Consider the following 57,671-nt stretch of genomic DNA (forward strand, 5'->3'; position numbering starts at 1 on the left):
CGAATACAAGTCAAATCCAAATGTGTGTCAGAACTGTCTCTTTCTCTCCCGTTGTACTCGCTCCAAAACCTTTCAAAAAGTTGTGACTCGCCACGTGTGGGAAAATGCCAAAGAATGGGTTCGAAAAAACCGTTTGAGTGAAAGAGGAAAACAACTGTACAAACGACGTCGCGAAACCATTGAGCGCAGCTTTGCTGACGCAAAAGAACTGCATAGTCTTCGCTATGCACGTTACAGGGGGCTTGCCAAAGTGAAAGAGCAATGCCTCCTTACTGCCATGGCCCAAAATGTTAAAAAACTGGCTCTGCTCCTCTCGAAGAGAGGAAAAAGCCTTGTGATCCGGCTAATTAATAAATTGAATTTCCTTAATTTGTTTATCTCCCTGAAATATACAACCCCAAGCCCTTTTCTTGCGAAAAAAACCTGGAGTTTGTCATCAAGCCAGAGAACCAAACGGATCTCTATCCTTTTGCCTTAAAAACCAATGCCCCCAGGAATCCAAATATGATCGCGGCTGAAATACCGGCACTTGTAACTTCAAATATTCCCGTGATCACACCTACCAACCCGTATTTATTTGCTTCAGCCATTGCCCCGTGAACCAATGCGTTTCCGAAACTGGTAATCGGCACTGTCGCGCCGGCGCCAGCAAAATCAATCAGGGGTTCATACCATCCAAACCCGTCCAGAATCGCTCCCACAACGACCAGCATACTTGTTGTATGAGCGGGTGTCAGTTTGAATACATCCATCAATATTTGCCCAATCACACAGATGAACCCCCCTACCACAAAAGACCAGAAAAAAATCATGCTTATTCTTCCCCCTCTCTTTTTTCCAGCACAACAGCGTGGGCGATGCAGGGGATACTTTCCTTCTGCTGGTAACTGATCGGCGAAAGCAATGCACCTGTGGCTACAACCATCACCTTTTTCAGTTCTCCTTTTCGCATCCGGTTGAGCACATGCCCGTAGGTAACACAGGCTGAACAGGCACATCCGCTCGCACCGGCCTGAATCGGTTGGGATTCATGATAAATCATCAATCCGCAATCATCAAATTTGTCGGGCGACAATTTCAAGCCGTGCTTTTCCAGCAAGTCGGCGGCAATCCGATGTCCGATCTTGCCCAGGTCACCGGTCAGAATCAGATCATAGGCGTTTTCGTCCAAATCAAGGTCCCGGAAATGGGCCTCAATGGTATCTACCGCCGCCGGTGCCATGGCAGCTCCCATATTAAACGGATCGGAGATCCCCATGTCTACCACTCGCCCGATCGTGGCGGCAGCAACCCGGATCCCTTCAGGGGTTTTCTCTTGTGATAATACGGCGGCTCCTGCTCCTGTTACTGTCCACTGTGCGGTGGGCGGCTTTTGTGATCCGTATTCGGTCGGATACCGGTATTGTTTTTCAGCAGCTGCGTTGTGACTTGATGTTGCCACCAGCACATGGCTGGCAAAACCGCTGTTTACGATCAGAGAACCCAGGGCGAGGCTTTCCATAGATGTCGAACAGGCACCAAACAGGCCCAGATAGGGAACAGCCAGCTTTCTGGCAGTAAAATTGCTGGAAATCACCTGATTCATTAAATCACCGGCTAAAAAAAACTGAATCGACTCCTTGGAAATACCGGCTTTCTTAATCGCATATTCACAAGCATTTTCCATAAGCACTTTTTCCGCTTTTTCAAAACTGTCTTGCCCCAGCCATATATCTTCATGCAATATATCAAAATCATCAGCCAAAGGCCCTTTTGCTTCAAAGGGACCGCCCACAGCAGCCGACGATTTGATATATGGCACCTGGTCAAAAACCCAAGTTCGTCCCTGTATCATCTCATGCTCCCCCCAACAGCGTTTTAAGCAGAACCTTGATAATCGCAATCACAAAAGCAGCAAACACCCCAAAAACGATGACGGAACCGGCCAGCTTGAACATATTTCCGCCCACACCCAACACAAAACCCTCCGACCGATGTTCAATCGCTGCCGATGCCATGGCATTGGCAAAACCGGTGACAGGAATAATCGTACCGGCACCTGCCCTTTGGGCAATATGGTCATAAACTCCCAAACCGGTCAGCAATACAGATATGAATATAAGTGTCGCGACCGTGGGATCTCCCGCTGATTCCTTGTCAAATCCAAACATATGAATATAAAAAGTGGATATCAGTTGTCCGATCAGACAGATGCTTCCTCCCACCAGAAAGGCAATGATGCAGTTTTTCCATACTGGCCTTTCCGGCTGCCGTGACTTGATAAAATGGTGATATTCCAATTGAACGGGAGTCAACTTCTTTTTGCTTTCCTTTGACATGGGTCCCCCTCCAATATATTCCAACTTGTTAACTAGTATCTCTAGTAAATCATTTTTGCTCACTTATACTTCGTTTTATACCTCTTTTTATCCGGTTGATGGAAAAAGAAATTTCTGATTTCGGGATGAAATCTGTTTCCGTTTCATGATAAAACAGTAACTGTCAAACAGGCAGGGATGGTACTCGTTAACAGTTAAGTAAAATATCATCTGGTGGAGCTTTACGAGAACAATCCCGGATCTTAAAAGAACCGCCGATTTTTGATTACTGCACTGGTACCGTTTGACACGGATTCCCCTCCAACATGTTCCAACTGAAATAATCCTTTAGTAAACCATTTTTGGTTACTTGCGCTCCCATTTTATATCCCTTCTCCTTCTGTCGGAAAAACAGATTCCTGATTTCAGGATGAAATTCATTTCCGTTTCCTGATAAAATAGAGAGTGCACACTTGAAGAACGAATTAGGGGTAAGGGAGATTCGTGATGAAACGGTTAAAGGATGTTTTTGCTCCCATGGGCAAACAACCGAAAAGGATCGACAAGGAACAGCAGTTACGGCTTCTGTACAAATTTCCGCTCGTTGAAGCGTTCAGGAAAGAACATCCCGAACTTCCTGATGAAGTCTACCTGCGTTCATTCTCTTTGCTGCAGCAATTTGTAACAGATCGTACCAACTGTAAAATTTGTCCAGGGTTGGATCGATGTTCCAACATTGTAAAAGGACATTACTCCGAGCTCAACGAGTACAGTGGCTATCTGGATCTTTCCATGCACGAATGCAGCAAGCTCAGGAAAAAGCGCCGTAAAACCCTGATCAAAAGCCACCATATTCCCAGGGATATCCAAAATTCTACCTTTGAACAGATTGATTTTGACGATATTGGAAGACATGAAGCTATCCATTCAGCCATTGATTTCTGCATGAGCTTCACCAACGGAACCCCCGCACAAGGCCTGTATCTGTACGGGGCTTTTGGGGTGGGAAAAAGCTATATTGCCGGGGCCATCACAAACGAACTTGCAAAGCATGAAATTCCTTCATTGATGGTTCACTTTCCGGCACTGGTCGAAGAATTGAAAGAATCGATCGCTGACAAACGAATCGGCAACAAAATCGAAGCCCTGAAAACCACCCGGGTTTTGATTCTTGACGATATCGGGGCAGAATCCCTGACTCCGTGGCTGAGGGATGAAGTGCTGTCTGTCGTTTTGCATACCCGGATGGCCGAAAAGCTTCCGACCATATACACATCCAACATGACGCTGGATGAACTGGAGGAGCATTTCAGCTATACCAGCAAAGGCGGGTGGGAAATCCTCAAGGGAAAACGGCTGATGGAACGAATTCGCCCGCTGGTAAAGCCCATTCTGGTTCAGGGGCATAATCGCCGCTACCCAACATAAAAAAAACCTTCATCAAAAACTGCCTCTGACCATGAGAAGCAGCTGACTGATGAAGGTGGTTATACCAGGGAACGCAGCCAGATTTCAGTCATATAAGCCCAAATCAGCCCTTTGGTTGACAGCATCAATAACCGTTGGTGCTGCAAACATTGCTCCAGCCGCCCGCAATGAATGATTCCCCATTTGGCCAGAAGAGATGACTCATTTAACAGTTCCCTCACCTGTTCCTTGTATTTCATCAAGAAACGGGATTCAACGGACATCACCTCATATTGCCTGGGAACATAGGTTATGACATCACTGGGCAGCCAGTCAAAAAAAGCCCAGCGCAAAAGGGGCTTTTCAATCCATTGACCACCCCGGAAGAGCACTTTCATATCCGGAGGCAGAGAAACTGCCAATTCTATCAGTTCCCGGCTGACAAAAGGGAACAGCATATTCATCTGATGGGGAGACAGCTGATGTAACTGGATCAGGGTCTCTTTGTCCCGGTTCAGGGAAAATCCAAGTGCCTCCTCAGCATCAGATTTTTCCTTAAGGGTTCTCAAATATCTCTTTGCCTGTTTGGCTGCCTCATCTGTGAAAAACAACGGGATCGGCAAATCCTCGGGGCGATCGGCCCAAGTTGGGCGCAGCATCCCCATGCGTTCTATCATCCGCCGGAATAATGATTTGCTCCAGAATTGCCTGGAAAAGCGTTCCGTGCCATAATACCCGAAAATATAATCGCTGAAATAACCGGATGCCAGCAGATTGACTCCATCCTTTCGGCTTCGTTCGCAGGTTTTTTCCAACATCAGGTAATCGAGACTTGGATACGGAAGATAAAAGGAAGAAGCGTCCCTGTTCAAATCTTTCAATTCACCCGGTTCGATGATTGCAAAAGGAACGTCGGCAACCTTGGTGAGTTTTTCTACGCTTAGACGATACCTTGATTTTTCATTCAGCCATCCCCAATGATAGCTGACGATCGGGACATTGCAGGATTTAAGCAACATCAGCACAATCGCAGAATCAATTCCTCCGCTGAGCAGCACCCCTACCCGGTCAGCTGGCTGAACCCGTTTTAAAATCGTTTTTGTTAACGTTTCCACAACCAGATAAGTCACATGTTCCCATTTTAACCGGGCAATATCCGATTGGGCATGTACCAGGTCATATGGGACAAGCTCAGCTTTTTCATTCAAAATCCGAAGCATCGACCCGGCCGGAAGCTTCTGAATATCCGTAAAATAGGTTTGCGATGGTTCCAGCGCTTCGCCAAAGCAGGAACGGATCAGCTTTTCCCTGTGAACCATGTTCAGGTCAGGGCGGACTTCTTTCAGCACTTTTTCAATTCTGGTAGCCCAGAAAACCTGACGCCTTGTTTGGTACAAATAGAGCGAATACTTGCACAATAAACTACGGTAAATAAACCCGCTTTTTTCTTTTCTCTCAAAATAAACCACAATAAAAGCACCATCGATCTGTTTGAGAAACCCGTCTCCGAATTTCAACAGGTTCCTGAATTCATTCCTTGCTTCTGCCCATCTTTTTTCCCTGACCAGCCTCATCAGCGGTTCCAGTCTTGGCGGATAACTCCAGACTTCACCATAAAACTGAAAGTAGTTTTGGAAAAAGGTAAAATCGATAAACCCTTCTATTTCATGAAATTGTCTCAATGATCTTCAAGCCTTTCCGGTATACGCTTGATCTCACGAAAATGCCATTCCACTTCCCATGATTCATTTAAAGGCACTCCTCTTATTTCCACCCAAAAGTGCAAGCGTTCAATCACATATTCCTCATTTTTTTCACCCAGCACCATTTGTGCCGGAATCCCCAGCTTTTTCAATGAAGCACACAAAGCCAGCGAACGGAGAAAAGAATCGACTCTTTTGATACTGAATATACGAACACTCAGTTGGGAATACACCATAATCCGCCTGGCATACAAAAATTCCAGCAAGGGATGGCTGATTTGCACCGGATCGGTACATTCAATGGTTTTCAAATGGCACAATGCCTCATTCAATCCATGCTTTCTGTAATAAAAGAGCATGTAAAGCGAGGTCTTTATCACCAGCCACAACCGCCTGGCAGGAATGGGCGGAATCTTGGCGATTCGGTCTTTGGCAAACAGGAGAGCATAATACAGATCCACTTTTGATCTCCTCCGGTTGGTATAAAAAAAGTACAGTAAAAAAATGTTCATACTGTACCTTGTCTCCCGCAGATTCAGATCATATACAGATGTGGCATTTGGCTGATACAGGGATGAGTGCATGATCATGGTATGGTACCTCAATTACTATTGTAAAACAAATATTGCTACTTTTCAAACAGTAATAAAAAAAAGACCCTTGTCAGGTCTTATCATCACTTTTGCTCTTTTTCCTTTGAAGTTTCAAACGTTGAATCGACCTATCCTGTTGCAGATCTGTTTGTGAAGGAACCGTAAGTAAAGGAGGAAAACAGATAGAATTTTTTAAAACTTTAAATTATTTATAAAAGAATACGATGTTACGAACCAAAAATATCGAAAGAGCGTCCGGTAATAATTTTTTTCCCTTTATCCATTTCCACCTGAATCAAATCCATCAGCGGAAGTTGGATTTTATTTCCGTCAATTGTCGACAATTGTACCGTTTTAACCCGTTTTTCCGGATTGTGATCCACATAGCAAATAACCCGAATCCCTTCCTCTTCGTGGATTTTCGTTTCATTCTTGAGTAATTCTATTTGAGAACGCTGTTTTAAATCGGACAGAAAAGGTTGGACTTTTTCCATCTGACCTTCGACCTGCACCTTTAACATAAAGCAACTCCTCCCGCAAAAATGTGCTGAATCTTTGTAATTGAAACCAATCGGCAATCCATCTTTATGACTATAGTTTATAAATCCATTGCTTCAATTGCAAATTAATAAAAAATTACCAGGAACAGAAGGATTTTTGCAGATATGTGCCAAAATAGATAGATAAAACAAAAATAAAACAAACATATTCATTCTTTTTTTGCACATGTTCACAAAAATCAGTCAAATAAACCCGAAAAACAAAAAATTTATTTTTTATATTTGGAGGTGAGTTGCATGCTCCCTCTTGACCATGAGAATGCGGGGCGAGTGATCAAGAAAAGACGTAAAGAAATGGGGCTAAGGCAAAGTGATTTAGTGGACAATATGATTAAACTGCACACCATTCGAAAAGTAGAAAAAGGTGAGGTAGTTAATGATGAAATATATTTGCGCATCTGCAACAAGCTGGATTTGAACGTCAAACAATTATCCAAATCTTATGATGATGAAAAGGAACGCGAGGAACAGTTAAAATTTCAATTATTTGCCATCGAGCATGACATTGACATGGCCGGGCCGGACAAAGGGCTGGAAGAACTGCGCATAACCGAAATCGACAAAAATTCCCCTCTGCAAACAACCTATCTTTTTCTCAAGGGAAAATGCCTGGCCCGAAAAAAATACTGGAAAAAGGCACAGGCGCAGTTTCTGAAAACACTGAGTCTGCTCAAACAATTCCCGGAATGGGAAAAAACCAACCTGCGTGCCGCTACCTATAACGAGCTGGGACGGTGCTGTTACTATTTAAACAATATTGAGCAGGCACTCAACTATATTGAAAAAGGACTGGAATCGTATATCCCCGAGGGAGACCGCGAATATGTTGTTTACCACTTGCAATTAAGCAAGGTGATCTATCTCGAAAAACTGGACCGGGACGAAGATGCTTTCCTTACACTGGAAGAGATGTGGAAACAAGTTGACAAAATTGAAAGCATCGAAATTCGCAGCAGCATGTATGAAGTGCATGCCATTTTACTCAGCAAACAAAAATTACACGAAAAGGCGATTGAATTTGCAACCAAAGGGCTGCATCTGGCCCGCGTGGATCAGAACGTTGACCGCGCTTTTGAACTTTGGACAGCGCTCGGCAGCAGTTACCAATACATGGGAGATTATTTCAAGGCAGAAGTTGCTTTTCGCACAGCATTAAAACTTGAAAAAAAAATCGGAAAAAAAAATATGTTAGTGTCTACCCATACCAAACTCGGTATGCTATACTTAAAGACAAAAAAAATTCCCTTCGCGCAAAAAGCTTTACTCAATGCTGTTCAAACAGGGCAAAAAACAAATGACGCATTAAAATATTGCCGTGCATTGATCGCCCTCGGCGACTGCTACATGATGCAAAACAAGAACAAGGATGCCCGCAAACAATTTCAGCAAGCGCTGACTCTGTCCGAGAAACACGCGCTGAAGAACCTTGAACCGGAAATTTTGGTAAAGCTTGCTAAATGCTGCGAAGAGGAAGACCCAGTCACTTATGAAAAATACAAAAACCGATTTTTTCAATCCTATTGCCAGCAACTTCTTGAAAAAGGAGGGGGTCAGCCATGACACGTCTTTTTGGCGAACCGCCCGCTGTATAATTCGAAATGTTCAATTATCCTTCTGAAAGGAGGCGAGCGCAATGACACGTCTTTTTGGCGGAGAACCCCCGGCTGTATAAAATTGGAAATCTTTCCTGAATAACCAAGTATGAGGCAGCCATTCCCACTATGGCTGCTTTTTTATTTAAAATTCGATTTTTTCTTTTCTATCAATAAAAATTCTATATTTATTTTACAGAAATGTCAATCATTGATCCTGGCATCCTGCCTCTTTTTACCCGGTATTTTTCAAGGAAACTTTTTATATCCTATTATTCGTTGCCGTAATTTGTTTTTTGTCCACTTTGTGCCCCTGCTTTTAAATTTTGCCATAGTCTTTTCGATTGAAATAACTATATTCATTCAGTATGATAGAATCACTGCTTTATCATTAGAGAAGGGATGTTCCATGTTGAAAAAAGCGCTGATTCTTTTTTGCTCATTTTTCCTGCTCACAGGCTGTTCATTCTTTACGGACTATCACTTGACCAATCAACTGGTTGATTCGATTGATCAACTGGTCAAACAGGAAAATGCCAATGATTGGACACGAAAGAATATGGACATGCATTATAAAAACATGGAATTGAGTATGAATGAATTCAACAGGACGATTCAGGAAACAGGAAATGCAGACCCGGACAAATTGAAGAAACTTTTGAAAGAAATGGATATGATCATCGCGGAATTGGGCAAATATAAAGCAGAAGAAGATAGTATCCGGCAACAGCTGGCACAGCAGATCGAAACCGCACAAAAACTGTCTGATGAAAAAAAACAATTGGTCATGCCCGCCCTTAACCATTTCAAACAACTGGTTGAGCGCGAATCCCGGTTGGCAGAAGTAAATATCCTGATTTTGCAAACAAACAAGAAATACTATTCCGCCCTTGTAAAAAAGGTAAAGCCGCCAAAAGACCAATATGAACAGTTAAACAAGGAAAGAAAACAATTGCTCAAAGAAATTCAATCGTTGATCCCACAATTTAACCAGTCATGGGAAAAATTGAGCCAGGAAATTACAGGTCAGCCTTTGAAAAAAACGAATTGACGCATAAACATCTGTGATAAAAAACCCGCTCAAGGCGGGTTTTTTCGCTTTTTATCGATCAGATACCCTTACCAGTTGCTTCCCGATGTTTTCCCCTTTAAACAAGCCCAGAAAAGCATCAACGGTATGTTCAAATCCCTCGATCACATTTTCCCTGTATTTGAGCCACCCCGTTTTCACCCATTCAGCCAGTTGCTTCAATCCCTGGTCAAATTTGTCCACATAGTCCGACACAATAAAGCCTTTCATCATCGCACTTGTAATCAGGAGTCTGGGCTGAATTCTGGGACCAATATCCTTTTCCAGATTGTACAGGGAAATCTGGCCACACAGAGGAATGCGTGCCTGATGATTCAAAAGCGGCAAAACCTGGTCGGAAATTTCCCCGCCTACATTGTCATAATAAATATCCACTCCGTTCGGGCAAACCTGTTCCAAATCATTCCTGAGCGATTTTGATGATTTGTAATTGATTGCTCCATCAAATCCCAGTTCATTGACGAGATAAGCGGTCTTTTGGTCAGAACCGGCAATGCCGACAACACGGCAGCCTTTTATTTTTGCGATTTGCCCGGCTGTCATTCCAACTGCACCCGCCGCACCGGAGATAACCACCGTTTCTCCCGGTTTGGGCTGACCGATTTCCAGCAGACCAAAATATGCGGTTAATCCGGGCATGCCCAATACACCGAGTGCTGTCGAGATGGGAGCCAAATCGGGATCAATTCTGGTCAGTTCATCCTCACTGGTCACCGCGTAGGTTTGCCAGCCATAATTGCCAAGTACAAAATCCCCTTCCTGGAACTCCTTTGACCGGGATTGAATCACTTTCCCCACTACTCCGCCCTGAACAACCTCATCAAGCTGATACGGGGGCACATATGATTTACGGTCACTCATTCTTCCACGCATATATGGATCAACCGATAAATATAACGTTTTCACCAGCACTTCCCCAAAAGCGGGTTGGGAAATTTCCTCTTCCACCCATCTGAAATCTTCATGCACCGGCATCCCCCGCGGACGCCTGGCAAGCAGAACCTTTTGATTCATCTTTTGTGCCATAATACCCCTCCACACTCATAAAAACCTTGGCACGATTCAGATTTATGCCAGTCATGGCTGTTTATTCCCGTTTTTCAGCTCATTAAATCAGCATGGGTCAAAAAATGGCAAATTTACCCGGTTTTGTGGCAGCAGGATCGCTTATGCCATCGTAATATCTCTTTTCGTAAACACCCACCACGACACCCATAAAAAGCATATGAAATGGACCAGGATGTTTATGAGAGAAAATGACAGGGTCATGCCAGGGAACGCGGGAATTCCTCCATATATATATACTTCCAGATCAAGATTGGCAAACAGGAGGTATTTTGCCCACTGAAAACCGTACATTCTTAACAGTTCCACCACAAAGGTACCCCCAAATAATGCAAACAGGGAACACCCGACTGAAAACGAATTGCTTTTTGAAATCGAGGAAATCGTGAACGCCAGGGTAATCATGGGCAGCATTTCCACAATCCCGATCCCGTAATGGCCCAAGGCACGGGACAATAACGGCATGGACGAATCACTTTGCACAGGAAAGCCGAAAAAAACCATGCCGAACAGAATCGAACTGACCATCAGAATTCCAACAAAAACCAGGGTAAACAAAACAACAGTCACATATTTGGACAATAAAATTTTCCAGCGCTTTACCGGACGGACACACAGCAATGTGGCTGTGCCCCAGGTGAATTCGCTGCTGACAATATCTGAGGCAATAATGACAGCAAACAGTTCAACCAGGAATAAAAGGTTGCTGTTGAATAGCAAAAATCCCCAGACATCTTCACCCGCCCCGCCCATTCTTTCCAGATAAAGACGGAAAAACGCCATTAGGAAACTGAACAGCAAAAGGCTGATTAAAAAGACAAACGTGCGTGTCCGCACGATTACTTTCATGGATTCATTTTGGATAAGCCGGTAAATACTAACCATTGCAACCACCTTCAGTCATTTCCAGATACTGGTCTTCCAGTGTTTTTTCAACCGTTTTTATCCCATAAACTTTTACGCCTTTTTGAATCAGACAGGCATTTAATTCAGGAATCTGTTCTTTTTTTATGGAGACTTGAAATCCATGCGGAATTGGGATGACTTCCTTGTTCCATTTCAATTCCTCAAAAACCGGTTTGATCTGTTCAGCCTGATCCACCTCAAACTGCACAAACAACTCGGCGTCTTCCTGAAGCTGTTCTTCCCGGATCGGTTTGAGCGCCACCAATCTACCATGCTGGACAATGGCGAAACGGTCACACATCAGCTGCATTTCCGACAGCAAATGGCTCGATACCAGCACAGCCGTTCCCCGCTTTTTGGCAAGATTGCGCAAATGATCACGCAGTTGGTGAATCCCGGCCGGATCGAGGCCGTTTGTCGGTTCGTCGAGAATGAGCAGGCTGGGTTGATGGAGCAGTGCCTGTGCCAGTCCCAGGCGCTGGCGCATCCCCAGAGAATAAGTCTTGACCGCATCGTGGATACGGTCGTCCAATTTCACCTGCGACACCACTTCATCAATCCGTTGTTCGTCAACATCGGGGACCATTCGCGCAAAGTGGCGCAAATTCTGGTAACCTGTTAAAAAAGGATACAATACCGGATTTTCCACAATCGCACCAACCGGTTGAATAGCCTGTTCAAACTGTGTTTTGATACTGTGGCCATGGATGAAGATGTCTCCCTGATCCATGGCCATCAAACCCGCAATCATCCGGATAATGGTTGTTTTCCCGGCACCGTTGGGCCCAAGCAGTCCAAACACTTCTCCCGGATACACATCCAGCGAGATATCGTCAATAATTTTGCGTCCCTTGATCAACTTGGATATGTTTCTGATTTCTAATAAAGGTTTCATTTTCTCGCTCCTTTAACACAATATCGCTATTCTCAAATTGTAACAGACCTGTGACGCTTGACAAGGAAACGTTTGATGAACGACGAAAAATTACCTCGATCTGACTGAAATTCCCGATAAATGGTTTATTCAGAGGGGAAGATTTAGGATAATAGAAAAAAGGGGGGAATCACAGGTAATGAGGGAATATGATGACAATGTAAAAAAACGTTTGCGGCGCATTGAAGGACAAGTACGCGGGGTCTTGCGCATGATGGAGGAACAGAAAGATTGCAAAGAAGTTGTCTCCCAGCTTTCAGCAGTCCGCTCTGCAGTAGACCGCGCGATTGCTTATATCTTGACTCACAATCTGGAACAATGCCTGCGCGAAGAACTGAACAAAGGGGAAAACGCAGACACGGAACGGTTACTCAAGGAGGCCATGAATTTATTGATAAAAAGCCGTTAATTTTGCTCCCCCGCTTTCTTCTAAAAAAGTTGATCCACTAAAACAAAGCTTTTTCACCCTGTTTTAGTGGATCCGTATAAGCTAGGCCTCAACTACGGGATAGCAGCTTTCAATCGAAGAGACAACATCCATCTCTTTCATTGTGGCAAGGGCAATCTCCAAATCACTCTTGGCCGCTTCATGAGTAACCAGAATAATTTCGGCACGATTCCCGCTATTATATGGCTGCTGGATTACCTGTTCCAAAGAGATGTGGTTATTGGCAAACAATTGGGTCATTTGCGCCAATACTCCACGTTGATCCGCTACAACCATGCGCAGAAAATATTTGGCATATTTCTCATCATCCGTTTTCAGCCGCTTTTCTTTATATGGCGCAACCATTTTCTGCCCATTGACCCCCAACTTCATATTCCGGACGACGCTGACCAGATCGGAAACAACCGATGTGGCTGTAGGCAGCGCGCCTGCTCCCGGTCCATAAAACATCGTTTCGCCCACTGCTTCGCCTTCGATATAAATGGCATTGTAAACACCATTTACAGAGGCAAGCGGATGCGTGTTGCGAACAAGTGTCGGTTGAACACTTACTTCAATCTTTTGATCGTCCAGTTTCGCCAGACCCAACAATTTCATTTCATAACCAAGTTTCTTTCCAAGCTCAATATCTTCAATCGATACATCGGAAATCCCTTTTACATCCACTTCGCTCAGATTCATCGCCACGTGGAAGCCCAAAGTAGACAAGATCGACATTTTATACGCCGCATCCCATCCCTCCACATCAGAACCAGGGTTGGCTTCTGCATACCCCAGCTTCTGCGCTTCTTCAAGGGTTTCCTGATAATCGGCCCCAGTCTGGCTCATCTTGGATAAAATATAATTAGTGGTTCCATTCACAATTCCCATTATTTTCGTAATACGATCGGAAGAAAAACTGTCTGTCAGTGCCCTCAGGATGGGAATGCCTCCCGCTACACTCGCTTCATAAAAAACATCGCACCGGTTTTGCTGAGCAATCCGTAAAATTTCCGCACCGTGAAGAGCCATCAAGTCCTTATTTGCTGTCACGACATTTTTTTTCCGTTTTAATGCTTCCAGGATATACTGTTTCGCAGGTTCAATTCCACCCATTACTTCAACAATCACGTCAATTTCGGGATCTTCGATGATTTCTTCGGCATTGACAGTCAACCGGTCCGGAGCGATCGGCACTTCTCTCTTTTTATTCGTATCTCGTACAAGTATTTTATCGATGTGGATATGAAGTCCTGTTTGCTTGTACAACTCTTCCTGATGATTTGAAATTATCCGAACTACACCTGAACCAACTGTCCCCAGTCCTAAAAGACCTATACGAATCTCTTTCTGCACTTATGATCCTCCCTTTGTATGAAAACAATAGACAAAACCATTTAACGTCCTTATATGACGGACATATGTTTTTTAATTGAAGACAGTATAGCGAAGGACAGAAAAAATAGCAACTATAAATTTAAGCTTTTATTAGAAAAAATTTTTTTCTTTTTCAATATTGTCATTTTTTCCATTCCAAAAAGTTGTTAAGATTACTATAGTAGTTCATGAAAGCGTATGCTTGACACAAATAAAAAAAGAAAACAGTTCTGATTTCATTAAGGGGGTACGATCTTCCGTGATGTTTAAAACCCTGTTGGCAAAAATGGGGAAAGGCGGAGCCCAGATCGACTTGGTCCTGGAGCAAGATCATGTACGGTTGGGAGATCCGGTCAAGGGAAAACTGGTTATTCGCGGCGGGATCATTGAGCAAAAAATCAAGAAGATCGACATCGATCTGATGATCCACATCCGCATCGGGCAGCGTGTTTATTCCCATTCCATCGCACAGTTCCCGTTTCACTCTCCTTTTCTGGTTCATCCCTCCGAAGTGGTTACATTTCCTTTTTCCTACCAGCTTCCTTCAAATCTCCTGGTTTCCGGATACACGGTTTCCTATCAGTTTATCACTCATCTCGATATTGTTGCGGGTACAAACTATACCGATACAGACCCGATGATTATAACTCCTCCGCATTACTTCCAACAACTTCTTAACGCATTGGAACAGCTGGGGTTTCATGAAAAGTACGGTTCTCGCTCCTATGACGGGATGATGCAATCTTTCGAATTTACACCCACCAGTTTTTTAAAGAAGGAAGTCAAAGAAATGGAGTTTGTGGCTGCAATCGGGAACGATACCATCTCTTTGTTTTTGCAGCTTTTTCACCTGGCTTCTCCAAAGTTGGTCAGTTGCCGGGAAATCAGTCTGAAACGCGAATTGCTGAACCGGCCTGATCAACTGAAAGCTTTTTTGCTGAATGCTTTGGAAGAAATGGTTGAAAACCCGGAACAGTATCAGGAAAGCAAGGACAGCTTCTATAACAAATATACGTCCACTCCAGGTGCGATTGGGGCCTTTGCAGGAGAATGGTTTCCAAATCCCTGGCTCAAAAATGAAAACCCTTTCGTGAAGGATGAGTCCTTGTTATTGGGACATGAAAAGGCTTGACGACATACGTCAAGCCCTTTTTCCATGCCTTATTCGGAAGTTTTCCCATGTTCCGGCTTTTGTGGGGAAACCAGAATTCTTGATATGCGTAACTGATCCATTTCCATGACGGTAAAAACCCAACCGTTAAAAACAACCTGATCCCCTTCTTTTGGCACCTTGTCCAATTCTGAAAAGAGCCATCCGCCAATGGTATCATTGTCCGGGTCCTCAATCGTGATTTTGAAATGCTCGTTTACATCCTCAATCAACAGGCCGGAATCGATGACCGTATCTCCTCCCTGCTTTTGGATCAAAGGCAGTTCATCATCAAATTCATCCTGAATCTCTCCGAAAATCTCTTCAATTATATCTTCGGTCGTCAAGAGTCCGGATGTTCCCCCGTATTCATCGACGACAATCGCCATTTCAACCCGATTTTTCTGCAGGTTCCGAAAAATGTCTTTCAGTTCCATCGTTTCCGGCACTACCACAACCGGACGGGCCAATTCGATAAAATCAGGTTTTTTCCCTTCAGCAATGCAATTATATATATCACGGATATGAACAATCCCTTTTATATCATCCTTATCCTTCCCGCAAAGAGGAAAGCGTGTATGATGTGCTTCTTTTACAATTTGGAAATTTTGCTCAAAAGTATTGTCCTGGAACAGGCAAACCATTTTTACGCGTGGAACCATTACTTCCCTGGCCACCCGGTCCGTAAAATCAAACACATTGTCAAACAGGGTCAGTTCTGTCTGGTCAATCACCCCGCTTTTATGGCTCTGATTGATCAACATCCTGATTTCCTCTTCAGTATGCGCCTGCTGCTGAACGTCTTCAAATTTTACTCCCAACGCTTTTAACGCCAGATTGGCGGAACCATTCAGTATAAAAATAAACGGTTTGAATAAGTTATAAAACCAACTCAGTGGTGTAGCGGTCCACAATGCCGTTTTTTCCGCTTGACGGATCGCCAATGACTTGGGTGCCATTTCACCCAATACGATATGCAGAAAGGTAATAATGGAAAAGGCAATGACAAAGGAAATTGTATGGATTGCCCATGAGGGAAGACCCAGATAGGAGAGCAATGGCCCAAGCATCCTGGCGATGGCAGGTTCTCCAATCCATCCCAATCCCAGTGAAGCCAGGGTAATCCCCAATTGCGTGGCAGACAGGAAAGCATCCAGATTGGCCAGCACTTTTTTTGCAACTTGCGCACGATGTCCCTGCAAACTGGCGATCTGTGTCGATCTTACCTTGACAATGGCAAATTCAGCTGCTACAAAGAAGCCGTTCATCAGCACAAGGAAAGCTATTAAAAACAAATTCCATATACCGCTTATCACTTCGTCCAAATCTTATTTCCCCCTATAAATAAGACACCAGAAATATTCGATTGTATACAGACTCCACCAATAATATTATACCTTACCCAAATCTGAAAAGGAGAGTAATTATATTTCAGTATACTTGGACTTTGTTTGATTACATTTGATTACAACTATTGATTACAAAAAAGTTCGCTTTCAGGCAAGCCTCATACACAATTTCACCTGGAATAAACTTCCGGCTGCTGTCATGGCGTTTTTCAATGTGATCGTTTCTTTTTGCTTCAAGACCAGAACAACCACTTCTGTAACTGTTCAGAAGTGGTTGTTCTGAGTAATTCCAGTTGATCAGGAGCTGGAAAAGGAAAAATATTTGCGATGTTTGTGCCGACGATAACGGCGATCCGATGACGAGTAAGAACGACGGTAATCAGATGAAGAATACCGGCGCCGGCGCGGATATGAACTGGAATATCTCCGGCGCCGTGGATAAGAGCTGGAATATTTGCGGCGGCGATGATATTTCCGGCTGGATGAAGAAAAGAAGCTGAACAAACCGCAATGGTATTGCAGGCAATCCAGATCTTCTTCAATTTGTGAGCGATAGGCTTCCTTCTCATTTGTAAAGAAGAACCGTCCCGTATCAATAACACGAATCTGATTTTCCCGGTCAATCATGATATTGTTCAAATGAAGGTCTGCTGGAACAATTCCTTCGTTATAACAATCTTCCACAATTTCCTCAATTTTATCGTACATGTCGCTGCGCAGTTTTTCCCCGGACTTCACCACTTGCCCCAATGTGTATCCGTTGACTTTGTCCACGACCATCCAATGGTGATTCCCGTCTATGTAGTGAAATTCCGGAAATGCCGGGTGCCCGTTTAAATAACGCAAAATTTTATAATCGTCATTCTCGCTGTAATCTTCTTTAAATACTTTAACGGCATACCCTTCAAAATCAAAAACTTTTCCGCTTAATCCCTCGCCAAGCAGAGGATAACTTTCCGTCATCTTTCCGCTTTCCACCAGCATGGACAAATGTTGTATTGCTTCCTGATCCCTTGCAAAAGGATGTTTCACTCAATATTCCCCCTTGGGCTTTGATTGCTTCACCTATATATTATCATCTTTATGTCCCGAAAACAGAGAATAGCAGGTTTTATTATCTGTATATACCTCAAGATTTTCCATTGATAAACTTTTTTTCCGCGCATAATGTGAACAATCATCGAACAAAATAGGAACGCTGACGATTATTCATGAAAAAGGGGTTGGCACATCGATATGTCATCCCCTGACAAGCAAAACGCCATTGGCGAAATTCCTTTTCCATTTCCAGGGCCAATCGCCGCCAGTAATCATTCCATTTTCGGCCCATTTTCTTCTTGAAAAATGAATAAATGATAACATTTAACCCGTTTCTGTCTATGTAAAACTGCATTTCGATCGTTAATCTTGTCCCGGATGACATCCGTTTCAAACAGTAAGTATAGGTCATATGTTCTTCTGTCGAACAAGCGGTCAGTTTCAATACCGATGGAGGGGAATATTCCGTAATTTCCATCTGAACGGTTTCAATTCCGGTCGGTTCTTGATAGGAAATGACAAAACAACCGCCTGCCTCCGGCTCCATTTGAATGGCCAATACGTCTTGAGCCCGTCGGCGAATTTTCTCATCGGACAACTTGGAAAAGCAAAATTCTGGCGGTGCCTGAATGGCAAAAATTGACACATGTTCAACTTTGATCTTTTGGTTCGTTTGTTTCATGATGTGTGACTTTTTATAACTGATGTCACTCTTTATTTTACTAGAATTTCTGGGGTCGGCGTATAAGCACCTTTTCGCAACAGCAACAAATTGTTTAAAAAAAATCTTGTTCACCTCAAGTAAACATTTTTAAGTTTATGTGGTAAATTATTATTGAAAGACATTGTTTAATAAGGCATTTATCCAGCTTTGACATGTCCACTCTACAAAGACAGTTGTTTTTAGGGTGTGGAAAAACAATTTTTAAAGGAGGATTTTTTTAAATGCCCAGCAAAACTTTAGATCAATATTTACAGGAAAACCTGCAAGATCTAAAAAACCGGGGACTCTATAATGTGATTGACCCGCTGGACAGTGCCAATGGTCCCATCATCGAAATCAGCGGGCGCGAATTAATTAACCTGTCATCCAACAACTATTTGGGACTGGCCACAGACGAACGTCTCAAAGAGGTAGCCATTGAAGCTGTACAAGAATACGGTGTTGGTGCCGGTGCCGTCCGTACGATCAACGGTACATTGAATTTGCATGTGAAATTAGAAGAAAAGCTTGCTGAATTTAAAAATACCGAAGCTGCAATTGCTTTTCAATCCGGCTTTAACTGTAACATGGGTGCCATTTCGGCAGTCATGGATAAAAACGATGCCATCCTGTCAGATGAATTGAACCATGCATCGATCATTGACGGATGCCGCCTTTCCAGAGCAAAAATCATCCGTTTCAACCACTCCGATATGGATGATTTGCGGGCCAAGGCAAAAGAAGCAAAAGAATCCGGCCAGTACAAAAAAATCATGGTCATTACTGACGGGGTATTCTCCATGGATGGAGACATTGCCAAATTGCCGGAAATTGTGGAGATTGCCAAGGAATACGATCTGATTACTTATGTGGATGATGCACATGGGTCCGGTGTACTCGGAAAAGGTGCCGGAACGGTTAAACATTTCGGTCTATCTGATCAGGTTGATTTCCAAATGGGAACCCTGTCAAAAGCAATCGGTGTTCTGGGCGGGTATGTAGCCGGCAAAAAAGACCTGATTGACTGGCTTAAAGTCCGGGCTCGTCCGTTTCTGTTCTCTACAGCCCTGTCTCCTGCTGACACTGCCGCTTGTTTGAAAGCGGTTTCTATTCTGATGAACAGTACGGAATTGCAGGACAAGCTTTGGGAAAATGGCCGCTATCTGAAAAAAAGCCTCAAAGACCTTGGATTTGACATTGGTCAAAGTGAAACACCGATCACCCCGTGTATTATTGGCGATGAGGTAAAAACTCAGGAATTTAGTAAGCGCTTGAATGAAGAAGGCGTTTATGCAAAATCAATCGTTTTCCCGACGGTACCGAGAGGAACCGGCCGTGTCCGGAACATGCCAACAGCGGCTCATACGAAAGAAATGCTTGACCGCGTAATCTCCATTTATGAGAAAGTTGGCAAGGAAATGGGAGTTATCTAAGTATCACAAACGACCAACAGGAGGGATTCAATCATGAAAAAAATACTGGTAACCGGTGCTTTGGGACAAATTGGTTCGGAATTGGTCATGAAACTTCGTGAAATCTATGGAGACAGCAATGTGGTTGCCACTGACATCCGCAAACTGGAAAACAACCCGGTTGTTGACTCCGGTCCTTTTGAAATCCTGGACGTTACTGATCCGCTGTTAATGGCTGACATTGCAAAAACCTATGAAGTGGATACCATTATTCACCTGGCTGCTCTTCTTTCCGCCACTGCTGAAAACAAGCCGCTGATGGCGTGGGATTTGAACATGGGCGGTCTCATTAACGCCCTGGAAGTTGCCAGAGAACAAAAATGCCAGTTCTTTACGCCAAGTTCTATCGGAGCCTTTGGTCCAACTACTCCCAAAGACAATACTCCACAGGATACCATTCAACGCCCGACAACCATGTACGGGGTAAACAAGGTATCCGGCGAACTGCTGTGTGATTACTACTACCACAAATTTGGCGTGGACACCCGCGGCGTACGCTTCCCGGGACTGATCTCCTATGTCACACCTCCGGGCGGCGGAACCACAGATTACGCTGTCGAAATTTACTATGAAGCCATTAAAAAAGGTTCCTATACCTCCTATATCGCAGCAGGAACCTATATGGATATGATGTATATGCCTGATGCCCTGAATGCCATCATTACACTGATGGAAGCAAACGCCAGCCGGCTGAAACACCGCAATGCTTTCAATATTACGGCCATGAGTTTCGAGCCGGAAGAAATCGCCGCTTCCATTCGGAAACACATTCCGGATTTCAAACTTGATTATCAGGTTGACCCGGCAAGACAGGCCATTGCCGACAGCTGGCCAAACTCCATTGACCCCACTGCAGCCAAAGAAGAATGGGGATTCCACGCCGAGTATGATCTCGACAAAATGACGGAAGACATGCTCAAAAAACTGCAGGAAAAATTAACAACTTCCCGTGCATAAAAAAGACTGCAACAGCCGTTTCCCTTATTCCAGGGAAACGGCCTTCTTTTTCAATCCCTTTTTTCATTTTGAATGATGTTTGCAAATGCTTTTGATTCCGCAACCACCACTCCGGATAATCCGATCAGTCCAATCAGGTTGGGAACGGCCATCAGACCGTTAAAAATGTCGGCAATCGACCAGACTGCTGTCAAATCAAGTCCCGAACCTATAAATACAGACAGGGTAAACACGATCCGGTAACCGGGAATGGCCTGTGATCCGAACAGATACTCAAAACACTTCTCTCCGTAATAAGACCAGCCAAGTACTGTTGAATAGGCAAACAGAATCAGCCCAAAAGTGACAATCCATCCACCCGGGCCCGGCAACAGGCTGTTAAAGGTTTGTGTTGTCAAGGCGGCACCGGTCAAATCACCGTCCATATAAAATCCGCCCATGAGCAGGGTGATCCCCGTAATCGAGCAAACAATGATGGTGTCAAGAAATGTACCGGTCATCGAAACCAATGCCTGCCGTCCCGGATGATCGGTAATGGCTGCAGCGGCGGCAATCGGCGCGGAACCCATGCCTGCTTCATTGGAAAAGACTCCCCGGGCTACCCCGTAACGAATAACAGTACCGATTGCCCCACCGGCTATGGCCTGTCCGGTAAAAGCATCGGTAAAAATGAGGCCGATGGCTGAAGGGAGTTTTTCAATATTCAGCAAAATAATAATCAATCCACCCGCAACATACAGGATGGACATAAACGGAACCAGATAACCGGCTGCCCGTCCAATTGACTTGATTCCCCCAATGATTACGATCCCGGTAATCCCCGTCAGGACGATCCCCGTGATCCAGGGATTGATGGCAAAACTTGACTCAATCGATGCTGCCACCGAGTTGGATTGCACCATGCTGCCAATGCCAAATGCCGCAATTGAACCAAAAAGGGCAAATAACACGGCGAGCCATTTCCATCCCAGTCCCCGCTCAATATAATACATGGGGCCGCCTGCCATTTCCCCCCGCTTGCCTGCAACACGGTACTTTACGGCCAAAATGGCCTCTGCATATTTGGTGGCCATTCCGAAAATGGCCGTCACCCACATCCAGAAGATCGCTCCGGGCCCGCCTGCCACCACTGCCGTTGCGACACCGGCAATATTTCCGGTTCCAATGGTTGCAGCCAGTGCTGTCATGAGTGACTGGAAATGAGAGATATCCCCGGTTGATTGTTTGTCCTGCCTCCGGGAAAAAGCCGTTTTTAAAGCAAGCGGCAGTTGGGAAAATTGCAAAAAGGACAAACGGAAAGATAAATAGATTCCCGTACCGACCAGCAAAATCAACAAAGGCGGTCCCCAAACGAAGTTACTGACTTCATCCAATATTCCGGTAAATGACTCCATCAGTCCAGCTCCTTTTAGCATGTTTTATCATTATAAATCTCTTGTAAATTCATCCTTTTTTATTTCTTCTGAAAAGGATAGCATGGTTTTTATCGTTTTTCAATTTATTTTCGAGGACTGATGAAACCTTTTGTTTATTAAAAAAAAGCTGCCCGAAAGGCAGCCTTTTCCATAACTCAGAATGCAAGGAAATAGATTACGATCGCCAACACAATCCGATAAATCGCAAAAGGCACTAACTTCACCTTGTTAATTAACTTCAAAAAGTAGCGAATAGAAAACAATGCAAATAAAAAAGCACTGATAAAACCGGCAATAAAAAACGGAAGGGCGTCCAGCGTAAAATACTCCCAGTTTTTAATGAGCGACAGGCTGCTGGCCCCCGCCATGATGGGAACCGCCATGATAAAGGTGAAATCGGAAGCGGTGCGGTGATTCAGCCCGACCAGAACCCCGCCGGAAATGGTTGAGCCCGAACGGGAAAAACCGGGCCACAAGGCAATGCACTGAAACAGTCCAACGATCAATGCATGTTTATAGGTGATTTGGTCAAGTGTCTGCACTTTGGGGCGTGCCGGCCGAAACCAGTCGGCGGCAATCATCAGAAGAGCTCCCCCGACCAGACCGATCAGGACCGTTGGAGTGCCAAAAAGTTCCTTGTCAATATAATCTTCAAACAGGAAACCCAGTACAGCGGCAGGCAGCAACCCGACAATAACCTGGGTCAATTTCAGCCGCTGCCCCTGTGCCTGTTCTTCATTGATTTCCTTCTTCAGACCAAGCAAATTCAGGATCCGGTCTTTAAAGACAATGACCACTGCCAAAATGGAACCCAGTTGAATGCAAACCTTAAACGTATTGGCAACCGGTTCGGTAAAAATGTCTCTGGTATGAAAAAACATATCGTCTACCAGGATCATATGTCCCGTGGAAGAAACAGGAGCAAATTCTGTCAAACCTTCAACCATCCCCAATATGATCCCAACAAAAATTTCCCACAAGTTCAATACGCTCACCTTTTTCCTTCAAACTTTGCTGTGATTACCTGTTGGCCAATCATCTCCAGGAGATCCGTCACAACCTAAGATGAATAAGAAAATCAACTCCTATAATCTCATATTTTTTTTAATCATGACAATGAAAAGTGCAACAGATTTTTTAATTGTTCATTTGGAACGGTTTTTACAAAATGGGAGAAAGCAGGCGAGAGATGGATTCCTTAAACCGGATCCAGTAAGAACGCTGATTGTACATCTCGTTGGTCATTTCCTTCGAATCGCGCAAATCCTTTTCAAAAATTGTTTGCAACCGTCTTGCCAGCACCACGTCAAAGATGAACGCATTCACCTCAAAATTCAGTTTAAAACTGCGCACATCAAAATTGGCGGTTCCCACCGAGGCAATTTTGCCGTCGACAACCATCATTTTAGCATGAATGAAGCCATGTTCATAGATGAAACAACGTACTCCAACCTTCAGCAATTCGCCTATATAGGCGTAAGTCGCCCAATAAACAAACATGTGATCCGGTTTGTTGGGAATCATGATCCGGATTTCCACACCAGACAAGGCAGCGATTTTCAAAGCATGCATCAGGCTGTCATCCGGGACAAAATACGGGGTCTGGATATCAATCCGTTCCCTGGCCGAATAAATCATCTTGATCATCCCGTTTTTGATCTGTTCCCACTCGGAATCCGGACCACTGGACACGATTTGCAGGGCCGATTTGCCTTTGGGCACCTTGATGGGAAAATAGCGCCTTTCAAAATTGAGCGGTTTTAGCGAAGCATTGTTCCAGTCCAGAAAGAAACGGGTCTGCAAGGCGTCAACAGAACTTCCCTGCAACCGGAGATGAGTATCCCGCCAATAGCCCAATTTCGGGTTTAATCCCAAATATTCATCCCCGATATTAAATCCGCCAATGTAACCGATTTTCCCGTCAATCACCACCAGTTTCCGGTGATTCCGGTAATTCACCCGAAAATTCAAGTAAGGAATAAATTTTGAAGGAAAAAATACAGCCACTTCTCCTCCCGCCTCGATCAACGGCTTAAAAAAACGGGACGGCAGTCTGGAAGAGCCCATATCGTCATAAAGGACACGGACTTTGACACCTTCTTTGGCTTTCTGTGCCAAGGCATGCAAAATCCGGTTGCCGATCCGGTCATTTTTGATGATGAAATAAAGCAGATGAATATGGTCTTTGGCGTGATTGATATCCTCGATCAACGCTTCAAATTTGGCATGCCCGTCGGTAAAAATGTCCACTTCATTATCCTGAGTAAAAAGCCCATTTCCGCTTACCAGATTCATATAAATAATCGACTGGTACGGAATTATGGCCGGATCGCGGAAACGGAACCGATGCTCCTCCAACGCCCGGGTTTGCTGTGTTATTTTCACAGCATACTCATTGGTATGTTCAGCGCTAAACCTGAAGATTTTCCGTTTACTCAGGTTTTGGCCAAATATGATATAGAGTATAAAGCCAACCACCGGCAAGAATAGCAGGATCAAAATCCACGCCCACGTTGCGGCTACATTGCGCCGTTCCAAAAAGATAATCACGATCGCCAGCAGAATGTTCACCATGGTTAGCAACGATAATAGAAAAACATCCATATTTCCCGCCTCCCCCAATTTTCTTCTGACAATTGCAACTGAATCCAAACTCACGAGCTGGCTGATAGTTTTTCATAATCGGCAAAAACAAGCCATATATCTTATTGAAAGGAGGGAAAACACAATGTCTTTCCGCCCTCGTCTTGGCAAGCGGCTTTATATATGGTCAAAAAGGCGCTTTAAAAAACCGGGAAGAAGACCGGTTCACAGGCAACCGTCTTTTCGGTTTCCCCATCCGTTATTTCGGACATCATCGCTGGTTCTGGTCATCTTTCTCATCGCCACTCTGTTTCTGTGTTACCTGGGTTATTCGGTCATCACCCACCAGTTGCGTCCCGCCATCGTTGTCCTGGCTGAAGAAGAAGCAAGAAAAACCGCACAAAAAGCTTTTCTGAAGGGAATTGAAGAAATGCAAAAAAAAGTGAAACCTGTTGCCACCCTGCAAGTTGACAAGCAGGACCGCATTGTCGGTGTCAGTTTTAACAGCCAGTTGGAATCCAAGGCATATCAGGTGGTTACGGAGAGAATCCTGAAAGAACTGAACAAGGAAGAAAATCGGGAAATCCACATTACATTGGGGGAAATCATGCAAAGCAATATCTTTGCCGATGTCGGCCCCGAAATTCCCATCCAGATCTGGGTAGAAGGGACACCACATGTTACCTTTTCTTCCAGCATAGAAGGCAAGGGAATTAACACAACAATGATTACGGTAAACCTGGAAGCCGAAATCAAAATGCGCTCCCTGTTACCTTTGACTGATGAACATTATACCCTAAAATTCAATCAGCCGGTTGCCCGGCAAGTTATCGTTGGAGAAGTCCCCAACTTTTATCCGTTTTGGCTGGAATCCCGGAATCCCCCTGAATCTCCAGAATAAACAATCCAAAAAAATGTTTTTGCCTGTTATAATAGTGAGCAAGTACCTGTTTGAAATCCGCCGGCCTGTGCAGCATTTTCATAAAGAAGGAGGCTGACTATGCACTCTGACCACCATCACAGCCATATGCACAACCATCAACGAACCAGTAATCGCCAAAGCCTTGCCATCGCCCTGATTATTACAGCAGGAATCATGATACTGGAATTTGCAGGCGGGATCATGACACGAAGCCTGGCTCTTTTATCCGATGCTGGGCACATGCTGAGTGATGTCGCTTCTCTGGCTCTCAGCCTGATCGCCTTTTGGTTTGCCGCTCGCCCTCCGTCTTCCAGCAAAACTTACGGCTATTACCGTTTTGAGATTCTCGCCGCACTGTTTAACGGCATTACACTATTTGTCATCGCCGGCTTTATCGTGTGGGAAGCCGTGGAGCGTTTTCTGAATCCTGCAGTGGTAAAGGGAAACATGATGATGCTGATTGCAGTCACAGGACTGTTGGCCAATTTATCAAGCGCCTGGGTGCTTCTTCACAAGGGGGATACCAAAGACAACCTGAATCTGCGCAGTGCCTATCTCCACGTACTGGGAGATGCCCTGGGTTCCCTTGGCGCCATTGTTGCCGGACTGCTCATCTCCCTTTTTTCCTGGAACATTGTTGATCCTGTGGTCAGTATCGTTGTCGCACTCATTATTCTGAAAAATGCCTGGGGTGTAATCACCCATTCATTTCATATATTGATGGAAGGCACACCCGTTACGATCAACCATGAAGAAGTGGAGAAAAAACTGCAGGGGATCCCCGGTGTCATTAATGTGCATGATTTGCATATCTGGACCATTTCCTCCGGCCTTGATTCCTTGTCATGCCATTTACTGGTCCACAAAGATACGGATCACCAGCAAATTTTACATACTGCGATCCAGCTGATTGAAAAACATTTTGCCATTTCCCACACCACCATTCAAATCGAAACAACCGATTTTCAGCACCCGTCCAATCATGTATTGCATTAAGGCCTGCAACAGGACATATTATCTTCTTTTGTTCATATGAATAAACTAACACAAAGAAGATAGGAGATCATCTTCATGGCCGAATGGTTCGTTCAATCAGCAATCATTACCCTCATTGGATCAGGCGGATTTCTGCTGGGTGCATGGATTGCCGCCCGACTCAGGGAGATACCCGGCCTTTCTTTTGGCTGGGTTTATGCCATTTCATCGGGACTCCTGTTCGGGATGATCATTCTCGAACTGATTCCGGAAGCGTTTGCCCATTTTCCAGTCCATTTCATTTTTGTCGGTTTGATCCTGGGTCTTCTGTTTATCCGGTCAATGCATTGGTTCCTGTCCCGTTTAATCATCTTTGCCCCGCGCTATAACTGGCTTTCCGTCGAATCGGTTTCCCTGCTTTTTATCGGGATCAGTTTGCACAATCTTCCTATTGGCATCTCCCTGGGATTTCAGTTAAACGCTGACGGCTATTTTCCCATTCCCTGGATTACTGCGTTAATCTTCCATCATATCCCCGAAGGTTTGGCGCTCTTTTCCATTTTGATCACCCAGGGAATCCGCTTCGCCAAAACCGTTCTTCTCTCCCTGCTCCTTTCCCTGTCTCTGGGTTTGGGTACAATTCTGGGATTCATGGCCGATTTTTCAACTTCAGTCATGATCTCCCTGTCCATGGGCATGTCGATCGCGCTTCTCATTTACATCGCCTGGTTTGATATGGCCATGAAAGCCAGGCAGGTCCTGTCCGTCAGGCATTTGCTGATTGGTTTTTGTTCTGGCAGTATCGTCTGTTCCATCATCATGTCCCTGACACATGTTCAATAGGTATTACCTCTGTCATACCGGATTTTTTATAAAAACTCAAGGGAGAGACGCTGATGAGCCAAACTGCCGCGAAAAAAACACAACGCGCGAGTAAAACCGCTGAATTTGCCGCCCTGTTCCGGGCGCTGGAATACGCTTTTCCCAAAGAGCGGCGCTTGTTTGAAGATCCCTTTGCCATCCATTTTTTAAGTTATGACCTGCAACTCCTGGCCTGTCTGGCCCGCATCCCGATCCTGGGAAAACTGATACTCCAGCTGGTTGACCGGACCGAACCGGGAGCAAGGGCATCCGGTGTGGCCCGAACACGCCTGATTGACGATCATTTGACACACGCACTCTCCAAGGGAATTCAGCAAGTGGTAATTCTCGGCTCCGGATATGACTGCCGGGCTTTTCGCATTCCGGAGTGCCGGCAGATTCGTGTATTTGAAGTGGACCAGTCCGGCATATTGAACTTGAAACTGGCCAGGCTCAACAAACTTCTTCCCGGACTCCCCCGGAACGTGATCTTTGTCAGAACGGACTTAAATATTGATAAACTGGAGCAAACCCTGATTCGCTCCGGCTATGACAAAAACCTGCCCGCTTTTTTTATTTGGGAAGGCGTGACGCAATATCTGACGGAACAAGCGGTCCAACATACATTGCAATTTATCGGCGAAACGGCCCCTGGCAGTTTTCTTCTCTTCACTTATGTCCATAAACAGGCGATTGACTCCTGGCTGACAGGCCAAAAAAAGCGGCTCATCCGGCAATTTGTCAACCAAATCGGAGAACCGTGGATTTTTGGACTCTTTCCGGAAGAACTTTCGGCGATCCTCAGTTCCCATGGCCTGGAATTGATTGAGGATGTCGATTCCATGGCTTTTCGGAAACGATACATGAATCCGCACGGACCGCACATAAACAGGTATCGCTTTTATCGTGCGGCTCTGGCCTGTGTAAAAAGAAAATCAACCGAACCGCAGATTCGTTTCTTTCGTTCTTTTTTCAGGGAAACGGAATAAAACAAAAAACCAATGCCTACAATACATATTGACGGCACTGGTTTTTCCGGAAATTATTTACTCCCGATAGGCGGGAATTTCCAGCAATTCATTTACAGTAACAAATTGGTATCCCTTTTGCTTTAATGACTCTATAATCCCGGGAAGCGCCTGGACAGTGGTCGAACGGTTCCCTCCCCCGCTGTGTTTTAAAATAATGCTTCCGGGGGACAGATTTTGCAAAACCGTCTGCTCCACCTGTTGAGAGGTTCGGCCCGATTTCCAGTCCAGGGTATCAATACTCCACTGAACAATGGAAATACCCATCTGGTTGATCACTTTTTCTTTCCCTTTAATCGCCCCGTAAGGCGGACGGATCATGGCCATGTTTTTTCCTGTCACACTTTTTACCGCTTGATTTGTTTTGATGATTTCCTGGCGGACCTGTGCATCGCTCAATTTCGACAAATTCGGATGGCTCCAGGAATGCCCCGCTACAATGTGGCCTTCATTAACCATTCTTTTTATCACTTCGGGATAATAAGGCACCTGATTTCCTATCACAAAAAAAGTTGCAGGAACATGGTAACGTTTCAGGATATCGAGAATTTGACCCGTATATTTGGCGTCAGGGCCGTCATCAAAGGTCAGCGCAACTTTTTTCTCTGTATTTGCACCGCGAAAATAAATGGATGCCGGTTTTTTTTGGTAATAGAAATCCGGGATCTTGACCCGCTCCACAATCTGATCAGGCACATTGGCAGCCGTCACGCTCAGAACACTGTACTGCTCCCCTGCACCGGCGGCCATCAAATTCGGAACGATGGCAAAACTGCTTAACAGAGCAATTATTGCCAATAAATAGGTTAACGATCTCATGATGAACTTCCTAATCTATAAATCTTTTTTTATATAATTTAAATCTATTCGATTTAATAAGTAGAATTCAACCGACAATCGGGCAAAAATTTGATGATCATGTGAATTTTTAACAAAACCGGAAATTTATTGGTTTTTTGGCTGCACCAGTGAAAAATACTCTTCCATGGCCAGTCCCTTCTGCTTCAGAATGGTGGCCAGCTCTTTTCCTACATACCGGATGTGCCATGGCTCATAACTGTATCCGGTTACCTCCTCTTTTCCTTTCCCGTATCGAATGATAAAGCCAAATTCAGCAGCGTGGTTTTCCAGCCAGCGGCCGGCTTCGGTCTCACCGAATGATTCATTCAGCTGACAGTCCACGCTCGGGGTGGACACATCCATTGCCAGCCCGGTCTGGTGTTCACTCTGTCCGGGACGGGCATTGTATCTTGACGTACTCGCCTGGCCTTTTCTCTTCAGGGCAGACTGATATGTTTGCTGTTGCCGCTCATAGGACCTGTAACCTGAAACAGCAACCAGTTTAACCCCTTCTTTCCCGGCAGCCTGAAATAACTTTTCCAGAGCCTCTGCCGCCTCCTTGCGCATCAATTTCTTTTCCGACCAGCCCATAGAGGAGAAGCTGACATCCGGTTTCACCAGATCCGGAGGAACATAATCAGCTGGAAGTTCCCTGTCCTTGTTAACAATAATCGTCAGGGAAGAAGGGGTATCAATATCCCACTTTTCTTCTGGCAACAAAGGTTTTGGTTTTTCCTGGATAACTGCCGCCTGTTTCTTCTCAACATCTTTTGCCGCGACCGGCCGCTCTGCCTTGTAGCAGCCTCCCAGCAGAACCATCGACCCGATCACTGCCGGGATGGCAAGATATATAAAAGGTTTGTTTTTCATCTGTCAATCCTCCAATATGACAGGAACCATCTATATTTAATCATACATCAGACCACAAATGGTATAAATAATTCCGCCAATTATTCCCCAACAACACGGTTATACCCTGTCTACATGAAAATTCCAACCGTTTCCCTATACTTTTTACTGATTTGTAAATTTTTGTTGCTGTGCAACGAACCGTCAATCCGATTTCCCAAAACAAATATCTACGGAAGGCTTCAGATATATTGCCGATTCCTTCCTCCTGAAAAATATATTCTGCCCAAATCTCCAAAGTGCCGTTTGAATTTCCCCATAAAAAATGACGATCCCTGAAATCGGGGTCGTCTCATTAATCCGGGGAACTATTTCTATATCTATTTATTTTATTCGTCTTTAGCACATCCTTTTATGACCTCTTAAGCAAAAAATTGATCCTTTTTCTTTTCGATCGCAAGAAAAGAATTCTGTTTCCCCTTTCATCCTGAGGAACAGACAAAGGACGATGAAATGACGGAAAAGATCTGTCATGCCATTTTCGGAATCACTGCCGCCGAATCACCTGTTAAAAAGATGGCTTTTACTTTGTTTACCTGCCGCTTGATCTTGGCTGGCAGGCCAAACCAGTCATGATGAAGCTTCTCGCTCATATCCAGGAAATAATGTTCCCCGGTAATATGGTACAGCGCTTCAACTGTTCGATATGAACCAGATGATAATGCAAAGACTGATGATCCAGTTTCAATCCATACAAACTGGCATCATCTTTTTTCCGATACTTTTCGATATGGTCATAAACGGTGGTGAGCGATGCCTGAAGAAGTGCCTTGGCTTCTTCTTTCCCGGTCAGCTGATAATAATCATAAAGGCCGTAAATTGCAAAGATGAAACCGTTTAGCACCTTGGTTGGTTGTTCCATGGGATATTCTTCAATCCAGTAGTATCCGTCATCCACCATATTGACCCAGATGGGCTGATTGTCTGATTTCTTCTGCAAAAAGCTGTGAAACACCTTGTCCACCCAATGCAGGTATTTGGGATCATCTGTTTCCTGATACAACCGGACAAAGGCCGATAAAGCCTGTCCCCGCGCCATGCCTGAATACCAGCGGGGTTTCAGGTGTTCGGTCGGCAAATTGTGCAGATATACCTCAAAATCGTAGGGAAAGTAAATGGCTCCGTTTGGTTCCACTGCAATGTCCATCAGACGTTGCGCGTATTTTTCCGCTTCTTTCACATATTGGAAATCTTTGACCATATGGTAACTCTTCAAAAAACTGATGCTGTGATGGGCCAGGCGAACAGGATGATTGTACATCGGTTTTCCTTTTCCTTCCTGATACATGGGGATTCCCTGTGCGTCCAGGGCGGTTTTTCGGGGGATGAGAGGGACGGGTTTGTTCAGGCGGTAAAAGTCCTGATCCGGCTCGAGGAGCCGAATGGCAAAATCATAGATCCGAACATTTTCCAATTCCGGAACGGAAACGGAAACGGGTTCTTTGTCCGGTTTGCTCAGCGAATCTCCCTGTACTGAAAAAAACATAAAATAATTGCGACAAAAACAACACCCGGAATCGACAGCAAATATTTTCTACGCAACGGCATGCCCCCCTTTAGTTGTACTCAATGTTTTATTCGTAAAAAATAATCATTATCTACACATGTTAACAAAATTGGTATAATCAGGAAGTGAAGGAATGCTAAAAAGGAAAAAAATACTATAAATATTAAGTTCCCGGAAAAATGCTCCCTTCGGTTTAAAAACACGGCCAAATCCGAACACACCAAAAAGACCAGTTTGTCGCTGGTTACAGACTGCTTGATCAACGAGCATCAGTTATTTAAAATAAAATGTATACAGACTATTCGGTTTCATAAAAAATATGCGATAAATTGTTTTATGAACAGGAGAAAATAGAGAAAATTACTATCTTGGGAAAGTTGGGTTTGGAAAATTGGGGTTTTATCACTTTTCAGGAAAGAGGTGAACTCGTTACGGAGAATCGTCGCAACAACTGAATTGATCGGATATTCAATCAATAAATCAGCAACAGCAAGGAGCATTGTACGGATATTATTTGCCTTCCGTAACGGATAACATGGCAAATTTTTTTCGGCTGTTCTTCATCCTGTTTCTTTTAATGATTGCCGGACCGGTTTTTTTGGCCAATGGCAATGTTTACGCGACTGGTGGCGGCAGTTTCGAGGTCCCTGAAGTGAGTGACGATTTCAGTAAGGTGCCACAGGGGCCGGGCCCCGGGGAAACGAAAGGTTTGAAGCAGAGTCCGCAACAGGAGAGCGGGTTTTGGGATCAGGTCCTGCAATTCGTATCTGATATCTGGAAAAAAGCGACAGAAATTGTTATTGAAAGCATGCCATATATTGCGGGAGGAGCAGGGTTAATCGCTATTGCAGCCCTGGCGGGAAAAGGAATTCCGACTTTATTGAATTTGGTCCGTTCCAAATATAAGATAAATAATCTGAGCCTGATTAACTCTTCACCGGCTCTTGCGGAAAAAATAGCAGCAGATCCGCAATTATTAAAGGCTTACCAGGAAGCGGAAAAGGAAATCAGGGCTTATGAAAAAAAATATGCCGGATTTATTGATCCTGTCTTTGCCCAGGAAATCATGTACAAAAAACTGAAAGAAACAGGCAAGCTGAATGAATCCGAAATGAAAACGATTCTGGATGCGATTTATGCCGAAAAGCAGACCGTGTTCGTATCCAGATTGAAGGAACTTGAACAGGAAATAAAAAAATATAAAGGCGATGATCTCTCCCGGGAAGAAATCGACGAGTATATTTGCGATTTTATGCGCTATCCCAATTACACAGGTTCGAAATGGGCTCTTCTGGCTGGAACCGTTGATGAAGACTTTATTGAAGAATTTAAAAGGAACAATCCCTCTCTTTACAATTACTTTTGCTACGCGAAAAATGTTGACCCAAAGGACCCTGCGAAAAAAGCAACTCTTACTGACCTTACCGGAAAACCCATTTATGAGATGAATCCGGTCACGCAAAATGTTGTTAAAAAGAGGGAAAACAATGAACTTATACCATTGGAGCGGAGTGTCAACAGCTACGATCTGCAGCATATGTTTGCAACTTACAGCGGGGGAAGGTATGGAGATGGAGGGTTGGTTGACTTTTTCGCAGAAGGGGAAATTCGTGAACTGGTCGGATGGGCTGCGGATCTTCAGTCAATAAGCAAAATATATGAAGGTTACGAAATTGAATCCAAACATTTAGTCAATTTTAATGAATTTGGCCAATTCAATCAACATACGGTGTATGATGCATCCTTCAGCCAACAGGATTATGAAGCAGATCTGGATGCCCACAATCTCAATCATTATGGCAAGAAACACATTATTGACGATTACCATAACTATTTTGTAGAAAACAAAGATTACCAGAAAAGGACCACATTGTTCGTCGAAAGCTACGCCGATCCAAATGCAGCGGACAAAATAAAAAGCGGACTGGAAAAGTTGGATAAGAAAAGCGATTATTACATGAACATCCATACACACATCATGCCAGGAAAAACCATGTCAAACCGACTTACCAACAATCCTTCCATTGGGCAGGGTTTTCCCCAGATCACATATCAACTTCTCAACGATGATATTTCCTATGAAAGTGCCAAAACAATCAAGGATGAGTTTATGAAAAAACTGGAGAGAGAGTTGAAATATGAGAAAAATCATTAACATCGTGCTCATTTTGATTCTGGTTCTGCTGGCCGTCGTCTTTTTATCTTCCTGTTCATTGAATATTGAAGACGCCAGGGTGACCAGTGGAGAAAACACCATTGAAGTGAAAAATATCGATTTGAGAGATGTTATTTTTACAGCAGACATTTATATCAACAAAAAATTTATTCAACATTATCAGATGAAAAGTGGTCAGTCGGAGAAAGGTTTATTACGAGAAAAAAATGTGGAAAGTACCATTCAGGAATATGGTGCTGAAGAAGGATTTGATTTTTACGGGAACATCAAATTGTTTGTCTATACCTTGTCTTACGAATTGGACACACTTCAACCCAATGAGGGTAAAATTGCTGTATTGGGGCCATGCTTTATTGAAATCGACGGGAAAATGCAGCTTTTGAATGTCGATCTCCCCAAAGACCAATATGTATCCGTTATTAATCGCTTTAACATCTCAGAAGAAGATAAAAATACGTTGGTCCAGTTTTATGATGAATTCACTAACTGGCGTTATGTATACAGAATGAAGAGTATGCCATATCAAGCAAGATAATCTGGCATTTATTGAAAAACTTCAATGCAACCGGACCCGGAGAGCAGAATAAAAATCAAAAAAATGTTTCTTTTTTATTTTTGCATTCGGCTATTAAAATGGGGATGAACAAGATATACTTACAAAGTAATCAATCTTGCAAGATTAGGAGGAGCTGAACGCAGAAATGGAAAACTGGATCATTGAATTCATGGAACAATTCGGGTACTTGGGCGTCTTCCTGATGATTGCCTTGGAAAATGTTTTTCCACCCATCCCTTCGGAAGTTGTGCTGACGTTTGGCGGATTCATGACAACCAAATCCGATTTGACGGTAATGGGGGTTGTCTTGGCAGCAACGTTTGGAGCCATCGCCGGGGCAATTATTTTATATCTGATCGGTTTGTTGTTAAATGTGGACCAGCTGGAGAAAATCATTGAACGCTGGGGACACATCCTGAAACTGAAAAAAGAGGATATTGAAAAAGCCGATCACTGGTTTGACCGCTATGGCATCTGGACAGTCTTCTTTTGCCGCATGATCCCGATTGTGCGCAGTTTAATTTCCATTCCGGCGGGAATGTCCCGGATGAACATGTTCCTGTTCCTGATTTTCACATCGCTCGGAACGTTAATCTGGAATATCATTCTGGTTAATTTGGGGGCCGCTTTTGGTGAGGCCTGGACCAAAGTACTGGAATATATGGATGTGTATTCCTCCATTTTTTACGTCATCTTTGCCATTTTATTTATTCTTGTTATTTTCTGGTATGTGCGAAAACGCCGGGCCTATTGAAAATAAAGAATGCAGGGAGTATTCCCTGCATTCACATACAACTTGAGGCGGTTTTGAAGACGTGTTTTTTACAAATAACGTTTGGTTGTCTCAATGCTTTGGTGTCCGGCCAGACAGGTTACCGTTTCCAGATCCACCTTTGCCTCGATCAGCCGCCGGCAGAAGGTATGTCTCAACGTATGCGCCGAATATTGTTTCATTCCTGTATCATTCATATATTTTTTAACCAGGTAATGAACGCCTTGCCTCGTCATTCTTTTTCCCCATTGCGAACAGATCGCGGGACCTTTTTTCCGGTCTGTTTGCCGATACCAGTCCTGTAACGCCCGGTAAAGCCGCCCGGTTACGGGAACCCGCCTTTCAAACAGTTCATTTTTTATAAGGATTTCATGTTTTTCCCACAAAATCTGGTCCCAATCAATCTGCACAAGTTCAGACACCGTACAGCCCGCATCCAGCATCAGCAAAACCATGCACCGGTTGCGCGCCTGTTTCCAATCGTTTTTCTCCATTTCAATCTGTGTGAGCAAACGCACTTCTTCCTGCCTGCTGAGCCACGAATGGGACAGCGGCGGGGAAACTGTTTGCCGCAGCTGGATATCTTCAAGCGGGTTTTGCCTGACCAGGTTTTTCTCCACAAGAAAGTTCCAGAAAGATTTTAATGAGGCCATCCGCTTGTGAACGGTAGCGATCGAAAGTTTTTTCCCCGTTAACAATTCATTTTGCCAGGCAAGAATGTGTTTTCCCAAAACTTGTGCCGGTGAGTTCAATGGATGGTAGTTTTTGCCAAGCCATACAGCAAACAGCATCACGGCTGTCACATATTCATCGATGGTCCGCTCTCTTTTGCCGGATACAATCAGCCATTTTACAAATTCATCGATAAAATCGGAAAATGTACCCACATCCATGCAAAGTCCCCCCTGCTATATCCATTATTATAGAAAATTGCCAGCTTTCTGCACAGGTGGCATTAAAGAGACAAAATCCGGACGCTTGTACATATACATAGTAAAAACGGTTAAGGCTGGTTATTTTATGAGCAATCTTGTGCGGATCCTTTGCTATCCCTTGGGCCTGATGATCAAATCATTCGGGATTACCCTGATGATCCGCTCCCGTATGGGAACGGATGCCTGGAACAGCTTGTATGTCGGGATGTATCAGCAATTTGGGCTCACAGTCGGGACATGGGTTATTGTTTTTGGCGTGCTGATCGTTCTGTTAAACGCCCGGATGAAACGAAAAAAACCTGATCTTTTTTCCTTGATGACCGTATTGGTTCTCGGTCTGTGCATCGATTTCTGGCTGAGTATTCTCCGGCTTGCCCCGCTAGAGCGGACGGAACAGGTTCTGTTATTTTGGGCTGGTCTCTTGTGCACCTGTCTGGGGATCTCCGTCTATGTCCAAGGACGGTTTGGACTTACGCCGTGCGATGAGCTGATGTACAATCTGTGCCATCGTTTTGGACTCAGCCTGTCGGCATCCAAAACCGTGACTGACGGATGCGCCTTGCTCTTTGCCCTGCTTCTTCACGGCCCGATTGCGCTGGGGACGCTCATTTACACTTTTCTAAGCGGGCCCTTGATCCAGTTTTTTATTCCAAAAATTCGCCGGCTGTTTGGAAAATCAAGGTAACCCTGGCTTGCAGGTCCGGCAAAAGACAGGCAGGCAAGAGCAAAACAGTCAAGCCATGTTTTGCCACTTCCCTGCCCAAAGAAACTCTCAATCTTCATGGAATATTCTTTTCATATATAAACCGTGCCGTCCCATCGCAAAGATTCCAGGCGCTGCCAATCGATCTCCGTCCCCAGCCCGATTCCGGAAGGAACCGTCACTTCGCCGTTTTGAACCGGAAGGTGGAACAGGGAGGTAAACGGATTCTCCATCACATCCCATTCCAGCGGTTCGATGCCGTCTCCATCCATTTTGCTCCAGGGAGGCAAACAGGATTGCGCCAGAATCGCATACAAACGGGACAGGATTCCATCATAGGCATGGGGGGATACGCGGATGGCATGATAACGGGCCATTGCTCCAATTCCCCTGAAATGGTCGATTCCTTTCACATGCATGACATCCGGCTGGATCAGATCCAGTGCCCGGGCCTTGAGCCAGGTGGAAAACACTTCGGGCGAAGGCAGATTTTCTCCACCCGCTATCGGGATCAGGCACTGCCGGCGCAACCAGACATAATCTTCAGGATGATAAAGAGGCATGGGTTCTTCAAACCACAGCCAATTCTCCGCCCCGGCAAACACCCGGTTCCATGCCAGCGCCGTTTTCGCATCATAACTCTGGTTGGCATCAACCGCGATTTGCACCTGTCCGTCCAGTTGATTTTGCAACAGGGCGATATGCTGCCGGTCTTCAGCAAAGGTTTTGCCGCCAATCTTCACTTTCACCTGCCGAAACCCCTGCCTGACTGCCTGTTCCACCCGTTTTAACGAAACCTGCATCCAGTCGGCGCGCGGGGTATAGGACTGGAATGAGGCATACACGGGAATCCGCTGGCGTCTGGCCCCGCCCCAGAGATCCGTAATCGACAGCCCGGCCCTTTTGGCCATGATTTCCGTCAACGCCATACTGAGCCCTGCTGCAATCCGGCCATGCCACTTCCCCACTTTTTCCACCAGTTTCAGGCGCTGGTTGACAGGCTTGCCCAACAGATAAGGAATGATCCGGTTCTGAAACCCGTTTTCCAATGCGGGCAACCAATCGACACATTCGCCCCAGCCGTCAATCCCCGTATCGGTGATGATGCGAAACAGGTAGCAGGAGCGGTAATATTTGTAGCCGTTGGCATCTCCGTAAGGTTCCGGCAAGGGATAATAAAGCGGATACGTATCAATCTGCTTGATCTTCATCAGAAATTCCCTCTTTTCTCCGCTTGCCCTCATCTCTTCTTCCTTTTCTCCCCTCTGCTTCCTTTTTAATGTAACACCGGCTGACGGGAATCATGTATAAAACGGTTTTTCAGTTTCCGGACGGATCAGACAAGAGGGCAGTCAAAGGACCGTAAGAAGTGATATAAATCTGTTCCCGCGCCCGGGTCATCGCCACATACAGAAGCGAGCGCTGTTCATTCAGATACGCTTCCAGTTCATCCGGTTCATTTTTCTTCATGTTCAGGACCCCGGTGTTGGGCAGATTGTCTTCGTTGGCTTCGGCGATAAAGACAATCCGGAACTCCAGCCCTTTGCTGTTATGCATCGTTCCGCACTGAATTCTGGGACGGTCGGGATTCATATTGGCGGAAAGCTTTTCCGCAGGAAGTTCATGTTTGTACAGATGCTTCATCACGATCTCCAGTCCGTCGTTCGTGGGTACCAAAATGGCAATCTCATTCCGTTTGACGCCGCTTTCAAGCAGTTCCCTGATCCTGGACACAATAAACTCCTTTTCCGCCGTGGAATTCCTGAACGATCGAATAACGGGAACAGTACCGGAAAACAGGGAAATATCATTGCCATGATCCACACCGCCGTCCAGGTCGTCAAACTCCATTTTCCGGATCACCTCAACCGCTTTCTGCCGGATCTGCTCGGTTGTCCGGTAGTTGACATTCAGCCGCAAGGACCGGCGCCCACGCACATGGATGCCGCATCTTCCCAGAACCACTTGGCGGGAGTAGATGCGCTGGTGCGCGTCCCCGACGATAAACAGATCGTTTTCCGCTTCGGGGATCAGGGCGCGGAGCAGCCTGAACCCTTCCTGATGCATATCCTGCGCTTCATCGATAATTGCCGCCCGATATTGAAACAGGGACTGGGAAGGATTGGCTTCCAGCCATTTTCGCGCTTCACGCAACACATCCGTATGCTCAAACCATCCGTGCTCCTTCTTCTTCTCCACCACATAGGAGACGGTATTCCAGATCCGCTTCCGCATCGAACGGGAAACCGAAGTTCTGCGGCCGATCCGCGGAACGGACATATATTCCTGCCAGGTTTCAATCCCGTTGTATTGGATCACCCGATCATATTCAGCACGCAAAAAAGTATATTTGTCCGCATCCCAGTCATATTTTTGCATCGCTTCTTTCCAGAGGGCATTCAGTTTATATCCAGAAACAATCGTCACTTTGCACGCATTTCCCTTTTCCGCGATCCGTTTGGCCAACGCGTCGATATGAATCACGTCGACCCGTTCCATCTCATGGGGACTCAGCATCGTGGAAAGAATCTGCTTCAGATTTTGGGCCAGGGTGCGGGTAAAAGTGGTAAATAATACGCGTTCCCCGTTCTGCAGGAAATGTTGCAGCAAATAGCGGGCCCGATGCATGGCGATCACCGTTTTTCCCGTTCCCGCACCGCCAAGCACGCGAACCGGGCCGCGGTAATTTTTTTCCACAACGCTTTTTTGCCGGGGATGAAGGAAAATGCGCCACCGTTCCAGAGGTTGCTCCAGGACTTCCTGCAATTGCCTGTTCAACTTCCGGTCTTTGGCTGCGACCATAATGGTGCGGCTTGAAACAGGGCTGGTAATAGCGTCGCTGACAGTAAAATCCTTTTTGTCCGCGGCATCGCTTTCCCGTTCCAGTTCGCGCATCACCTGCAACACTTCTTCCGGGGAGTCACCCTGCGCAATAAAGCTTAAATACTCACAGGTGTCATTGGGAAAGACCGGTTTGTAAATTTCAAAGTCATCCAGTGTTTTGATTTTCCTTACAATCGGGATAAATTCCCGGATCACGCCCAGTTGATAAAGCTGTTCGTCCGTCACATGGGCAAACAGGTTCTGACCGGCAGGCGCCGGCTCACCAGTGACCACGCCGTCGGCGTTCACATTCTCCATATCCCACATTTGCAGGGTACGCGTTTCCTTGTTGGGAACAAAGCGCTTTCCTTTGATCCAGCGATAAGCCTTGTCATGATGATCAATCCATACCAGCAAAAACACATTTTCATCTTCCGGCCGGACCAGAATCACGCGATAGGAATGGCTGAGGCGGACGGAATAAACGTTGGGGTCGAGCGCTTCTCTCATCCGCTCCAGATTCAGGCCTTTATTGTTCATGTCAAGTCTTAACGCGTCAATCAGTTTGTAGATCCGCTTTTGCTCCGTCTTGGGGATTTTGGAATATGCCTCAAGGAAAGTATCCTGCAACGCAACCACACTCATGATGTCAACACCTCTCTTTTTGTAAAGGAAGGAGCGGACGCCCTAGTCATCCCGCCCCGCTTTTCCCCTCGCGGCCAGACGCTTCCATACGCCCGGATAATCCACTGTTTCCTGACCGGTTTCCGGCAAAATCCACACTTTAAAGCCATGCTTGCGAATCGCATCTCGATAATCGCCTTGGCGGGGAGTCAGGAAACAGACTTTCTGCTCCGGCCAGGCAAACTCCGCTTCTGCTTCCACCTGGCCATTTTCCGCCGTAAATTCATACCCGACAACCGGTTTGGGAAGGCCTGCTTTTCCCAAAGCCATCAGTACCGCACGGTACTCCTCCAGCACATTGTTCAATTCTTTTTCCGTCGGGGAGTAGGGGGAAAACGCATCTGCAACTTTTTCCTTTTCCCCGGAGCTGTAAACCCGGTCCGCCAGTTTTTCCTCAGAGAGCGGATACGTCTTCTCTTCTTCTGCAAAGCCTCCGTGTTTCTCCAGCAGAATACTTTGCTCGACAATTTTTTCGGCCAGTTTGTCCGGCAACTCATGCTGGCGCAAAAAACGTTTCACCATGATGCGAATCTGGGCGCGGGCATTTTTCCGCAGGTACCAGTCGACCGATTTTTTGTTGCGGATCAGGCGCACAAGTTCTCTGGCAATCTGCTTCAGCAGTTTGCTTTCCCACGGCGATTCCAGCTGATTCAGGAGATCGTAAAAAGCAATCTCCTCGTCACTCAATCCCAACTCCTTGCCCCGCTTTTTCTCCTGTTCCACTTCGCGGGCCAGGCCGATCAACTGCTCAATCACCAGCGTTGATTCGATGATCCGGTCATAATATTTCTGGATCGCCTGATCCAGCATTTCCGACAGCTTCTTCGACTGAACCCTGTTTTTCCGTCCTACATCGCGGATCTGGTCTTTCAGGAGCCGGTGCAACAATTCAACCGCCAGATTCTTGTATTCCAGTTTTCTGACATCCTCCAGGAATTCTTCAGACAAAACGGACATATTGGGCTTGTTCAGCCCGACCGCCGAATAGATGTCAACCACTTCCTCCGTGATGACCGAACGGGAAATCAGCTGGTTGATCCGTTCATCGACCGCTTTCCTGTCCGCTTTTTTCGCCTGCGGGTTCAGCACTTTTTGCATCCCCGCCCTGACTGCTTTAAAGAACCCCACTTCCATGCCCAGTTTTTTCGCTTCGGGATGGGTGACACACAAGGAATAGGCTTTGGTCATTACGGTAACGTGTTTTATAAACTCGGACCGCTCTTCTTCCGGAAACTGCAGGACAAAATCAATCGTTGTGGCAAGCTGTTTCGCCTTTTCCCCTGCTCTTCCCGTGAAAAAGCGCCGGTAGTTGTGACCATTTAACATCTGATGGATAATGTCCAGTTTTTCTTTTACCAGCTCTGCCGCCTGTTCCGTATCAACGCCGGTGGTCTTCCGGTCACTGGGCGAATAGACCTTCAGCGCCTGTTTCAGGGCGTGGGCAATCCCGATATAGTCGACCACCAATCCGCCCGGTTTGTCCCTGAAGACACGGTTCACCCGCGCAATCGCCTGCATCAGGTTATGCCCTCTCATCGGCTTGTCCACATACATCGTATGCAGGCAGGGAACATCAAAACCGGTCAGCCACATGTCACAAACAATGACCAGTTTGAGCGGATCGTCGGGGTCTTTCATCCGTTTGGCCAGCCGCTCGCGCTGTGCCTTGGTGGTATGGTGTTTCTTCAACAGGTCATTGTCCTTTTCTTTGTCCTCGGTAATAACCACCTTGATCGCTCCACGCTCGGGTGAGTCATCATGCCAGGCGGGGCGAAGCCGGATGATTTCTTCATACAGCATGGCCGCGATGCGGCGCGACATGGCGACAATCATCCCTTTGCCCAGGATTTGCCGCTGGCGCGCTTCGAAATGCTCCACAATATCTTTCGCCACCTGGGCCACGCGCTTTTCCGTTCCGACCAGCGCTTCCAGACGGCCCCATTTCCCTCTCGCCGATTCATCGATATGCTGTTCCCTGAATAAAGCCTCCGCCTCTCGATCCAACGCTTCTTTTTCCTGTTCGGGAAGCTCGATCATCGCCAGCCGGCTTTCGTAATAGATTCTTACCGTCGCCTTGTCCTCCACCGCCTGCGTCATATCGTAAATATCGATATAATCCCCGAAAACGGCGGGCGTGTTCCTGTCGGCCAGCTCAATCGGAGTTCCCGTAAACCCGATATAGGACGCTTCCGGCAGGGCGTCGCGCATGTGTTTGGCAAAGCCGAATTTCACCCGGGCCTTTTGCCTGTGTTCCCGAATGTCTGCCTCAAACCCGTACTGGCTGCGATGCGCTTCATCGACGATCACGACCACATTGCGCCGGTCTGTCAGTACCGGGTACGTTTCTTCTCCCTCTTCGACAGCAAATTTCTGAATGGTAGTAAAAATAATTCCCCCGGATTCCACGTTCAGCAACGACCGCAATTCCTGCCGGCTTTGCGCCTGACGGGGCGTTTGCCGGAGCAGTTGCTGCGATTTGCTGAATGTGGTAAACAGCTGGTTGTCCAGATCATTCCGGTCAGTCACCACGACCACCGTCGGATTGTCCAGTTCCCGTACCAGCTTGCCGGTGTAAAACACCATTGACAAACTTTTGCCCGACCCTTGCGTATGCCAGATGACCCCAACCTTGCGGTCCCCTTCTTCCCGGCTCGCTTCATGGGTTCTCCTGACCGCCTTTCGCGTTGCGTATACCTGGTGGTAGGCGGCTACAATCTTGGTGATTTCCTCCCCGTCAATCTGGAACAGGATAAAATGCATAAGGAAATCAAGGAAATTCTCCTTTTCAAACAAACCCTTGATCAGCACTTCCAGGGCCAGATATTGCGAGGAAGCCTCTTCGGTCCCGTCCATCGTGCGCCAGAACAGATAGCGGTCAAAACTGGCCGTCAGTGACCCGTAACGCGCCTCGATCCCGTCGGAAATCACGGAAAAGGCGTTATAGGCAAACAGAGTGGGCAGACTGGCCTGATACCCCTGAATGTCCTCAAACGCATCGGCAATCCGCACCTGTTCATCAGCCGCGTTCTTCAGTTCAAACACGACCAGCGGCAAACCGTTCAGAAACATGACCAGATCCAGTTTCTTCATGCGGCGGCCCGGCTCCCGGACACTGAACTGGTTTACGACCAGCCAGTCATTCTGCTCCGCATGCTGCCGGTCAACCAGCCACACTTTCTGCGTCCGGAAACTCCCGTCCTCCTGGCGGACCGTCACGTCCACCCCTTCCGTCAGCAGGCGGTGGATGTCCAGGTTATTGGCCAGCATGCTGGGACTCGCCAGTGTACAAACCTTGCGCACCGCTTCCTCAACCACTTCATCGCCAAACCGGGGATTGAGGCGGGAAACCGCTTCCCGCAGCCGTCCTTTCAACACCACATCCCCGTAATCCGACCGTTCGGCTTCTTCCCCATGGGGCGCCAGGTCCGGCCCGTACTTCACCTCATAATACAATTCCTCAAAAAACTCCAGCGCCGCCTGCTCCAGGTCACTCTCCGTATAGTTGCTCATGCTTCGCTGTCTCTCCTCTCAACGTAAGTCAAACCCGAATCTCGCCGGACATCAGCTTGGGTAACAGGGTATCGCGAAGGTTGGATAGGATTTGGTTTTGTTGTTCATGTTGGTAAATAGTTTCAATGATAGGTTCTATATATTGGTTAAATTTCTCAATCAAGTTATGAGGAGGAACTACAACATTAATTTCTTTAAAATTGCGTTTACTTACCTCCATAAAGGTGCTCCCATTTGCTAAGCGAAGAATTCTATCTTTAAAATGAAGCAGGTAACATAACATATAATAATTCGAAATTTGTTTGTTACAAACAATATTAATGAATCCTTGATTTGTTGATACTTCCTTCATAGCAATCGAAGTATATCCAATGGTGGCACGACTTGTCATCAACACACTACCCTTGGGCAATAGCTTTGCAGAACTGTTTTGAAGCCCTAGTTCAGTTATTTTCCTTGAGGTGTCAAAAAGAACCATACTATTTTTTGAAGTCATATCTGAGGGAGTAGCCCATAATATATTTCCATTCTCCCAGTAATCAGGCACTTTTGTCTTAGGAGTTCCTCCACCTGTCACAGTAGAAACATTTCCTAATTTATCTACTCTCCACCCCTTCGGAATCGGCCCCAGTTCACTGTCGACAAACTCGCCATCCCGGAACGGTTCGAAGTCGACAAACCACGATTTGAAAATCGCCTGTGCCATTTCTTCAAGGTCTTGGTTGATTTGGTGATTGAGTTCGATTTTGTCATCGAGGCTTGATAGAATTTCGGAAATTTTATTCTGCTCTTCTTTAGGAGGAAGCTGAAATAAGAATGATGTCAACTGTTTAGCATTAGCATTTGGTTGTGCAGATCCACTTAAAATTGATTTAATATATCTTTTATACTTTTTAGAAGATACTACATACCCAATGAACCTTGAATTTATTCCATCTTTAACTCTGATTCTAATAAGATAGGAAGCAAAGACAGCATTAGGAACTGTTTGATCAATATATTTACTTATTCCTGTAGTAGCACCTGTCCTAGCTATTACAATATCACCAGGGTATAGACGATATTTTAGAAAATCGGATTTTGAAATATCACAATAAGGAACACTTCTCCAATCAAAATACTGTTCTCTAATATCTGTTATCCTGAGAAATTTTGGACCAATTTTTTCTTTAACGGCGCTTTGAGTGTAACCATATTGAATTTTTTCACAAACATCCCCCAACTTGACTTCCTTCCAATCCTCACAACTCATACCCGATCCCCCTCAGGTTCCGGCGGATCTCCTCTTCCAGTTCGTGCGAGCGCCGGAATTTCTCGGCCAGCGAGGCGGTGAGGCGTTCCATCTTTTCCTCAAACGGTTCGCCGTCCTCCTCAACTTCCGCCAGGCCCACATAGCGGCCCGGGGTCAGGATATACTCATGCTTCCGTACTTCGTCCAGCGAAGCCGCTTTGCAAAAGCCGGGCACATCCTCATATTCTCCCGGGATGGTTCCGCGCCAGCGGTTGAAGGTATCGGCGATTTGGCGGATCTCCTCTTCCGTCAGTACGCGGCGGATGCGGTCCACCATTTGCCCCAGTTTGCGGGCGTCGATAAACAGGATTTCCCCTTTGCGGTTGCGCTGGCCCCGGCCTGCCTTGTTCCTGGTCATCACCCAGACACAGACAGGAATCTGGGTGGAGTAGAAGAGTTGCCCCGGCAGGGCGATGATCGCCTCCACCAGATCCTCTTCGATCAGGTTTTTGCGGATCTCCGCCTCGTTGCTCTGGTTGGTGGACATGGAGCCGTTGGCGAGCACAAAGGCAGCGGTTCCTCCTGGTGACAGCTTGGAGACCATATGCTGGATCCAGCCGTAGTTGGCGTTGCCCCTGGGCGGCGTTCCGTAGCGCCAGCGGGGATCGTCAGCCAGCTTGCTGTTCCACCAGTCGCTGACGTTAAAGGGCGGATTGGCCAATATATAATCGGCGCGCAAGGTTTTGTGCAGGTCATTTAAAAACGTATCGGCATGGTGCGGGCCAAGATCGTTGTCAATGCCGCGGATGGCGAGATTCATCTTGGCCAGGCGCCAGGTGGTCGGATTGGATTCCTGCCCGTAGACAGCGATATCCCCGATCCGGCCCTGATGTGCCTTGACGAACTCATGGCTTTGCACGAACATGCCGCCGGAACCGCAGCAGGGGTCATAGACGCGTCCCTTGAAGGGCTGGATCAGTTCGACCAGCAGATGGACAACCGTGCGCGGGGTATAAAACTGTCCCCCGTTTTTTCCTTCGGCGCTGGCAAATTTGTTGAGAAAATACTCATAGACCCGTCCGAGCAGGTCTTTCCCCTTTGCTTCCTTGTCTCCCAGCCTGATGGAGAAACCGTCAATAATCTCACCCAGTTTCTGTTTGTCGAGATCGGGACGGGCATAATTTTTTGGCAATACGCCCCGCAGCGAATCATTTTCCTTCTCAATGGCGCCCATCGCGTCATCAACAATCTGCCCGATTTCCGGTTTTTTGGCATTTTGCTTGATATACGACCAGCGGGCCTTTTCCGGCACCCAGAAAATGTTTTCGGCCAGATATTCGTCCCGGTCTTCGGGATCAGCCCATTCCTCTTTTTTCAATTCTTCATATTTCTCCTCAAACGCGTCGGAGATGTACTTGAGAAAAATCAGTCCCAGAACCACGTGCTTGTACTCGGCGGCGTCCATATTGTTGCGCAGCTTGTCCGCCATTTGCCACAGTTGCGATTCAAAGCCGAGTTCACTGCTGTTATTGTTGGAAACAGCCATCATCTAACCTCCCCGTTTATGTAAATTGATCGTAGATGGTTTGCCGCATTTTTTGCCAGCGTTCCTTCGCTTCCAGGAACAGCTTCTGTTCCTGCCGGTATTTTTTGATGAGCTGGTGTTGTTTTTCCAGTGCAGGAACAGGGATTTCCAACTCGCCCAGATCATCGGGATGGATATTCATCACCTTGGAACCGCGCTGGAAAGTGCGGACCGATTTAAGACCGGTCGGGCTTTCCAGGAAAATCTTCACATATTCGCTCTCAATCTGTGATTGGGCCATCCGGATCACAATCAGGTTGGCCGAAGCAATCGTGTAAAAGGGAAGCTCCCGTACGATTCCGACCTTGATCACAGTTCCCCGGCAAGTGATAACAACATCCCCGGCTTTCAGCTCGTAGCGCCTTACTTTCCGGATGGGTTCATCAATCGTGTCCAGTCCCGTCCACTCTATCTCTCCGTCTGCGATGTTGGAGATATTGAGAACATGGATACTTCCTTCTTTCACCTGTTGCTTCGTAATCGATTTTCCGCGGAACAGTTCGCCTAGATCGGCCAGCTTTTCCAGCCTGTACGATCCCAGGGCGGCTTCCAGCCGTTCCAGGGCCAGTTGCTCGTACAATACTTCAAAACGCCAGTCTTCCCGCTGCTTCACAAGTTGCGGAGCGACCTGTTTCATTTCCGCCACCGCCAGACTCTCCTGCTCCAGCTCCAGTTTCACAATTTCCACTTCTTCGACCGCCTGGCCGGAAAAGGTTAACAGGTATGGCCGGATGCCCGAGGAATTGAGGAGCCCTTGCGGGAGTTTGGCAATGCGGGAGAGAAAAGCGTGCCGCAAAATCCATTCTCTCAGTTTCTGAAAGCCCGCTCCCGAGAAAGTGAAACGGGACGGGACGACGGCGTGCATTTCCCCCTGGCTGCTTAAAAAGTCGAGCAGATTCTGAAGCGCGATCCCTTCAGATTCCCGGGTGAAATAACGGTCGCTGTCCACGTCCATCTTTACTCCAAAAGCGGGAATCGCTATAATGGCATCAAAATCCTGTTCAAAATCGAGCGGATGGTATATGGAGAGGCGGATTACTGTTACTGATGGTTCATTTCGAAACAAAAACCGCAACAATTCAACTTGCCATTTTTCCGGTGCGGTGAAGACAAAGCTTTTATCCAGGCAGACCTGACACCAGTCGATGAGATCCGGGAGCAGCTTGTGGGCCTCGGCAACCAGAACATTGTCCAGATGCGGCGACATGATCCTCTCCAGCAAATAATTGGCGAGCGGCGGCTTGCAAACCATCACTCCGGACCGGTCATGCCTGAACAGCTGGTTCATCGCCGAAACCAGATCCAGGTGCTCTCCCAACCGGTACAACTCTTCGAACCAGGTTGGTTCGCCCTGGAAAAAACCAAGTCGTTCTCCCGTTTCTTCCTGCATCCAGGCGTAGCGCTGATGCGGATCTTTGATGTGATGCTCCGCACAAAATTCCCTGGTCAGATGGATGCGAAGCAATTCGATGGCTACCTGTTCAGGCTCAGTAATACCACGTTTTGCCAACAATTTTTTAAACTGGTACAATTCATTCATCAATGATCCCCTCCAACCACCAACTCCTTTCCCCTTGTCAGTAATTATAGCGGAAACATAATCTTATTACAATATCGTTATTTGGTATTCAAATACTGAATGACGCCAAAAAACAAGGCTTCTGTTTGCGAAAATCTCCGTCAACCGCTGCTCATTTCAACTTGATTCTTACTTGCGCGTCTGAAAAAATCAAGGCATTTTTCCCGATAAAATCATATTCCTGATTCGGTGCGACATCAAAGGCAATCAGGAACTGCTTTTCACCGTTCGGATTGATTTGCTCCAGAAATGGTGTTTCTCCGTCCTCATACAGATACATCAGCGCTTCGGCATCATAATTGTACTCCGCTCCATTCCGGTCAATCAGCTGTGTCATGGAACTGTCAAGCGTAATGGGTTCTTTTCCCTCATTCCATACCGTAATGGTAAGCACAAGAAATTCCCCGCTGCCAGGCTTTTTGGAACCGATGGCATTTTTCAGACGTTCCTTGTGTTCGACTTTGTCAACACGGTAGGAAACGTCTCCGGCTTTCACCTTGTCACCAATCTTTGCAACAGGTGTTTTCTTTTGCGCCTGATTTCCCTGTCCGCTGTCAGCCGAAGGAGTGGTCGTGGTCTCTGTATCCAAAGACTCTCCAATCAACGCGGTGCACGCCACTCCCAAAACAATAAAGGCAAGAAAAATTGATCCGCAGCCGATCAGCCATTTTTTTGCTTTCTTTGGTTTTCCTTCTGATGACATATTTGTTCCCCCTGTAATTTGATGTAAGTTATTGCAAAAGATGCCCAATCCCCCAACCCCATCAGGAATTACGGCTTTACACCTCATCATGGCTTAAAACCGCCAGCCAGCGGCAAAACAGCCACAGCTGCCACTCCCAATGACGCCTATTATCCTTGCATCGGCAACATCAACCTTCCAGGCATTCGCATAACGAAGAAACTCCACTGTTAAGTCCGTTCCCGTTTCTTGTTTGTCCCCCTTCATCACCATTTGCATTTTTATTATATGTCTTCTATTTTGGTTTTTCAATACATTTTTTTAGTATCATGATACTAAATTTATTCGTGGCCGGCTTTGCTGGGAAAAAAGCAGGCAGCCATCGTTGTTTTGCCATGCAGGTGGCTGGCAAATAATCTTTGCTGAACCGGATCAAAATAAGAAAGCCGGTTCAACGAAAAAAGCCCCGGAAGATAAAACTCCGGGACTTTTCCTGACTATGGATCCCCTTCCGGCAAAAAATGGCCTCTGTTGCCTGATGACGCTCATTCAATATCACTGGACGGGCTTTATGCTTTTTTCGGTTTTTTCATTTTTTCGCGAAGACGGGGAATGACATAACGGTCCAGGCCGTATCTGCCCGCATTGTAACCGGCCACTGCGACAAAAATTGTTAATAAAACCATTTGCGGATTCGTACTTACCGTTCCTGAGAGCAGGAAGGAGAAATTCATGACCAATCCGAAGAAGGCAGCAGCAGTAGTAAACAAACCAACAATTAATCCCAGGCCAACCAGGAATTCTCCCCAGGGAACAAGAAAGTTGAACAATTCGACATTAGGAAGAGCAAAACCTTTGATAAAACTTTCCCACCAGGCCTGAACTGCCGGATGTTCCCCGGCTGCTTTGGCCAGCGCCCCTTTCAGAAAACCTGAAGCATCAAAACCCTCGGTTATTTTGCCAAACCCTGAAGTCAGCCAGGAATAACCCAAATATAGCCGGACCAGCAACAGAAGTACTGAAGCAGATTGACTTTCCCTGAGCCATTTTACAATCATTTCAATCCACCTCCATACCATACTCCCTTTGGGTATTTTCCTTCGCTTATTTAATACCACAATCAAAATCCTGAAAACTGTTTTATCCAAACGTTAATATTTTTTTCATATATTGGCTGTTTTTTCTTTAATCTTTATCCCCAATAAACCAAAGCTGCTTTGTTGTTTTGATCCATTTTCGCATCGGCCGGATCTGCAGTAATCTTCCCTTTCTTGTTTCCATAATCACTGTTCTGCATTCGGGAATATATAAAAGACAACCCGTTCCAACAGGTTGTCTTTGCTTTAAACGATCAATTTTCCCACCCCTGAACGATCCATCCTGATAACCAATTGGATTTCACCGGCAAACTGCTTAAGCCACCTTACTTTCCGATACATTTTTCACGCCTGGTCTGGTTTCCGGCAGCATGCCTGCCAGAACCGGATACAAACAGGAACCGGAGATCAGGAAGGTCATTGCCACTGTGTATCCGGCGGAACCAAGGAGATAGCTCCACACAATCTTAAGGATTGTTTCAACCGCATATCCCATGGCCCAGAACAGCCCGAACAGGACGGTCAGTTTCTGCGGGGTTGCGCCCCTGAATTCATGCGGCAGGTTCATATAGATCGGATATTGGACAAACATGACAAACCCGGACAGAAACGCACAACCATATAAAACAATCGGATAGACTTTGGCAAAGACAAGAATCCGCGCAAAAAAGACTATCATCATGACACCGGATAACTGGAGAACCGGTTTGCGGGGTGTCCCCTTGTTCCCGATTCTGACACCGGCAAAGGTTCCCAGAATTCCCGCGCCGGAGATCAGCAAGTTTACCATCGCGCCGTCCAGCATTGTATATTCATCAAACACCGGCTTCAGCGCAGTCAGCGCAAGAACATATAAAAACAGGAATCCGCCAAACCCGATCGTATATTTCCACAGGAACGAATCCCTGATCGCATCCTTATAACCGTATTCCACAGTACTTCCGTCGGTATTTGACCCGGTTTCAAAGTCCTCTGCCTTGATCAGCCAGAGCACAAACAACACCAGGATCAGGGAGGCAAACACTTTCAGGGCAGCTGCCAATCCTCCGTTAATTTGGACGCAAAAAGAGCAAACAGGACGGATACAATAAAAGCCCTTACATTATAAGAAACTGTATTTAAGACATTGATGCGGAGTTTTTCTTTATGGTTGCTGATATAGCGGGCAACCACCGGATTCATGTAGACGATAACCATCGAACCGCCAAGTCCATAACCATGCGGGCAACAGTATAAGCCCAGTAGTTGGGCAAATAAACAGCGACCAGCGCGGCGATCAGCAGACCGATCGCAACTGAAGCTGCTTTTTTGGGACCGAGCTTCATCAGGATCAGTGCCGCCAAAATATTGGCAAACACGCGTGCCGCCGTAATGGAGTAATTCAAAACCTGGGTAATGATCGGATCGACATTGACAGTACCAAAAAATGATTCCGTAATTTGCGGCATCAGAGATGAACCCGCTACCCAGTTCATTGAAAATGTCACATAGGCCAACCATAATACAATAATCATCAAATAGGCTTTACTTCTATTCATATTGATCATGATTTCACCTATTCCAATCTGTATGAAGTTATAATGAAAATGAAAACCTGTTGGCTTATCAAGACAGAGTCAGGATGTGTTCTTGTCAGATTAATCTGACACATATTCAATATTTCACAAACTCCATCATAGCAAGGCACTATAGAAAAAACAAACAGATTTTCAAGTATAATCCAGACCTTTATAAAAATGCCTCAATGGCCGGCCATATTTCTTAAGTAAAACGAACATATCCAGTATTTGTAAAGAAAAAAAGGCAGGTCTTTTTCACCTGCCTTTAATCAAATCTCGTCCTGGATTGTCCTTTTCTAAAGGTGGATTTGTCCATCATCCTGTTATCTGTTAATGTTTAATCACGGTTTTATACTGGTCCAGATCAAGATTGTTGATGTCCACTTTCTGAATGTCATCAATATTGACGTTATAGCGATATAACGTATAATTGCTCTCTTCTATATTCTTGGGGGCAGATTTCAACTCATCATCGGCAACAAAAATTGTTACTGAAACACTATTAAAATTCATCGCTTTTATTTCCTGCAGAAATTCTTTAATTCCTTCTTCATATTGTCCGTTTTCCTCGTAGATTCTCAATGTAGTTGTCAATGCATATTCCCGATCCCCGCCTTTTTTCAATACTTCAAAAACAGAAGGAACCTCCCCGGTGTATTGATCTTTTTTTGTCCCATTGGAATAACCGATATGTTCAATTTTTCTTATATCCATATGCTTCTCCACCAGGGAAGTCATTTCAGGTTTTAATTCCTCAGTCCATAAAGTTGTTACATATGTATCCCTGATCTCATTTGGCAATTCCAATATAACCGTGATTTCGGTATCTTTTCCATCTTTAATAATTCCTCTTATTAAATAAGACTGCCCTGTCGCTTTATTCTTACTGACTTCCAATACCTGGAACTGCTTATTATACGTCTTCTTTGTATAATCGATTGCCAGTTCTCTCACCTTTTGTTCTTCCGCCTGATCCATATCTCCCACTTCCTTGGGTAAAGTATTCATCAAATCCGATTGACAACCGGCCAGCAAAAAAATAAATAAGCAAAACGTCATAATCATACTTTTATTCAAATCCAACAAATCTCACTCCCTATTATCTCGGGACAATGTTTCCATCTTTGCCATACAAGTTCGAAACAGGTGTCTCGATCTTCTCTCCATTTTCATACCCGGTAAAATTTTGCATGCTATGCCCCCATCCGATTGAATCCAGATTATCCAGTCCATCTTCTTTATCCACTCGATCCAAACTTCCATCCGATTCAATTTCATAGGTTATTCCCGCTCAGTATCCTAATAAGCCAACAATATTGTCATTTTGATAGTTTCGAAGTAGTCCATCATGCCCACCTGGCTATTGCCTGCAACCGGGAATTTGGAATTATATTCTTTACATATCCCACTATGGTACTTTTAATGGTTTTCCAACTGTTTGTTTTTGGACATAATCTTCTAAGTATAAAAACAGCAGGTCAGCCAGTACCTCACCTTCCTGCCAAATCTTACTCTGTTAATGCTTGATCACGGTTTTATACTGATCCAGATCAAGATTGTTGATGTCCACTTTCTGAATGTCATCAATATTGACGTTATAGCGATATAACGTATAATTGCTCTCTTCTATATTCTTGGGGGCAGATTTCAACTCATCATCGGCAACAAAAATTTCAATTAAAAGTTCATTGAAATTCATTGCTTGGAGCTCTTTTAAAAATTTCCTCAACCCTGTTTCATACTGACCGCCATTTTCATAAATTCGTACAGTGGCATCTAATGAATAATCACTATCCCCGCCATTTTCCAACACTTCAAAGACAGAAGGAACATCTCCAGTATAATCATTCTTTGTACCATCGCTATAGATAATGTTCTGAATATGTCTTACTTCAAAATGCCTATTTATGATTGATGTTATTTCCGGCTTTAATTCTTCCGTCCATAAAGTTGTTATATAAGTATCATCCATTTCATCAGGTTTTTCCCAAAAAACAGTTGTATCTGTATCTCTCCCATCTTTCATAATTCCTCGAATACGAATAGTACCTGCTACTCTGCCTTTAACAACTTCTGTTACCTCAAATTTTTTATTATATTTCTTTTGTATATACTGGATTGCTTGTTCTTTAAGTTGTTTTTCTTCGGCTTGATCCATTTGTCCCACTTCCTTTGAACTATTGGTAAAATCTGCCTGGCAACCAGCAAGTACCAAGGCAAACATACACGCTATAACTACCCAACCTTTTCTAAATCTCACCGTATTTTCACTCCTCATCTTGGCGCAATATTCCCATCCTCATCATAAACATCCGGAATGGGTGTATCTACCTTGTTTCCATCATCATCAATCCCTGTAAAGTTAGTGATAGAATGACTAAAAGGATTCAGCCCCAATTGATTATCTAATCCGTCTTCATCTTCTGCCCTATGTACACTGCCATCCGATTCAATCTCATAGGTTTCTCCCGGTCGGTATCCTAATGAACCTACAATATCGTCATTATAACGATAGTTTCGAATCAATCCGTCAAACGCACCCGCTTTTTCATTAACTGCCTCTGCCCGAACCTGGGGATCTAACTGATTTAACTTATAGCTAAGTTCTGTTGCAACTTTTGCACCAAGGGGCCCGTGTAGACCTCCTAGCAAAGTACTGCCATTAGCATTTCGAAACAAATTTTTCCCTGGTGCATTAAACGTTACGGCCGGAATCCGATACCTGGTTGCTGAGTCCAAAGCCAAATAACCGCCCAGCGAATGACCGGTTAATACAATGTTATAACCTTGATAATCCGGATTATTAATAACACTTTCCACCAATTCCCGTGCTTTAACAGCTTGTGGATTGATCATATCATTTCCCAATGCAATCGGTATATCTCCAATAACAATATCTTGATACCATTTATCAAGCTCTGTCCCTCGAAAAGCAATAATCATCTCAGAGCTTTTATTATTTGTAAAAACATAAGCTTGCAACCCATTGGATAAATCACGCTTTAAACTTGTCTCCCAGCCACTGCCTAGAATATCAACTAACTCACCTGGAATAATCTTCTCTTCATAGACTAAATCTGATATTTGCGCCAACTGCTTATTTGAAACCTTGATTTCGTCCAACATTCTATATGGATTTTGTCCAGTAACGCTACTAGGACTTGAATTACTAATACTTGCCGTCAGCAGGATGTTTAAAGATATCCCTGATCCAAAGATCATAATCTTTGAAATAACCTTTTATATACTGCTCATAGGTATCATACGTAACATAAAAGATTGGTCTCTCTTTATAACGTTTCTCCAGTTCATCAGCCAGGTTCTGCAATTCCTGTCGGACTTTTTCTGGATCATGCTTCAGATGAATTTCAATATCGATTATCGGCGGTAATGCTTCCAGTTTTACAGGGACTGTTTGAATAAAGTTGTTTGCTTGCACTTTACCTGGACTTCTCATGGAAAAGAAATGATAGGCCCCTACCCGAAAACCCTGACTTTGCGCTTCTTCCCAATTGGTTTTAAATCGGAGGTCGATAAAATCATGCCCTTCGGTCGCTTTCATATAAATAAACGCAAACTCATTTTTTTCCTGAACCGTTTTCCAGTCAATCGTTCCCTGATGATGGGAGATATCCAGCCCCTTTACTTCATAATCCGCAGCAAACCAATCATTATGCCAGATCACCCCGGTCAGTTCCAAAATCATAAAAGTTAAGACAGAAGCAATAGTCGTAATAAAAATAGTCCGGCGATGCCACCAGGTCACCTTCTTTGTCAGTTTCCAATAAAATTCGGGCCGCCGTTTCAACATAATCTGTATTTTGTTTCAGCATTAACAAAAACTACTTGATTTCTTTACTTAAAATTTTACCGGTATAGGCATCAATAGTTAAATGATAACTTTTTAGATTTTTCTCATTAAACAGATACATCCCAGGACTCAATACCATTTAACAAAAGGTCGTTTCCGTTTATGAAGGCAGACGTAAAATCAAAGTCCTTGTCATTTTTAAATGCGTCTTTAGCAATTTGCACAACTTCATCGCTATCGATTGTCCAATTTTCAATATGGATATTGCCAGGTTCAATCTTCGAATCTCTGGACAACTCAACCATTTTTTCTACACAGCCATCTGGCTCAATTTCATATGTTTCTCCTGAACGTTAATCCAATGAGTTCCTAAATCGAATGGGATATAAAAAGGATGGGCAGATTAGTAATCTACTTCTGTCCATCCATCCTGTTTTCTGTTAATGTTTGATCACGGTTTTATACTGATCCAGATTCAAATTGTCGATATCTACTTTCTGAATATCGTCAATGGAAATATTATAGCGATATAGTAAATAATTATCCTCTTCTTCATTTTCAGAGTCTGTTTTTAATTGGTCATCATACACAAAAAAAACGATTAAAACATCATTGAAGTTCATTGCCTTGATTTCCTTTAAAAATTGTTTTATTTCTTCTTCATATTGTCCATTGTTCTGATAAATTTCCCCTACCCATTTGAACAAAAAGTCCTTATCCCCGCCATTTTTTAACACTTCAAACACCGACGGGACTTCTCCGGTATATTTGCTTTTTTCTGCTCCGTTTGTATAAGATATCGTTTCGATTTCCCTGATATCCATCGTCCTTTCAGATAACGACTTGATCTCCGGCTCCAATTCCTCATCCCATAGTGTGAGTACATAATCATCCTTGATTCCATCCGGCGGCAGCCAGTAAACCCTAATTTCTGTATCCTTCCGGTCCTTCACTTTTCCCGTAATAAAACAACTCGTTCCAAACTTCCGCACACATTCCACTTTCGTTACTTCAAATTCCTTGTGATAGGTCTCTTTTATATGCTGGACTGCTTTTTCCCTGAGTTCTTCTTCTCCCACCTGTTTCACTTCCTTTGCTGTATTGGTCGATTCGGCCTGACAGCCTGCCAGGATCAGGGCAAGCATACTTGCCACAAGTATCCATATATTTCTGAACCTCACTATTTGTCACTCCTTTTTATCTTGGTACAATGTTTCCATCCTCGCCATACAAATCAGGGATCGGTGAATCCACATCCACATATTCCCCCTTTTCACGATCATATCCTGTGAAGTTGGCAATCCCGTGGCTTTCTTTGCCAAAACCCAGTTGGTTATCCAATCCGGCATCTTTTTCTACACGGCCATCCGATCAATTTCATAGGTTATTCCCGCTCAGTATCCTAATGTGCCAACAATATTGTCATTTGATAGTTTCTAATTGGTCCATCATACCCACCTGGCTATTGCCTGCAACCGGGAGTCTAGAATAATATTCTTCACATACCCCACTATGGTACTTTTAATAGTTTTCCTACAGTTTGACTTTGGACATAATCTTCTAAGTATAAAAAACGGCAGGTCAGGCCATCACCTCGCCTTCCTGCCAATCCTTATTCTGTTAGTGCTTGATCACGGTTTTATACTGGTCCAGATCAAGATTGTTGATGTCCACTTTCTGAATGTCATCAATATTTATGTTATAGCGATATAACGTATAATTGCTCTCTTCTATATTCTTGGGGGCAGATTTCAACTTATCATCGGCAACAAAAATTTCAATTAAAAATTTGTTAAAATTCATTGACTGGATCTCTTTTAATAATTCCCTCAACCCTGTTTCATACTGACCGCCATTTTCATAAATTCGTATGGTTGACTCTAATGTATAATCACTGTCCCCCCCATTTTCCAACACTTTAAATACGGAAGGGACATCTCCAGTATAATCACTCTTCTTTGTGCCGTTGCTATATGTAATACTCTGAACACGTCTTACTTCAAAATGTTTATTTAAGATTGATGTTATCTCCGGTTTTAATTCTTCTGTCCATAAGGTTGAAACATAAGTATCATCTATTGAGTCATTTTTTTTCCAAATAATACTTATAGATGTATCTTCTCCATCTTTTACAACTCCATCAATATAAATAGTTCCTGTTACTCTGCCTTTATCAACTTCTATTACCTCAAATTCTTTATTATATTTCTTTTGTATATACTGGATTGCTTGTTCTTTGAGTTGTTTTTCTTCCGCTTGATCCATTTGTCCCACTTCCTTTGAACTATTGGTAGAATCAGCCTGGCAA

Annotated in this window: 59 protein-coding genes (1 of these 59 running past the window's edge); 16 read left to right on the forward strand and 43 right to left on the reverse strand. The window is 45.0% G+C overall.

All coding sequences use genetic code 11. The annotated features are described in order from the left end of the window. A partial coding sequence (locus tag H2C83_RS05510) for a transposase (protein WP_181738596.1) occupies positions 1-478 on the forward strand: 478 nt, incomplete at its 5' end. On the opposite strand, the gene spoVAE is transcribed toward H2C83_RS05510, so the two are convergent. From spoVAE to spoVAC, 3 genes are read right to left on the reverse strand one after another with little or no spacing between them, the layout of a single operon-like run. After that, positions 462-818 (reverse strand): stage V sporulation protein AE, encoded by a 357-nt coding sequence (gene spoVAE / locus H2C83_RS05515; protein WP_181738824.1) that lies wholly within the window; start codon positions 816-818, stop codon positions 462-464. The genes H2C83_RS05510 and spoVAE overlap by 17 nt on opposite strands. Continuing rightward, entirely contained in the window at positions 815-1,834 is a 1,020-nt protein-coding gene (gene spoVAD, locus H2C83_RS05520; RefSeq protein WP_181738598.1) for a stage V sporulation protein AD, read from the reverse strand. The genes spoVAE and spoVAD overlap by 4 nt, the downstream gene beginning before the upstream one ends. Position 1,835: 1 nt before the next feature. After that, positions 1,836-2,318 (reverse strand): stage V sporulation protein AC, encoded by a 483-nt coding sequence (gene spoVAC, locus H2C83_RS05525; protein WP_181738600.1) that lies wholly within the window; start codon positions 2,316-2,318, stop codon positions 1,836-1,838. A 486-nt stretch (positions 2,319-2,804) separates the two neighbouring features. Between spoVAC and dnaI the strand changes: the two genes are divergently transcribed. Continuing rightward, a complete protein-coding gene (gene dnaI / locus H2C83_RS05530; RefSeq protein ID WP_181738602.1) occupies positions 2,805-3,725 on the forward strand; it encodes a primosomal protein DnaI in 921 nt (306 codons plus the stop codon). A 59-nt stretch (positions 3,726-3,784) separates the two neighbouring features. Here dnaI and H2C83_RS05535 read toward each other — a convergent pair whose 3' ends face one another. From H2C83_RS05535 to H2C83_RS05545, 3 genes are all read right to left on the reverse strand, one after another. After that, a complete protein-coding gene (locus H2C83_RS05535) occupies positions 3,785-5,386 on the reverse strand; it encodes an asparagine synthase-related protein (protein WP_181738604.1) in 1,602 nt (533 codons plus the stop codon). Further along, a complete protein-coding gene (locus tag H2C83_RS05540) occupies positions 5,383-5,868 on the reverse strand; it encodes a transglutaminase-like domain-containing protein (RefSeq protein WP_181738606.1) in 486 nt (161 codons plus the stop codon). The genes H2C83_RS05535 and H2C83_RS05540 overlap by 4 nt, the downstream gene beginning before the upstream one ends. A 359-nt stretch (positions 5,869-6,227) precedes the next feature. Next, a complete protein-coding gene (locus H2C83_RS05545) occupies positions 6,228-6,521 on the reverse strand; it encodes a hypothetical protein (RefSeq protein ID WP_181738608.1) in 294 nt (97 codons plus the stop codon). Between the two features lie 276 nt (positions 6,522-6,797). On the opposite strand from H2C83_RS05545, the gene H2C83_RS05550 reads away from it, so the two are divergent. Both H2C83_RS05550 and H2C83_RS05555 read left to right on the forward strand, forming a co-directional pair. Continuing rightward, positions 6,798-8,120 carry a helix-turn-helix domain-containing protein gene (locus H2C83_RS05550; protein WP_181738609.1) on the forward strand — a complete coding sequence of 441 codons (1,323 nt, stop codon included), beginning with the start codon at positions 6,798-6,800 and terminating at the stop codon, positions 8,118-8,120. 441 nt (positions 8,121-8,561) lie between these two features. Next, positions 8,562-9,203 (forward strand): hypothetical protein, encoded by a 642-nt coding sequence (locus H2C83_RS05555; protein WP_181738611.1) that lies wholly within the window; start codon positions 8,562-8,564, stop codon positions 9,201-9,203. Between the two features lie 51 nt (positions 9,204-9,254). Here H2C83_RS05555 and H2C83_RS05560 read toward each other — a convergent pair whose 3' ends face one another. The 3 genes from H2C83_RS05560 to H2C83_RS05570 all read right to left on the reverse strand — a co-directional run bounded on the left by H2C83_RS05560 (position 9,255) and on the right by H2C83_RS05570 (position 12,108). Beyond that, the gene (locus H2C83_RS05560) at positions 9,255-10,268 is read right to left on the reverse strand and encodes an NADP-dependent oxidoreductase (RefSeq protein ID WP_181738612.1); all 1,014 of its coding nucleotides are present in this window, start codon (positions 10,266-10,268) and stop codon (positions 9,255-9,257) included. A 141-nt stretch (positions 10,269-10,409) separates the two neighbouring features. Then, on the reverse strand, positions 10,410-11,192 hold the full coding sequence (locus tag H2C83_RS05565; RefSeq protein WP_181738613.1) for an ABC transporter permease: 783 nt from the start codon (positions 11,190-11,192) through the stop codon (positions 10,410-10,412). Further along, entirely contained in the window at positions 11,185-12,108 is a 924-nt protein-coding gene (locus tag H2C83_RS05570) for an ABC transporter ATP-binding protein (RefSeq protein ID WP_181738614.1), read from the reverse strand. Before H2C83_RS05570 ends, H2C83_RS05565 begins: the two co-directional genes overlap by 8 nt. A gap of 178 nt (positions 12,109-12,286) precedes the next feature. On the opposite strand from H2C83_RS05570, the gene H2C83_RS05575 reads away from it, so the two are divergent. Beyond that, positions 12,287-12,556 (forward strand): metal-sensitive transcriptional regulator, encoded by a 270-nt coding sequence (locus H2C83_RS05575; RefSeq protein ID WP_181738615.1) that lies wholly within the window; start codon positions 12,287-12,289, stop codon positions 12,554-12,556. 81 nt (positions 12,557-12,637) lie between these two features. Here H2C83_RS05575 and H2C83_RS05580 read toward each other — a convergent pair whose 3' ends face one another. After that, positions 12,638-13,930 (reverse strand): homoserine dehydrogenase, encoded by a 1,293-nt coding sequence (locus H2C83_RS05580; protein WP_181738616.1) that lies wholly within the window; start codon positions 13,928-13,930, stop codon positions 12,638-12,640. Positions 13,931-14,213: 283 nt separating this feature from the next. On the opposite strand from H2C83_RS05580, the gene H2C83_RS05585 reads away from it, so the two are divergent. Continuing rightward, the gene (locus H2C83_RS05585) at positions 14,214-15,083 is read left to right on the forward strand and encodes a sporulation protein (protein ID WP_246333780.1); all 870 of its coding nucleotides are present in this window, start codon (positions 14,214-14,216) and stop codon (positions 15,081-15,083) included. 29 nt (positions 15,084-15,112) lie between these two features. On the opposite strand, the gene H2C83_RS05590 is transcribed toward H2C83_RS05585, so the two are convergent. The 3 genes from H2C83_RS05590 to H2C83_RS05600 all read right to left on the reverse strand — a co-directional run bounded on the left by H2C83_RS05590 (position 15,113) and on the right by H2C83_RS05600 (position 18,170). Further along, positions 15,113-16,417 (reverse strand): hemolysin family protein, encoded by a 1,305-nt coding sequence (locus H2C83_RS05590; protein WP_312853858.1) that lies wholly within the window; start codon positions 16,415-16,417, stop codon positions 15,113-15,115. A gap of 330 nt (positions 16,418-16,747) precedes the next feature. Beyond that, positions 16,748-17,482 carry an RIO1 family regulatory kinase/ATPase domain-containing protein gene (locus H2C83_RS05595; protein ID WP_181738618.1) on the reverse strand — a complete coding sequence of 245 codons (735 nt, stop codon included), beginning with the start codon at positions 17,480-17,482 and terminating at the stop codon, positions 16,748-16,750. A 145-nt stretch (positions 17,483-17,627) separates the two neighbouring features. After that, complete coding sequence (locus tag H2C83_RS05600) at positions 17,628-18,170, reverse strand: SRPBCC family protein (protein WP_181738619.1); 543 nt, start codon at positions 18,168-18,170, stop codon at positions 17,628-17,630. 263 nt (positions 18,171-18,433) lie between these two features. On the opposite strand from H2C83_RS05600, the gene H2C83_RS05605 reads away from it, so the two are divergent. Both H2C83_RS05605 and H2C83_RS05610 read left to right on the forward strand, forming a co-directional pair. Then, positions 18,434-19,624 (forward strand): glycine C-acetyltransferase, encoded by a 1,191-nt coding sequence (locus H2C83_RS05605; RefSeq protein WP_181738621.1) that lies wholly within the window; start codon positions 18,434-18,436, stop codon positions 19,622-19,624. A 33-nt stretch (positions 19,625-19,657) separates the two neighbouring features. After that, on the forward strand, positions 19,658-20,620 hold the full coding sequence (locus tag H2C83_RS05610; protein WP_181738623.1) for an L-threonine 3-dehydrogenase: 963 nt from the start codon (positions 19,658-19,660) through the stop codon (positions 20,618-20,620). Between the two features lie 50 nt (positions 20,621-20,670). On the opposite strand, the gene H2C83_RS05615 is transcribed toward H2C83_RS05610, so the two are convergent. From H2C83_RS05615 to cls, 3 genes are all read right to left on the reverse strand, one after another. Next, complete coding sequence (locus tag H2C83_RS05615; RefSeq protein WP_181738625.1) at positions 20,671-22,014, reverse strand: alanine/glycine:cation symporter family protein; 1,344 nt, start codon at positions 22,012-22,014, stop codon at positions 20,671-20,673. A 176-nt stretch (positions 22,015-22,190) separates the two neighbouring features. Next, entirely contained in the window at positions 22,191-23,021 is an 831-nt protein-coding gene (locus H2C83_RS05620) for an undecaprenyl-diphosphate phosphatase (protein WP_281364103.1), read from the reverse strand. 175 nt (positions 23,022-23,196) lie between these two features. Further along, positions 23,197-24,639 (reverse strand): cardiolipin synthase, encoded by a 1,443-nt coding sequence (gene cls, locus H2C83_RS05625; RefSeq protein ID WP_181738627.1) that lies wholly within the window; start codon positions 24,637-24,639, stop codon positions 23,197-23,199. 124 nt (positions 24,640-24,763) lie between these two features. Here cls and yunB point away from each other — a divergent pair, with 124 nt between their 5' ends. From yunB to H2C83_RS05645, 4 genes are all read left to right on the forward strand, one after another. Next, complete coding sequence (gene yunB / locus H2C83_RS05630) at positions 24,764-25,519, forward strand: sporulation protein YunB (protein WP_181738629.1); 756 nt, start codon at positions 24,764-24,766, stop codon at positions 25,517-25,519. A 99-nt stretch (positions 25,520-25,618) separates the two neighbouring features. Then, a complete protein-coding gene (locus tag H2C83_RS05635; RefSeq protein WP_181738631.1) occupies positions 25,619-26,536 on the forward strand; it encodes a cation diffusion facilitator family transporter in 918 nt (305 codons plus the stop codon). A gap of 75 nt (positions 26,537-26,611) precedes the next feature. Beyond that, a complete protein-coding gene (locus H2C83_RS05640; protein ID WP_181738634.1) occupies positions 26,612-27,358 on the forward strand; it encodes a ZIP family metal transporter in 747 nt (248 codons plus the stop codon). A gap of 53 nt (positions 27,359-27,411) precedes the next feature. Then, a complete protein-coding gene (locus H2C83_RS05645) occupies positions 27,412-28,365 on the forward strand; it encodes a class I SAM-dependent methyltransferase (RefSeq protein WP_181738636.1) in 954 nt (317 codons plus the stop codon). Between the two features lie 57 nt (positions 28,366-28,422). On the opposite strand, the gene H2C83_RS05650 is transcribed toward H2C83_RS05645, so the two are convergent. The 4 genes from H2C83_RS05650 to H2C83_RS05660 form a co-directional block, all read right to left on the reverse strand. Further along, the gene (locus H2C83_RS05650) at positions 28,423-29,223 is read right to left on the reverse strand and encodes a polysaccharide deacetylase family protein (RefSeq protein ID WP_220184028.1); all 801 of its coding nucleotides are present in this window, start codon (positions 29,221-29,223) and stop codon (positions 28,423-28,425) included. Positions 29,224-29,349: 126 nt separating this feature from the next. Further along, on the reverse strand, positions 29,350-30,114 hold the full coding sequence (locus H2C83_RS05655) for a M15 family metallopeptidase (protein WP_181738638.1): 765 nt from the start codon (positions 30,112-30,114) through the stop codon (positions 29,350-29,352). Positions 30,115-30,623: 509 nt separating this feature from the next. Beyond that, complete coding sequence (locus tag H2C83_RS18090) at positions 30,624-30,746, reverse strand: hypothetical protein (protein ID WP_281364100.1); 123 nt, start codon at positions 30,744-30,746, stop codon at positions 30,624-30,626. Next, a complete protein-coding gene (locus H2C83_RS05660; RefSeq protein ID WP_181738640.1) occupies positions 30,743-31,639 on the reverse strand; it encodes a D-glucuronyl C5-epimerase family protein in 897 nt (298 codons plus the stop codon). Before H2C83_RS05660 ends, H2C83_RS18090 begins: the two co-directional genes overlap by 4 nt. 556 nt (positions 31,640-32,195) lie before the next feature. Here H2C83_RS05660 and H2C83_RS05665 point away from each other — a divergent pair. The 3 genes from H2C83_RS05665 to H2C83_RS05675 all read left to right on the forward strand — a co-directional run bounded on the left by H2C83_RS05665 (position 32,196) and on the right by H2C83_RS05675 (position 35,146). Beyond that, positions 32,196-33,815: an ATP synthase subunit B family protein gene (locus tag H2C83_RS05665; protein ID WP_181738642.1), complete on the forward strand. Its 1,620-nt coding sequence runs from the start codon at positions 32,196-32,198 to the stop codon at positions 33,813-33,815. After that, entirely contained in the window at positions 33,799-34,371 is a 573-nt protein-coding gene (locus tag H2C83_RS05670; RefSeq protein WP_181738644.1) for a hypothetical protein, read from the forward strand. The genes H2C83_RS05665 and H2C83_RS05670 overlap by 17 nt, the downstream gene beginning before the upstream one ends. Positions 34,372-34,537: 166 nt before the next feature. Then, positions 34,538-35,146, forward strand: a complete 609-nt coding sequence (locus tag H2C83_RS05675) for a DedA family protein (protein ID WP_181738646.1) — start codon at positions 34,538-34,540, stop codon at positions 35,144-35,146. Positions 35,147-35,214: 68 nt separating this feature from the next. On the opposite strand, the gene H2C83_RS05680 is transcribed toward H2C83_RS05675, so the two are convergent. Then, positions 35,215-36,057 carry a tyrosine-type recombinase/integrase gene (locus H2C83_RS05680; protein WP_181738648.1) on the reverse strand — a complete coding sequence of 281 codons (843 nt, stop codon included), beginning with the start codon at positions 36,055-36,057 and terminating at the stop codon, positions 35,215-35,217. Between the two features lie 127 nt (positions 36,058-36,184). On the opposite strand from H2C83_RS05680, the gene H2C83_RS05685 reads away from it, so the two are divergent. Next, on the forward strand, positions 36,185-36,784 hold the full coding sequence (locus H2C83_RS05685; protein ID WP_181738650.1) for a YczE/YyaS/YitT family protein: 600 nt from the start codon (positions 36,185-36,187) through the stop codon (positions 36,782-36,784). Between the two features lie 110 nt (positions 36,785-36,894). Here H2C83_RS05685 and H2C83_RS05690 read toward each other — a convergent pair whose 3' ends face one another. The 22 genes from H2C83_RS05690 to H2C83_RS05790 form a co-directional block, all read right to left on the reverse strand. Continuing rightward, a complete protein-coding gene (locus tag H2C83_RS05690) occupies positions 36,895-38,013 on the reverse strand; it encodes a mandelate racemase/muconate lactonizing enzyme family protein (RefSeq protein WP_181738832.1) in 1,119 nt (372 codons plus the stop codon). 109 nt (positions 38,014-38,122) lie between these two features. Further along, entirely contained in the window at positions 38,123-40,270 is a 2,148-nt protein-coding gene (locus H2C83_RS05695; protein WP_181738652.1) for a 3'-5' exonuclease, read from the reverse strand. A 42-nt stretch (positions 40,271-40,312) separates the two neighbouring features. After that, entirely contained in the window at positions 40,313-43,819 is a 3,507-nt protein-coding gene (locus tag H2C83_RS05700) for a type I restriction endonuclease subunit R (RefSeq protein WP_181738653.1), read from the reverse strand. A gap of 28 nt (positions 43,820-43,847) precedes the next feature. Continuing rightward, positions 43,848-45,071: a restriction endonuclease subunit S gene (locus H2C83_RS05705; protein WP_181738655.1), complete on the reverse strand. Its 1,224-nt coding sequence runs from the start codon at positions 45,069-45,071 to the stop codon at positions 43,848-43,850. Further along, the gene (locus tag H2C83_RS05710; RefSeq protein ID WP_181738834.1) at positions 45,061-46,596 is read right to left on the reverse strand and encodes a class I SAM-dependent DNA methyltransferase; all 1,536 of its coding nucleotides are present in this window, start codon (positions 46,594-46,596) and stop codon (positions 45,061-45,063) included. The genes H2C83_RS05705 and H2C83_RS05710 overlap by 11 nt, the downstream gene beginning before the upstream one ends. Positions 46,597-46,612: 16 nt before the next feature. Continuing rightward, complete coding sequence (locus H2C83_RS05715) at positions 46,613-48,175, reverse strand: restriction endonuclease subunit S (RefSeq protein WP_181738657.1); 1,563 nt, start codon at positions 48,173-48,175, stop codon at positions 46,613-46,615. 151 nt (positions 48,176-48,326) lie between these two features. Next, entirely contained in the window at positions 48,327-48,917 is a 591-nt protein-coding gene (locus H2C83_RS05720) for a DUF4352 domain-containing protein (RefSeq protein WP_181738659.1), read from the reverse strand. Positions 48,918-49,010: 93 nt separating this feature from the next. Then, on the reverse strand, positions 49,011-49,175 hold the full coding sequence (locus tag H2C83_RS05725; RefSeq protein ID WP_220184030.1) for a hypothetical protein: 165 nt from the start codon (positions 49,173-49,175) through the stop codon (positions 49,011-49,013). Positions 49,176-49,465: 290 nt separating this feature from the next. Continuing rightward, complete coding sequence (locus H2C83_RS05730; RefSeq protein WP_181738679.1) at positions 49,466-49,954, reverse strand: DoxX family protein; 489 nt, start codon at positions 49,952-49,954, stop codon at positions 49,466-49,468. Between the two features lie 355 nt (positions 49,955-50,309). Then, a complete protein-coding gene (locus H2C83_RS05735) occupies positions 50,310-51,035 on the reverse strand; it encodes a hypothetical protein (protein WP_181738681.1) in 726 nt (241 codons plus the stop codon). Then, positions 51,020-51,190 (reverse strand): hypothetical protein, encoded by a 171-nt coding sequence (locus H2C83_RS18455; protein WP_376766338.1) that lies wholly within the window; start codon positions 51,188-51,190, stop codon positions 51,020-51,022. Before H2C83_RS18455 ends, H2C83_RS05735 begins: the two co-directional genes overlap by 16 nt. Beyond that, positions 51,172-51,531 carry a hypothetical protein gene (locus H2C83_RS05740; RefSeq protein WP_181738683.1) on the reverse strand — a complete coding sequence of 120 codons (360 nt, stop codon included), beginning with the start codon at positions 51,529-51,531 and terminating at the stop codon, positions 51,172-51,174. Before H2C83_RS05740 ends, H2C83_RS18455 begins: the two co-directional genes overlap by 19 nt. 351 nt (positions 51,532-51,882) lie before the next feature. Further along, positions 51,883-52,635 (reverse strand): hypothetical protein, encoded by a 753-nt coding sequence (locus H2C83_RS05745; protein WP_181738685.1) that lies wholly within the window; start codon positions 52,633-52,635, stop codon positions 51,883-51,885. 16 nt (positions 52,636-52,651) lie between these two features. Next, positions 52,652-52,807, reverse strand: a complete 156-nt coding sequence (locus tag H2C83_RS05750) for a hypothetical protein (RefSeq protein ID WP_181738687.1) — start codon at positions 52,805-52,807, stop codon at positions 52,652-52,654. 261 nt (positions 52,808-53,068) lie between these two features. Beyond that, a complete protein-coding gene (locus H2C83_RS05755) occupies positions 53,069-53,812 on the reverse strand; it encodes a hypothetical protein (protein ID WP_181738689.1) in 744 nt (247 codons plus the stop codon). A 14-nt stretch (positions 53,813-53,826) separates the two neighbouring features. After that, the gene (locus H2C83_RS05760) at positions 53,827-54,678 is read right to left on the reverse strand and encodes a Tle-like phospholipase domain-containing protein (protein ID WP_220184031.1); all 852 of its coding nucleotides are present in this window, start codon (positions 54,676-54,678) and stop codon (positions 53,827-53,829) included. A gap of 43 nt (positions 54,679-54,721) precedes the next feature. Beyond that, positions 54,722-55,363 carry a GH25 family lysozyme gene (locus H2C83_RS05765; RefSeq protein ID WP_181738693.1) on the reverse strand — a complete coding sequence of 214 codons (642 nt, stop codon included), beginning with the start codon at positions 55,361-55,363 and terminating at the stop codon, positions 54,722-54,724. Between the two features lie 31 nt (positions 55,364-55,394). Then, a complete protein-coding gene (locus tag H2C83_RS18460; protein ID WP_376766339.1) occupies positions 55,395-55,502 on the reverse strand; it encodes a PepSY domain-containing protein in 108 nt (35 codons plus the stop codon). Then, positions 55,471-55,659, reverse strand: coding sequence for a hypothetical protein (locus H2C83_RS05775; RefSeq protein ID WP_181738697.1), 189 nt, complete (start codon positions 55,657-55,659; stop codon positions 55,471-55,473). Before H2C83_RS05775 ends, H2C83_RS18460 begins: the two co-directional genes overlap by 32 nt. A 144-nt stretch (positions 55,660-55,803) precedes the next feature. After that, positions 55,804-56,544, reverse strand: a complete 741-nt coding sequence (locus tag H2C83_RS05780; RefSeq protein WP_181738699.1) for a hypothetical protein — start codon at positions 56,542-56,544, stop codon at positions 55,804-55,806. 16 nt (positions 56,545-56,560) lie between these two features. Continuing rightward, positions 56,561-56,704: a hypothetical protein gene (locus tag H2C83_RS05785; protein ID WP_181738701.1), complete on the reverse strand. Its 144-nt coding sequence runs from the start codon at positions 56,702-56,704 to the stop codon at positions 56,561-56,563. A gap of 279 nt (positions 56,705-56,983) precedes the next feature. Then, positions 56,984-57,671, reverse strand: the 3' portion of a protein-coding gene (locus H2C83_RS05790) for a hypothetical protein (protein WP_181738703.1). 59 nt of this gene lie beyond the right edge of the window; 688 of the gene's 747 nt are visible here — the last part of the coding sequence; the start codon falls outside the window, past its right edge; its stop codon occupies positions 56,984-56,986.

The sequence above is a fragment of the Thermoactinomyces mirandus genome (assembly GCF_013868055.1).
Classification (GTDB): domain Bacteria; phylum Bacillota; class Bacilli; order Thermoactinomycetales; family Thermoactinomycetaceae; genus Thermoactinomyces; species Thermoactinomyces mirandus.

Bases quoted from the DNA above. Each gene is read 5' to 3' on its own strand.
- spoVAD (WP_181738598.1), bottom strand. From the start codon at position 1,834: ATGATACAGGGACGAACTTGGGTTTTTGACCAGGTGCCATATATCAAA.
- spoVAC (WP_181738600.1), bottom strand. From the start codon at position 2,318: ATGTCAAAGGAAAGCAAAAAGAAGTTGACTCCCGTTCAATTGGAATAT.
- dnaI (WP_181738602.1), top strand. From the start codon at position 2,805: ATGAAACGGTTAAAGGATGTTTTTGCTCCCATGGGCAAACAACCGAAA.
- H2C83_RS05545 (WP_181738608.1), bottom strand. From the start codon at position 6,521: ATGTTAAAGGTGCAGGTCGAAGGTCAGATGGAAAAAGTCCAACCTTTT.
- H2C83_RS05550 (WP_181738609.1), top strand. From the start codon at position 6,798: ATGCTCCCTCTTGACCATGAGAATGCGGGGCGAGTGATCAAGAAAAGA.
- H2C83_RS05555 (WP_181738611.1), top strand. From the start codon at position 8,562: ATGTTGAAAAAAGCGCTGATTCTTTTTTGCTCATTTTTCCTGCTCACA.
- H2C83_RS05560 (WP_181738612.1), bottom strand. From the start codon at position 10,268: ATGGCACAAAAGATGAATCAAAAGGTTCTGCTTGCCAGGCGTCCGCGG.
- H2C83_RS05565 (WP_181738613.1), bottom strand. From the start codon at position 11,192: ATGGTTAGTATTTACCGGCTTATCCAAAATGAATCCATGAAAGTAATC.
- H2C83_RS05570 (WP_181738614.1), bottom strand. From the start codon at position 12,108: ATGAAACCTTTATTAGAAATCAGAAACATATCCAAGTTGATCAAGGGA.
- H2C83_RS05575 (WP_181738615.1), top strand. From the start codon at position 12,287: ATGAGGGAATATGATGACAATGTAAAAAAACGTTTGCGGCGCATTGAA.
- H2C83_RS05585 (WP_246333780.1), top strand. From the start codon at position 14,214: ATGTTTAAAACCCTGTTGGCAAAAATGGGGAAAGGCGGAGCCCAGATC.
- H2C83_RS05600 (WP_181738619.1), bottom strand. From the start codon at position 18,170: ATGAAACAAACGAACCAAAAGATCAAAGTTGAACATGTGTCAATTTTT.
- H2C83_RS05605 (WP_181738621.1), top strand. From the start codon at position 18,434: ATGCCCAGCAAAACTTTAGATCAATATTTACAGGAAAACCTGCAAGAT.
- H2C83_RS05610 (WP_181738623.1), top strand. From the start codon at position 19,658: ATGAAAAAAATACTGGTAACCGGTGCTTTGGGACAAATTGGTTCGGAA.
- H2C83_RS05615 (WP_181738625.1), bottom strand. From the start codon at position 22,014: ATGGAGTCATTTACCGGAATATTGGATGAAGTCAGTAACTTCGTTTGG.
- cls (WP_181738627.1), bottom strand. From the start codon at position 24,639: ATGGATGTTTTTCTATTATCGTTGCTAACCATGGTGAACATTCTGCTG.
- yunB (WP_181738629.1), top strand. From the start codon at position 24,764: ATGTCTTTCCGCCCTCGTCTTGGCAAGCGGCTTTATATATGGTCAAAA.
- H2C83_RS05635 (WP_181738631.1), top strand. From the start codon at position 25,619: ATGCACTCTGACCACCATCACAGCCATATGCACAACCATCAACGAACC.
- H2C83_RS05640 (WP_181738634.1), top strand. From the start codon at position 26,612: ATGGCCGAATGGTTCGTTCAATCAGCAATCATTACCCTCATTGGATCA.
- H2C83_RS05645 (WP_181738636.1), top strand. From the start codon at position 27,412: ATGAGCCAAACTGCCGCGAAAAAAACACAACGCGCGAGTAAAACCGCT.
- H2C83_RS05650 (WP_220184028.1), bottom strand. From the start codon at position 29,223: ATGAGATCGTTAACCTATTTATTGGCAATAATTGCTCTGTTAAGCAGT.
- H2C83_RS05655 (WP_181738638.1), bottom strand. From the start codon at position 30,114: ATGAAAAACAAACCTTTTATATATCTTGCCATCCCGGCAGTGATCGGG.
- H2C83_RS18090 (WP_281364100.1), bottom strand. From the start codon at position 30,746: ATGAGCGAGAAGCTTCATCATGACTGGTTTGGCCTGCCAGCCAAGATC.
- H2C83_RS05660 (WP_181738640.1), bottom strand. From the start codon at position 31,639: ATGTTTTTTTCAGTACAGGGAGATTCGCTGAGCAAACCGGACAAAGAA.
- H2C83_RS05665 (WP_181738642.1), top strand. From the start codon at position 32,196: ATGGCAAATTTTTTTCGGCTGTTCTTCATCCTGTTTCTTTTAATGATT.
- H2C83_RS05670 (WP_181738644.1), top strand. From the start codon at position 33,799: ATGAGAAAAATCATTAACATCGTGCTCATTTTGATTCTGGTTCTGCTG.
- H2C83_RS05675 (WP_181738646.1), top strand. From the start codon at position 34,538: ATGGAAAACTGGATCATTGAATTCATGGAACAATTCGGGTACTTGGGC.
- H2C83_RS05680 (WP_181738648.1), bottom strand. From the start codon at position 36,057: ATGGATGTGGGTACATTTTCCGATTTTATCGATGAATTTGTAAAATGG.
- H2C83_RS05685 (WP_181738650.1), top strand. From the start codon at position 36,185: ATGAGCAATCTTGTGCGGATCCTTTGCTATCCCTTGGGCCTGATGATC.
- H2C83_RS05690 (WP_181738832.1), bottom strand. From the start codon at position 38,013: ATGAAGATCAAGCAGATTGATACGTATCCGCTTTATTATCCCTTGCCG.
- H2C83_RS05695 (WP_181738652.1), bottom strand. From the start codon at position 40,270: ATGAGTGTGGTTGCGTTGCAGGATACTTTCCTTGAGGCATATTCCAAA.
- H2C83_RS05700 (WP_181738653.1), bottom strand. From the start codon at position 43,819: ATGAGCAACTATACGGAGAGTGACCTGGAGCAGGCGGCGCTGGAGTTT.
- H2C83_RS05705 (WP_181738655.1), bottom strand. From the start codon at position 45,071: ATGAGTTGTGAGGATTGGAAGGAAGTCAAGTTGGGGGATGTTTGTGAA.
- H2C83_RS05710 (WP_181738834.1), bottom strand. From the start codon at position 46,596: ATGGCTGTTTCCAACAATAACAGCAGTGAACTCGGCTTTGAATCGCAA.
- H2C83_RS05715 (WP_181738657.1), bottom strand. From the start codon at position 48,175: ATGAATGAATTGTACCAGTTTAAAAAATTGTTGGCAAAACGTGGTATT.
- H2C83_RS05720 (WP_181738659.1), bottom strand. From the start codon at position 48,917: ATGTCATCAGAAGGAAAACCAAAGAAAGCAAAAAAATGGCTGATCGGC.
- H2C83_RS05725 (WP_220184030.1), bottom strand. From the start codon at position 49,175: ATGCAAATGGTGATGAAGGGGGACAAACAAGAAACGGGAACGGACTTA.
- H2C83_RS05730 (WP_181738679.1), bottom strand. From the start codon at position 49,954: ATGATTGTAAAATGGCTCAGGGAAAGTCAATCTGCTTCAGTACTTCTG.
- H2C83_RS18455 (WP_376766338.1), bottom strand. From the start codon at position 51,190: ATGGTTATCGTCTACATGAATCCGGTGGTTGCCCGCTATATCAGCAAC.
- H2C83_RS05740 (WP_181738683.1), bottom strand. From the start codon at position 51,531: ATGAATAGAAGTAAAGCCTATTTGATGATTATTGTATTATGGTTGGCC.
- H2C83_RS05760 (WP_220184031.1), bottom strand. From the start codon at position 54,678: ATGTTGGACGAAATCAAGGTTTCAAATAAGCAGTTGGCGCAAATATCA.
- H2C83_RS05765 (WP_181738693.1), bottom strand. From the start codon at position 55,363: ATGTTGAAACGGCGGCCCGAATTTTATTGGAAACTGACAAAGAAGGTG.
- H2C83_RS18460 (WP_376766339.1), bottom strand. From the start codon at position 55,502: ATGGTATTGAGTCCTGGGATGTATCTGTTTAATGAGAAAAATCTAAAA.